Source organism: Paenibacillus septentrionalis, assembly GCF_042659865.1.
Lineage (GTDB): Bacteria > Bacillota > Bacilli > Paenibacillales > Paenibacillaceae > Pristimantibacillus > Pristimantibacillus septentrionalis.
On the sequence record NZ_JBHSTE010000007.1, the window covers coordinates 150264 to 207934 of the forward strand.

The 57671-nt window shown below is 44.0% G+C and carries 52 protein-coding genes (1 of these 52 only partly in view); 10 read left to right on the forward strand and 42 right to left on the reverse strand.

Annotated elements, in window-relative coordinates; all coding sequences use genetic code 11:
* Positions 1-812: 812 nt before the first annotated feature.
* Genes sdhB through ACFP56_RS18925 form a run of 3 tightly spaced genes read right to left on the reverse strand, consistent with a single transcriptional unit; the run spans position 813 to position 4032 of the window.
* Complete coding sequence (gene sdhB, locus ACFP56_RS18915) at positions 813-1577, reverse strand: succinate dehydrogenase iron-sulfur subunit (protein WP_379237509.1); 765 nt, start codon at positions 1575-1577, stop codon at positions 813-815.
* A gap of 2 nt (positions 1578-1579) precedes the next feature.
* Positions 1580-3337 carry a succinate dehydrogenase flavoprotein subunit gene (sdhA, locus tag ACFP56_RS18920; protein ID WP_379237511.1) on the reverse strand — a complete coding sequence of 586 codons (1758 nt, stop codon included), beginning with the start codon at positions 3335-3337 and terminating at the stop codon, positions 1580-1582.
* A 23-nt stretch (positions 3338-3360) separates the two neighbouring features.
* A complete protein-coding gene (locus ACFP56_RS18925) occupies positions 3361-4032 on the reverse strand; it encodes a succinate dehydrogenase cytochrome b558 subunit (protein WP_379237513.1) in 672 nt (223 codons plus the stop codon).
* 224 nt (positions 4033-4256) lie between these two features.
* Between ACFP56_RS18925 and ACFP56_RS18930 the strand changes: the two genes are divergently transcribed.
* Positions 4257-5153 carry a LysR family transcriptional regulator gene (locus ACFP56_RS18930; RefSeq protein ID WP_379237515.1) on the forward strand — a complete coding sequence of 299 codons (897 nt, stop codon included), beginning with the start codon at positions 4257-4259 and terminating at the stop codon, positions 5151-5153.
* 154 nt (positions 5154-5307) lie between these two features.
* Positions 5308-6987 carry a CPBP family intramembrane glutamic endopeptidase gene (locus ACFP56_RS18935; RefSeq protein WP_379237517.1) on the forward strand — a complete coding sequence of 560 codons (1680 nt, stop codon included), beginning with the start codon at positions 5308-5310 and terminating at the stop codon, positions 6985-6987.
* On the opposite strand, the gene uvrC is transcribed toward ACFP56_RS18935, so the two are convergent.
* Positions 6947-8698 (reverse strand): excinuclease ABC subunit UvrC, encoded by a 1752-nt coding sequence (gene uvrC / locus ACFP56_RS18940; RefSeq protein ID WP_379237786.1) that lies wholly within the window; start codon positions 8696-8698, stop codon positions 6947-6949. The genes ACFP56_RS18935 and uvrC overlap by 41 nt on opposite strands.
* A gap of 258 nt (positions 8699-8956) precedes the next feature.
* Between uvrC and ACFP56_RS18945 the strand changes: the two genes are divergently transcribed.
* Positions 8957-9100, forward strand: a complete 144-nt coding sequence (locus tag ACFP56_RS18945; RefSeq protein WP_379237519.1) for a YqzM family protein — start codon at positions 8957-8959, stop codon at positions 9098-9100.
* Positions 9101-9216: 116 nt separating this feature from the next.
* On the opposite strand, the gene ACFP56_RS18950 is transcribed toward ACFP56_RS18945, so the two are convergent.
* From ACFP56_RS18950 to ACFP56_RS18985, 8 genes are all read right to left on the reverse strand, one after another.
* Positions 9217-9423: a YezD family protein gene (locus tag ACFP56_RS18950; RefSeq protein WP_379237521.1), complete on the reverse strand. Its 207-nt coding sequence runs from the start codon at positions 9421-9423 to the stop codon at positions 9217-9219.
* An 18-nt stretch (positions 9424-9441) separates the two neighbouring features.
* Positions 9442-10332 carry a sulfate ABC transporter permease subunit CysW gene (gene cysW, locus ACFP56_RS18955; RefSeq protein ID WP_379237523.1) on the reverse strand — a complete coding sequence of 297 codons (891 nt, stop codon included), beginning with the start codon at positions 10330-10332 and terminating at the stop codon, positions 9442-9444.
* 12 nt (positions 10333-10344) lie between these two features.
* Entirely contained in the window at positions 10345-11172 is an 828-nt protein-coding gene (gene cysT, locus ACFP56_RS18960; protein ID WP_379237525.1) for a sulfate ABC transporter permease subunit CysT, read from the reverse strand.
* A 34-nt stretch (positions 11173-11206) separates the two neighbouring features.
* Complete coding sequence (locus ACFP56_RS18965; RefSeq protein WP_379237527.1) at positions 11207-12313, reverse strand: sulfate ABC transporter substrate-binding protein; 1107 nt, start codon at positions 12311-12313, stop codon at positions 11207-11209.
* 309 nt (positions 12314-12622) lie between these two features.
* Positions 12623-13126: a hypothetical protein gene (locus tag ACFP56_RS18970; RefSeq protein ID WP_379237529.1), complete on the reverse strand. Its 504-nt coding sequence runs from the start codon at positions 13124-13126 to the stop codon at positions 12623-12625.
* Between the two features lie 203 nt (positions 13127-13329).
* Complete coding sequence (gene dnaI, locus ACFP56_RS18975) at positions 13330-14286, reverse strand: primosomal protein DnaI (protein ID WP_379237531.1); 957 nt, start codon at positions 14284-14286, stop codon at positions 13330-13332.
* A gap of 24 nt (positions 14287-14310) precedes the next feature.
* The gene (locus tag ACFP56_RS18980) at positions 14311-15879 is read right to left on the reverse strand and encodes a DnaD domain protein (protein WP_379237533.1); all 1569 of its coding nucleotides are present in this window, start codon (positions 15877-15879) and stop codon (positions 14311-14313) included.
* A gap of 185 nt (positions 15880-16064) precedes the next feature.
* Positions 16065-16355, reverse strand: coding sequence for a YuiB family protein (locus ACFP56_RS18985; RefSeq protein WP_379237535.1), 291 nt, complete (start codon positions 16353-16355; stop codon positions 16065-16067).
* Between the two features lie 174 nt (positions 16356-16529).
* Here ACFP56_RS18985 and hemQ point away from each other — a divergent pair, with 174 nt between their 5' ends.
* On the forward strand, positions 16530-17276 hold the full coding sequence (gene hemQ, locus ACFP56_RS18990) for a hydrogen peroxide-dependent heme synthase (protein WP_379237537.1): 747 nt from the start codon (positions 16530-16532) through the stop codon (positions 17274-17276).
* A 175-nt stretch (positions 17277-17451) separates the two neighbouring features.
* On the opposite strand, the gene ACFP56_RS18995 is transcribed toward hemQ, so the two are convergent.
* Positions 17452-17736: a hypothetical protein gene (locus ACFP56_RS18995; RefSeq protein WP_379237539.1), complete on the reverse strand. Its 285-nt coding sequence runs from the start codon at positions 17734-17736 to the stop codon at positions 17452-17454.
* The gene (locus ACFP56_RS19000; RefSeq protein ID WP_379237541.1) at positions 17736-18929 is read right to left on the reverse strand and encodes an NAD(P)/FAD-dependent oxidoreductase; all 1194 of its coding nucleotides are present in this window, start codon (positions 18927-18929) and stop codon (positions 17736-17738) included. Before ACFP56_RS19000 ends, ACFP56_RS18995 begins: the two co-directional genes overlap by 1 nt.
* Before the next feature lie 423 nt (positions 18930-19352).
* Here ACFP56_RS19000 and ACFP56_RS19005 point away from each other — a divergent pair, with 423 nt between their 5' ends.
* Positions 19353-20354, forward strand: coding sequence for an NAD(P)/FAD-dependent oxidoreductase (locus ACFP56_RS19005; RefSeq protein ID WP_379237543.1), 1002 nt, complete (start codon positions 19353-19355; stop codon positions 20352-20354).
* A gap of 98 nt (positions 20355-20452) precedes the next feature.
* On the opposite strand, the gene ACFP56_RS19010 is transcribed toward ACFP56_RS19005, so the two are convergent.
* From ACFP56_RS19010 to ACFP56_RS19025, 4 genes are all read right to left on the reverse strand, one after another.
* A complete protein-coding gene (locus tag ACFP56_RS19010; protein WP_379237545.1) occupies positions 20453-21052 on the reverse strand; it encodes a hypothetical protein in 600 nt (199 codons plus the stop codon).
* A gap of 297 nt (positions 21053-21349) precedes the next feature.
* Positions 21350-21514, reverse strand: coding sequence for a sporulation histidine kinase inhibitor Sda (gene sda, locus ACFP56_RS19015; protein WP_379237547.1), 165 nt, complete (start codon positions 21512-21514; stop codon positions 21350-21352).
* Positions 21515-21776: 262 nt separating this feature from the next.
* A complete protein-coding gene (locus tag ACFP56_RS19020) occupies positions 21777-22448 on the reverse strand; it encodes a YheC/YheD family protein (protein WP_379237549.1) in 672 nt (223 codons plus the stop codon).
* A 180-nt stretch (positions 22449-22628) separates the two neighbouring features.
* Positions 22629-24746, reverse strand: coding sequence for a DNA topoisomerase III (locus tag ACFP56_RS19025; protein WP_379237551.1), 2118 nt, complete (start codon positions 24744-24746; stop codon positions 22629-22631).
* 207 nt (positions 24747-24953) lie between these two features.
* Between ACFP56_RS19025 and ACFP56_RS19030 the strand changes: the two genes are divergently transcribed.
* Positions 24954-25661, forward strand: a complete 708-nt coding sequence (locus ACFP56_RS19030) for a metallophosphoesterase (protein ID WP_379237553.1) — start codon at positions 24954-24956, stop codon at positions 25659-25661.
* A 151-nt stretch (positions 25662-25812) separates the two neighbouring features.
* On the opposite strand, the gene ACFP56_RS19035 is transcribed toward ACFP56_RS19030, so the two are convergent.
* The 19 genes from ACFP56_RS19035 to ACFP56_RS19125 all read right to left on the reverse strand — a co-directional run bounded on the left by ACFP56_RS19035 (position 25813) and on the right by ACFP56_RS19125 (position 47209).
* A complete protein-coding gene (locus tag ACFP56_RS19035) occupies positions 25813-27762 on the reverse strand; it encodes an FtsX-like permease family protein (RefSeq protein ID WP_379237555.1) in 1950 nt (649 codons plus the stop codon).
* Positions 27737-28513 (reverse strand): ABC transporter ATP-binding protein, encoded by a 777-nt coding sequence (locus ACFP56_RS19040; RefSeq protein ID WP_379237557.1) that lies wholly within the window; start codon positions 28511-28513, stop codon positions 27737-27739. Before ACFP56_RS19040 ends, ACFP56_RS19035 begins: the two co-directional genes overlap by 26 nt.
* Before the next feature lie 97 nt (positions 28514-28610).
* Positions 28611-29693 (reverse strand): sensor histidine kinase, encoded by a 1083-nt coding sequence (locus ACFP56_RS19045; protein ID WP_379237559.1) that lies wholly within the window; start codon positions 29691-29693, stop codon positions 28611-28613.
* Between the two features lie 12 nt (positions 29694-29705).
* Positions 29706-30443, reverse strand: coding sequence for a response regulator transcription factor (locus ACFP56_RS19050; RefSeq protein ID WP_379237561.1), 738 nt, complete (start codon positions 30441-30443; stop codon positions 29706-29708).
* A 129-nt stretch (positions 30444-30572) separates the two neighbouring features.
* Positions 30573-31895 (reverse strand): alpha-amylase family glycosyl hydrolase, encoded by a 1323-nt coding sequence (locus ACFP56_RS19055; RefSeq protein WP_379237563.1) that lies wholly within the window; start codon positions 31893-31895, stop codon positions 30573-30575.
* Between the two features lie 93 nt (positions 31896-31988).
* On the reverse strand, positions 31989-34415 hold the full coding sequence (locus ACFP56_RS19060; RefSeq protein WP_379237565.1) for a glycoside hydrolase family 31 protein: 2427 nt from the start codon (positions 34413-34415) through the stop codon (positions 31989-31991).
* Between the two features lie 21 nt (positions 34416-34436).
* A complete protein-coding gene (locus ACFP56_RS19065) occupies positions 34437-35321 on the reverse strand; it encodes a carbohydrate ABC transporter permease (protein WP_379237567.1) in 885 nt (294 codons plus the stop codon).
* A gap of 16 nt (positions 35322-35337) precedes the next feature.
* On the reverse strand, positions 35338-36231 hold the full coding sequence (locus ACFP56_RS19070; RefSeq protein ID WP_379237569.1) for an ABC transporter permease: 894 nt from the start codon (positions 36229-36231) through the stop codon (positions 35338-35340).
* A gap of 61 nt (positions 36232-36292) precedes the next feature.
* Positions 36293-37978, reverse strand: a complete 1686-nt coding sequence (locus tag ACFP56_RS19075; RefSeq protein ID WP_379237571.1) for a sugar ABC transporter substrate-binding protein — start codon at positions 37976-37978, stop codon at positions 36293-36295.
* Positions 37979-38147: 169 nt separating this feature from the next.
* Positions 38148-39512 (reverse strand): response regulator, encoded by a 1365-nt coding sequence (locus tag ACFP56_RS19080; RefSeq protein ID WP_379237573.1) that lies wholly within the window; start codon positions 39510-39512, stop codon positions 38148-38150.
* Positions 39509-41245 (reverse strand): sensor histidine kinase, encoded by a 1737-nt coding sequence (locus tag ACFP56_RS19085; protein WP_379237575.1) that lies wholly within the window; start codon positions 41243-41245, stop codon positions 39509-39511. Before ACFP56_RS19085 ends, ACFP56_RS19080 begins: the two co-directional genes overlap by 4 nt.
* Before the next feature lie 180 nt (positions 41246-41425).
* A complete protein-coding gene (locus tag ACFP56_RS19090; RefSeq protein ID WP_379237577.1) occupies positions 41426-41734 on the reverse strand; it encodes a hypothetical protein in 309 nt (102 codons plus the stop codon).
* A 127-nt stretch (positions 41735-41861) separates the two neighbouring features.
* Positions 41862-42395, reverse strand: coding sequence for a DoxX family membrane protein (locus ACFP56_RS19095; protein WP_379237579.1), 534 nt, complete (start codon positions 42393-42395; stop codon positions 41862-41864).
* 175 nt (positions 42396-42570) lie between these two features.
* A complete protein-coding gene (locus ACFP56_RS19100) occupies positions 42571-42768 on the reverse strand; it encodes a hypothetical protein (RefSeq protein ID WP_379237581.1) in 198 nt (65 codons plus the stop codon).
* A 137-nt stretch (positions 42769-42905) separates the two neighbouring features.
* Positions 42906-43889, reverse strand: a complete 984-nt coding sequence (locus ACFP56_RS19105) for a VanZ family protein (protein ID WP_379237583.1) — start codon at positions 43887-43889, stop codon at positions 42906-42908.
* A gap of 266 nt (positions 43890-44155) precedes the next feature.
* The gene (locus ACFP56_RS19110) at positions 44156-44662 is read right to left on the reverse strand and encodes a DoxX family membrane protein (protein ID WP_379237585.1); all 507 of its coding nucleotides are present in this window, start codon (positions 44660-44662) and stop codon (positions 44156-44158) included.
* A 199-nt stretch (positions 44663-44861) separates the two neighbouring features.
* A complete protein-coding gene (locus tag ACFP56_RS19115) occupies positions 44862-45965 on the reverse strand; it encodes a PAS domain-containing sensor histidine kinase (protein ID WP_379237788.1) in 1104 nt (367 codons plus the stop codon).
* Complete coding sequence (locus tag ACFP56_RS19120; protein WP_379237587.1) at positions 45958-46620, reverse strand: response regulator transcription factor; 663 nt, start codon at positions 46618-46620, stop codon at positions 45958-45960. Before ACFP56_RS19120 ends, ACFP56_RS19115 begins: the two co-directional genes overlap by 8 nt.
* A 154-nt stretch (positions 46621-46774) precedes the next feature.
* Entirely contained in the window at positions 46775-47209 is a 435-nt protein-coding gene (locus ACFP56_RS19125; protein ID WP_379237589.1) for a hypothetical protein, read from the reverse strand.
* 183 nt (positions 47210-47392) lie between these two features.
* On the opposite strand from ACFP56_RS19125, the gene ACFP56_RS19130 reads away from it, so the two are divergent.
* The 4 genes from ACFP56_RS19130 (at position 47393) to pflA (ending at position 53957) form a co-directional block, all read left to right on the forward strand.
* Positions 47393-48151, forward strand: coding sequence for a Crp/Fnr family transcriptional regulator (locus ACFP56_RS19130; protein ID WP_379237591.1), 759 nt, complete (start codon positions 47393-47395; stop codon positions 48149-48151).
* Positions 48152-48306: 155 nt separating this feature from the next.
* Positions 48307-50886 (forward strand): bifunctional acetaldehyde-CoA/alcohol dehydrogenase, encoded by a 2580-nt coding sequence (gene adhE / locus ACFP56_RS19135; protein ID WP_379237593.1) that lies wholly within the window; start codon positions 48307-48309, stop codon positions 50884-50886.
* A gap of 30 nt (positions 50887-50916) precedes the next feature.
* Positions 50917-53172, forward strand: coding sequence for a formate C-acetyltransferase (gene pflB, locus ACFP56_RS19140; protein WP_379237595.1), 2256 nt, complete (start codon positions 50917-50919; stop codon positions 53170-53172).
* 44 nt (positions 53173-53216) lie between these two features.
* Entirely contained in the window at positions 53217-53957 is a 741-nt protein-coding gene (pflA, locus tag ACFP56_RS19145; protein ID WP_379237790.1) for a pyruvate formate-lyase-activating protein, read from the forward strand.
* A 149-nt stretch (positions 53958-54106) separates the two neighbouring features.
* Here pflA and ACFP56_RS19150 read toward each other — a convergent pair whose 3' ends face one another.
* The 5 genes from ACFP56_RS19150 to ACFP56_RS19170 all read right to left on the reverse strand — a co-directional run.
* Entirely contained in the window at positions 54107-54235 is a 129-nt protein-coding gene (locus ACFP56_RS19150; RefSeq protein ID WP_379237597.1) for a hypothetical protein, read from the reverse strand.
* A 61-nt stretch (positions 54236-54296) separates the two neighbouring features.
* A complete protein-coding gene (locus ACFP56_RS19155; RefSeq protein WP_379237599.1) occupies positions 54297-54419 on the reverse strand; it encodes a hypothetical protein in 123 nt (40 codons plus the stop codon).
* 76 nt (positions 54420-54495) lie between these two features.
* The gene (locus tag ACFP56_RS19160; protein WP_379237601.1) at positions 54496-55026 is read right to left on the reverse strand and encodes a hypothetical protein; all 531 of its coding nucleotides are present in this window, start codon (positions 55024-55026) and stop codon (positions 54496-54498) included.
* Between the two features lie 11 nt (positions 55027-55037).
* Complete coding sequence (locus ACFP56_RS19165) at positions 55038-57236, reverse strand: ATP-binding cassette domain-containing protein (RefSeq protein ID WP_379237603.1); 2199 nt, start codon at positions 57234-57236, stop codon at positions 55038-55040.
* Between the two features lie 15 nt (positions 57237-57251).
* Positions 57252-57671, reverse strand: partial view of a hypothetical protein gene (locus tag ACFP56_RS19170; RefSeq protein WP_379237605.1) — the 3' portion only. Its footprint extends 108 nt past the window's final position; 420 of the gene's 528 nt are visible here — the last part of the coding sequence; the start codon falls outside the window, past its right edge; the stop codon is at positions 57252-57254.

The window sequence follows — 57671 nt, forward strand, 5'->3', positions numbered from 1 at the left end:
TTCTTTCAGTCACTTTTTAAAGTCGGATGCTCTTATTTGATTGATAATGGAAGCATCCGACCTTAAAGGTGACACACTTCGTTTTCCAGAATCTCTCTGCTCCTTCGCTGTTGCAGTTTTCAGCTGAGCTTTGAAGCATCAATTTGCCACGCGCTGTAGTTTTGTTAGCTGCTCTTCATGGTTTACACGGCTCCATGCGCCGTAGCTTGCTTTTGCTGATCTGCGATGTCCCTTGGCTCCTGCTTTGTAGCCTGCTTGAGTTAATCAGCGCTTCGGAGCAGAGCGTTCTTTCAGTCACTTTTTAAAGTCGGATGCTCTTATTTGATTGATAATGGAAGCATCCGACCTTAAAGGTGACACACTTCGTTTTCCAGAATCTCTCTGCTCCTTCGCTGTTGCAGTTCCTTTTGCTGCGCTTCGGTGTTTATCTGAGCCTGCGCTGTAGGCTTTTCCTTAGTTGCTCTGTGTCCTTAATAGGATTGACTGCATCGTAGCTCTACTAACTAACCCAAGTATTAGTTGTATTAGAATACAATGAAATCTCTACCTGTTTTACATTGACAATTGTGATCTCATCAGGTAAACTAAATTCAATAAGTGATAATGATTATCATTGAGAATATACAATTTATCTGTTTCACTGTTAGAGCATAGTTTACTCCTTACATTTTTACTACTGAGACTAATGAGCACCAGCCAGAATATATGCAAAAAAGCGCCAAAGCAGGGTCTACTTACTAGACGCTACCTTGACGCACTTATAGTTGAGTTCAACCTGAATCTAACAGGCTAATCTCATTATCATTATAGAACTACATGCCAAGCCATTTTTTGAATAACAGCTTCGTTGTATCACGGTTCATTGCCGCGATGGAGGTAGTCAATGGAATACCCTTCGGACATGAGCGTACACAGTTTTGCGAGTTACCGCAGCCTTCGATTCCGCCGTCTTCCATCAATGCTTCCAGACGCTCATCCATATTCATTTCGCCTGTTGGATGCGCATTGAACAAGCGAACCTGAGAAATCGCTGCTGGACCGATGAAGCTATTGCGATCGTTGACATTCGGGCATGCTTCCAGACATACACCACATGTCATGCACTTGGAAAGCTCGTAAGCCCATTGACGTTTTGTCTCAGCCATACGAGGTCCTGGACCAAGATCATACGTGCCGTCAATCGGAATCCATGCTTTAACTTTTTTAAGCGCTGAAAACATACGCTCGCGGTTAATGACAAGGTCGCGTACAACTGGGAACGTACGCATTGGTTCAAGTCGAATTGGCTGTTCAAGCTGGTCGATCAAGGCACTGCATGCTTGACGCGGTTTGCCGTTAATGACCATGGAGCAAGCGCCGCAAACTTCTTCCAGACAGTTCGAATCCCATACGACTGGAGTTGTCTTTTTACCTTCCGCCGTAACTGGGTTACGCTGAATTTCCATTAATGCGCTAATGACGTTCATATTCGGGCGATAAGGAATTTCGAATGTTTCCGAATAGGCTTGCGCATCTGGCTTATCTTGACGGGTAATGATAAATGTGACCTTTTTAGTTGCAACTGTACTTTCAGCCATCGTTATTCTCCTTTCTTCTTGTCTGATGTGTAATCGCGCTTACGAGGAGGAATCAAGCTAACGTCCACAGCCTCATACGAGATTTTTGGACCTTCAGCTGTCCAATCCGCAATTGTCGTTTTCAAGAAGTCTTCATCGTTGCGCTCTGGGAATTCAGGCTTGTAATGAGCACCGCGAGATTCATTTCTCATCAATGCGCCTAGCGTCATTGCCTCAGACAGCTCGATCATGTTCCATAGCTGACGAGTAAAGGCAACACCAGCGTTGTTCCATTGCGCTGTATCGTTGATATTAATATTGTTGTAGCGCTCTTTCAGCTCTTTAATTTTATGAATTGTATCTTGCAGCTTGTCATTGAAACGAACAACCGTCATATTGTTGGTCATCCATTCGCCAAGCTCCTTATGAAGCACGTATGCATTTTCTGTACCGTTCATGTTAAGAATGCGCTCGTACTTATCTTGCTGCTTGCGAGTTTCACGATCGTATACAGAAGAAGAAATATCTTCTGAAGACTTATTAAGGCCTTTAATATATTCAACTGCTTTTGGTCCAGCAACCATACCGCCATAAATAGCAGACAGCAAGGAATTCGCACCCAAACGGTTCGCACCATGGTACTGATACTCGCACTCACCAGCTGCAAAAAGACCAGGGATATTCGTCATTTGATTGTAATCTACCCACATGCCGCCCATCGAGTAGTGAACAGCTGGGAAGATTTTCATCGGAATTTTGCGAGGGTCATCCCCCATGAATTTTTCATAGATTTCAATAATACCGCCAAGCTTAACATCAAGCTCTTTCGGATCCTTGTGAGACAGGTCAAGATATACCATGTTCTCACCGTTAATACCAAGCTTTTGGTCTACGCAGACGCTGAAAATTTCGCGTGTGGCAATATCGCGCGGTACAAGGTTTCCGTATGCAGGGTATTTTTCCTCCAGGAAGTACCAAGGCTTACCATCCTTGTACGTCCAGATACGTCCGCCTTCACCACGAGCCGATTCACTCATCAGACGAAGCTTGTCATCACCTGGAATTGCTGTTGGATGGATCTGAATGAATTCACCGTTCGCATACTTAACACCTTGCTGATATACTGCACTTGCCGCAGTACCTGTATTGATAACAGAGTTTGTTGTTTTGCCGAAAATAATTCCAGGGCCGCCAGATGCAAGAATAACTGCATCGCCGCGAACCGTGTGAACTTCCATCGAGCGCAAGTCTTGAGCGGAAATACCACGGCATACGCCATCGTCATCCAAAACCGCACCAAGAAACTCCCAATGCTCGTACTTCGTAACAAGACCAGCTGCTTCCCAGCGACGAACCTGCTCATCAAGCGCATATAGCAGCTGCTGACCTGTTGTTGCTCCAGCAAACGCTGTACGGTGATGCTTCGTACCACCAAAGCGGCGGAAGTCAAGCAAGCCTTCAGATGTACGGCTGAACATAACGCCCATGCGGTCCATCAAATGAATAATGCCAGGAGCTGCTTCACACATTGCCTTAACTGGCGGCTGGTTGGCAAGAAAGTCTCCGCCATAAACCGTATCATCAAAATGCTCCCATGGAGAGTCACCTTCACCTTTTGTGTTAACGGCACCGTTAATCCCGCCTTGGGCACAAACGGAGTGAGAGCGTTTTACAGGAACAAGAGAAAACAAGTCGACATGCGTGCCAGCCTCGGCTGCTTTTACAGTAGCCATCAATCCAGCCAGACCGCCTCCGACCACGATAATTTTATTTTTAGCCATTCGAAATCGCTCCTTGTTCTATACTAAAGAATTGAGCGTACTGCCTGGACAGCAGCTGCTACTTCATTAAACTCACTGCTTCTAAATGCAACAAGGGCTAGAATAAACAACCCTGCCATAATGACGAAAACACCCATACAAATTTTAGAAGAAACGCGCTGCGCTCTTTCACCTACTGTAATGCCCCAGCTAATCAGGAATGCCCACAGGCCATTTGCAAAGTGGAACGATGCAGCCAGCACACCGATAATGTACAATGTGAAAATAAGCGGATTGGTCGCAATCTCGTGCATTTTCATACCAAGTTCTTCATGTGTAATGTGGCCTAAGTAAACTTGAATGCGTGTGTCATACACATGCCAGAACACGAAAACAAAGGTAATAACCCCTGTAACGCGCTGAGCGGTAAATGCCCAGTTGCGGCCGTACTTGAAGCGTCCCGTATTGGAATTCGATTGATAAGCTACATATAACCCATATATACCATGGAACAATAGCGGGATGTAGATCAGGATGAATTCCAGAATTGGCAACAACGGCAAGCTATTGATTAGTTTTACCCCATTTGCAAACCCTTCAGGTCCTCGCTCAAAAGCTTGGTAATTCGTTAAAGCATGCACGACGAAAAATGCGCCTAGCGGGATAATCCCGACTAATGAGTGCAGCTTGCGAGAGAAATAGCTATTTCCCTTCATCTTTTTGTTTTCTCCTTTCAAACTGTAAGTGCTTACTTATCCAATAAAACCAATCCAAATTGTACTCTATGCACCCCATCTAGTCAACTTGTTCACAGATGCACAAAGCAAATTATGACACATTTCTGCCATAGTTTTATCCTACTCCTTTTTCGCTTATAATGGAATTGCATATTTATTATTAGAACTTATAACTTTAAAGCATAAGGAGAATTGTGAACTCAATGAATGAGGCCTATCCGATATTCAAATGCATCGTTGAACAATCGAGTATGAACAAAGCTGCTCAGCTGTTGAATTTGTCTCAACCCGCACTATCCAGAAAAATCGCAAAGCTTGAGGAGGAGCTCGGTGCCCCCTTGTTTCGTCGTATCGGCAAGCGTCTTGAGCTTACCCGTATCGGTCAGCTAACGTACGACTATGCGATTGAGGCTGAGCGTCTGCATCGACGCTATATGCAAACGGTGGCAGAATTCAAGGAAACCGGACGCAGCTCGTTGACGATAGGCGCGAGCTTGACGACACTGCAATCAACGCTGCCTGATCTTATAGCTCTGCTGCAGGAAACGCATCCAGAGATTGATATTAAGGCTGTCACAGGCAAGACACATGAGGTTGTGAACTATGTAAAGGAGCATAAGGTGGATATTGCGGTCATCGCATCTCGTCTTGACGATCCTCATGTCCAGTGCACCCCGTTGTTTGATGACCATCTCATTTTGGCAATGCCTCGCGCACTCATTACAGATGAGCAGAGACTCATTCAGCTGCAGGATCTCAATGATATTCCGATGATTCTGTTTACGAAGGGCACATGGTATCGTCTGCTTACCGACGAATTATTCGAGCAGTATCAGCTGACGCCGGAAATTCGAATGGAAATCGACTCGTTCGAGGCGATTTTGCGCCTGCTTCATACCTTTCGTGCAGGGGCACTGCTGCCTAAATCATACTTAAGACAGCAGCTGATGGCCGATAATGATCTTGTGACGTATCATATTCCTCAATTAGAAGCAACAAAACGTACAACATCATTAATTCACGCTGATCCGAATATATTAGATGCAGCCGTCCGCAGCTGCATCTATGAAATTGCAACCCATTATCAAAAACGTACGTAATATACAGTAAGCCTTCCTATTATTGGGAAATGGAATTGACAGCCGCAAAAAACATATACTGTAGCTGGATTAGTCTACAGCACTCCCATCGCTGCGTTGTTAACCCTGATCCTGTGCGGTATACTAGGAAGGACATCAATGGAAGAGGTGAAGTATGATTAAACCAATTACTTCGAAGACTTGGCAGATCGCAACGATTGCAGCTCTAATCGCAGCCATCGTTTTCGTGCTCATGCAGTTTTTGCCTTCTCTTGCTTATGAAACAACATCAGAGCGTCCAATAAGCAAAGAGCAGGCAATTGAAACGGCTACTGCATTTGTAAATGAACAAACGGGTTTATTCGTCGAAAAGGCTGAAGCTTATCATGACTCTGATAAGGATTATACGGGCTATGTTGCAAAATACGAGCTGACTGAGCTACATAAAGAAACATTCGAAAAATATGCTCCTGTTGACCAGTATCGGGTTAATATCAGAACGGTGGGTAATGAGCTTACTGCAGGCAGTGTATATCTGGACCTATATACAGGTGAAATAGTTGGGTGGAATTTTACATTTGCTCAACAAGCAGAAGTATCAGAGGAGATTGCGCATCTAGCTATACAGGCACATCTTGAACAGCGAGCGTTTCCTCTTAATGAAAAAACACATATCGATACTTATGAGCAGTTGGAGCAAATTGACTTGTTTGGCAGCGAGAATCGACGCTCAATCGGTTACTACGTTTCTAACGACGAGCTGGTAATCAAGGATGCTGTAATGCAAATCGACGCCAGCGTCATCGACTACAATGGCAAAATCATTGTAAATCGCATGGTAACTGAGTTCATGCTGCCAGCGGATTACACCGATATGATAAAAAAGCAAGACTTCTATGCCAACCTATGGACATTCGGAGTATACACCGTCATATCGTTTGTATTAGGCATTCTGGCTATTATTTATGCCATTCTTTATCGCAGACATACCTCCTTTAAGTACGGTTCATGGATGACCGTTATTGCAACCGTTATAGCCGTTATTGTTAATCTTGGCTTGATTAGATCACAGCTTGGACTTGAAGGACAGATGCTTTCTGACTCCGGGTTCTTCCTGATCTTTACGATCGTTATAACGGCCATTACGATTTTACTCGGTGCTGTTGCGTATTACTTCTCCTTTGTTGCTGGAGATGGACTATGGCGTGCTCAAGGCTTCCAGCTATGGCCGCGTTTTAAAGAAGCTCACTACGGAAAGCATGTATGGGATTCAATGAAAATCGGATACTTGATGGCGATTATCGCACTAGGCGTTCAAAGTGTTATCTTCCTGCTGCTTACTCAGCTGCTTGGTACGTGGTCTGCCAACGATACATCGCAATCGCTGCTTAATTTTGAGTATTCTTGGCTATTCCCGCTCATTGCGTGGTTTGCTGCGATTTCGGAGGAAGTTGTATTCCGCTTGTTCGGGGTGGGAATCTTCCGCCGCTGGTTCAAAAACACTTGGCTCGCTGCATTCATTCCAACACTAGCTTGGGCGGCAGGACATACGCTGTACCCGTTGTACCCAGCTTCAACACGAATCATTGAGCTAATTATTATCGGTTACATGTTTACTTGGGTAATGATGCGCTTTGGCTTTATCGCTGCGATGTTTATGCATGCCGTATTCAATACGATACTAATAAGCATTTCGATGTACGTAAGCGGCACAACAACAGATATGGTATCCGCTTCTTTCTTCCTTGTACTGCCAGTCATCATTGCGTTTGTCATTCGCTGGCTGCATGAAAAAAGAAAGGATACACAAGAGCCTAATGCTCCTGCGTATCCTCCTGTAACGCCGCAAGAATAGTACTTGCCAGCTTATCACCAATCGAGAGAGGCTTAAAGTCTTCGACTTTAGCCTCTTTTATTTTTTTCAATGAACCAAAATGCTTGAGCAGCTGATTACGACGCTTCTCGCCAACACCAGGTATGCTGTCCAGCTTCGATTCAACCATCGACTTGGCACGCTGCTGACGATGGAACGTAATCGCAAAGCGATGCACCTCATCTTGAATGCGCTGCAGCAAATAAAATTCCTGGCTGTCGCGCTTTAACGGAACAATCCCCGGCGGATCGCCGCCCATCAGCTCTGCCGTGCGATGCTTCTCATCCTTTACAAGCCCGCAAACAGGGATGAATAGATTCAGCTCATCCTGCAAAATTTCCATTGCCGCAGAAATTTGCCCTTTGCCGCCGTCCACGATAATTAAATCTGGTAGCTGGCTTCCTTCCTTCAGTACGCGTTCATAACGCCTGCGTATGACCTCTCGCATAGTTCCATAATCATCCGGCCCCTCAATGCCTTTCACCTTAAACTTGCGATATTCCTTGCGATCAGGCTTGCCATCGGTAAATACAACCATTGCCGATACGGGGTTGCTTCCCTGGATATTCGAGTTATCAAAGGCTTCAATCCGGTGCAGATGTTCAATGCCAAGCGCATCTCCCAAGTTTTGTGCCGCAATAACGCTGCGCTCCTGGTTGCGTTCAATGAGCTTAAATTTCTCATCAAGTACATTTTGTGCGTTTTGCATCGCCATTGCAACAATTTCGCTTTTTTGACCGCGCTGTGGAATGACGATTTTCACTTTCAGCCATTCATGCAGCGATGATGTAATCTCCTCCGTTGTCATGCTGCTGCCTTCCTTCGGGATTGGCAGCAAAATTTGACGAGGCAGTGCTGGATTGTCACTATAGTATTGCGTAACAAAGCTAATAAAATCATCATATTCCTCGCCGTAATACGGGAAGGCTGTACCGTGGCGTTCAATCAGCTTACCTTTTCGCATATAAAGAATTTGCACGCTCATCCAGCCCTTGTCGACTGCATAACCAAATACATCACGGTCAAGTGCATCATTAAGCGTAATTTTTTGCTTTTGCATAATAGTATCAATTGCAACGATCTGATCACGATATTCCGTTGCTTTCTCGAACTCCAGCTTTTCAGCTGCTTCCTCCATTTTGCGCTGCAGCTCCTGCCTTACAGAGTCCTCACCGCCATTTAGAAAGCGCGTGATCTCCTGAATCATCTGCTCGTATTGCTCCTGCTCAACAGGAAACTCGCATGGCGCGACGCATTGGCCAATATGATAGTACAAGCACACTTTATCTGGCAGCTTGCCGCATTTGCGCAGCGGATAGAGCCGATCCAACAGCTTTTTCGTCTGCTGTGCCGCATAAGCATTTGGATAAGGCCCAAAATATTTGCCCTTGTCCTTCATAACACGCCTTGTAATCTCAAGCTTCGGATGCTTTTCATTCGTAATTTTTATATATGGAAAGGTTTTGTCATCCTTTAACAATACGTTATATCTTGGATTGTGGAGCTTAATCAGATTACATTCAAGAATAAGTGCTTCCATATTGCTGTCGGTAATAATAAATTCAAAATCAACAATCTCACTGACAAGCTTTTGCGTTTTTGCGTTATGACTGCCAGTAAAGTAGGAACGAACACGATTTTTAAGAACTTTGGCTTTGCCGACATAGATGATGGCACCTTCTTTATTTTTCATCAGGTAGCAGCCTGGTCGGTCAGGAAGAAGAGCTAGCTTGTTGCGGATATGCTCTTTAACAGCAGCGTCTTGATCTTTATGTTGAAATGCAGACAAATTACTTCCCCCTTGTCATCAATTGCATGAATAATGCCTTTATTATTGTAGCATATTTTACTTCAATCAGGCTTTTTATCTGGAATTGACAACGACCTTTACAATACAGTGAATGATTGGGTATACTAGGAAAAGCAATTGGTCTGCAAGGAGGACTGCAAGATGGAAAATGTGCGCGATCCACGTCAACATATCAACGAAGAACCACGTGACGATCTAAAAGACGTTATTGTTGGCTTCGCTGTTATGCTTGGCTTTATGACCGTTGTGTTCGCTGCTGCTGTCATTGTTAAGGCAATGATTTAATTGCAGCTGCATCAACATGAAAGCCCGCATCATCTCATGATGATGCGGGCTTTTTCATATTGCTTCCAGATAAACAATCCAGATAAGCTGTGAATGAACATACTCAACCTATCGATCTAGCCTGAAGCCAGTTTCGATTGCTTAACCGGCTTGCCAGCAGCAGCGACATCCTTAGTGGAGGTTAATGGGTAGCGGGTGCGCTCTGTACGGTCAATTTGTACAATTTGACCATCGTGCACCGTAACAATTACTTGACCGTATTGCAGGCCGTCAAGCTGCTCGGCGATTCGCTGCTGCCAGATTGCGTCTGTCTCTTTTGTCATCATCAATTCCTCCTCATTCTACGTTTCGTACAGCTCCTCGCGCTTTAAGCTAAGCTGCTCCTTCCACTCTACAATCGCCTTAACAATAAGCGTAACAATGGCAAGCAGCATAAGCAGTGAAGCAATCGCAAAGGCTGCTGAAAACTGATACTCGTTGTACAAGATCTCAACATGAAGCGGCAATGTATTCGTACGTCCACGAATATGCCCTGATACAACTGACACCGCTCCGAATTCTCCCATCGCCCTTGCGTTACACAAAATAATTCCATACAGCAGGCCCCACTTAATATTCGGCAGCGTCACATGCCAGAACACCTGGAACCCTTTGGCCCCCAAACTGACTGCGGCTTCCTCTTCTGTAATGCCTTGCTGCTGCATGAGCGGAATAATTTCCCTTGCCACAAATGGTACAGTAATAAACAAGGTCGCAATGATAATGCCTGGAACTGCAAATATAATTTTAATATCGTTGTCGGAAAGCCACGGTCCCAAGTAGCCCTGCGCGCCAAACATCAGAACAAAAACTAAACCAGCGATAACTGGTGATACAGCAAATGGCAAATCAATCAACGTCATAAGCACCTGCTTGCCACGAAACTTGAACTTGGATATCGCCCATGCAACGAGCACGCCAAACACCGTGTTAAGCGGTACAACGATAAGTGCGGTAATAAGCGTCAGCCTGAGTGCTGCAAGCGCATCCTCATGCACGATGGCGGCAAAGTATACGCTGACTCCTTTTTTCATAGCTTCCACCATGACAACGACCAACGGCATCATGATCATAAGTGCAATAAATAACATTGAAACGGCAATCAACACCCAGCGCACCAGAGGGGCTTCGTTAATATGCTTCTCTCGGGTTTCAACGCGTGAGGAGCTATGATAGCGAACGACTCCAGCCATACAATCCCTCCTCTACGAATTCGCCGTCATGCGGCGGTTCATTCTCCACTGCAGCAAATTAATGAGCAGCAGCAGCAGGAACGAGACAATCAGCATAACTGCAGCGATCGCTGTAGCACCCGCATAATCGTACTGCTCAAGTTTAGTCATAATGAGCAGCGGCGATATTTCAGTAACTAGCGGCATATTGCCGCTTATAAATACAACAGAGCCATATTCACCGATGCCACGTGCAAATGCTAACGTAAAGCCTGTCAGCAGCGCTGGATATAGCGTAGGCAAAATCACCTGGAAAAAGGTTCGCAAGCGGTATGCGCCAAGCATGACCGCTGCTTCCTCCATTTCCTTCTCCATATCCTCAATGACAGGCTGGACCGTTCGTACGACAAATGGAATGCCGATAAACGTTAAGGCAATGACGATTCCAAGTGGAGAATAGGCTACCTTAATACCGAGCGGCTCGAGAAAGGAGCCAATCCAGCCATTTTTCGCATACAGTGCAGTCAATGCAATGCCCGCTACTGCAGTTGGGAGCGCAAACGGAATATCAACAAGCGCATCAATCAGCTTCTTCCCGGGGAACTGATATCGTACAAGCACCCATGCAACAATAAGTCCGAATACTGTATTGATCAAAGCTGCACCTAGCGCCGTCATAAAGCTGACACGGTAAGATGCGAGAACACGCGGATTAGTAACGGTCTGCCAAAATTCCACTGCACTTAATTCAAATGATTTGATAAAAACAACGGAAAGCGGAATAAAAACAAGGATGCTAAGATAAAACATGGACAGCCCCAAGCTAAGTCTGAAGCCTGGTATAATGGATCTTTTGGACATGGCGGTTTAGCTCCTTTTCACACGTAAGCTTTACTTAGCTACCAGGCGTGTAAATTTGATCAAAGATCCCATCATCTGCAAAATGCTTTTCCTGCGCTTCCTTCCATCCCCCGAAGTCGTTATCAATAGTGAGCAGTTCAATTTCCGGGAACTGCTCTTTGTACTGCTCCGCGATTACCGGGTTAGTAGGTCGATAATAGTGCTTGCCGGCAATGGTTTGACCTTCATCGGTATACAAATATTGCAGATAAGCCTCTGCTACTTCTCTTGTGCCGCGCTTGTCAACGACTTTATCTACTATCGCAACAGGAGGCTCTGCCAAAATACTTAGTGAAGGATATACGATGTCAAATTTGTCCGGGCCTAGCTCATTGATGGACAAATATGCCTCATTCTCCCATGCAAGCAGCACATCACCAATTCCGCGCTCTACGAACGTAGTCGTTGATCCGCGCGCTCCAGTATCCAGAACGGGAACATGCTTGAATAGCTCCGCTATATACTGCTTAGCTGCCTCTTCATCGTTGTTGTTTTGCTTAAGGGCATATCCCCATGCAGCAAGATAGTTCCAGCGAGCACCACCAGATGTTTTGGGATTAGGTGTAATGACTTCAACGCCATCCTTGATCAGATCATCCCAGTCTAAGATGCTCTTTGGATTGCCCTTGCGCACAAGGAAAACAATTGTTGACGTGTATGGTGAGCTGTTAAGCTCATATTGCGATTGCCAATCCTCTTCAATAAAACCTGCATCAACAATTGCATCAATATCATAGCCCAATGCCAGTGTTACAACGTCAGCTTCCAAGCCATCAATTACAGCACGGCCTTGCTTGCCTGAGCCACCATGCGACTGCTCAATTGTGACCTCTTGATTTTCAGTTTCCTTCCAATACTTTGCAAATGCATCATTAAACTCGACGTAGAGCTCGCGTGTTGGATCATAGGATACGTTGAGCAGCTTAACAGGGTCCTTGGCTTTTTCAGTATTGCTGTTGCCCTGACTTTCACTGCTATTGCTTCCTGTATTAGCTGTGTTGCCACCGGTATTCGATTCTCCTCCACCGCATGCCGCCAACACGCTTATCATAGTGATCGAAGTTAATAAAACAAAAATGCGACGAAAAGACCAATTTTTCATAGAACATATCCCCCTCAATAATTGGGATAGGCAATGTTCATTCCGGTGGTCCGGTCACTAATTATTCCTATCGTTTTAGTTGGTTATGTCTGTGATATTATCAATGCTTCCCATCTTTTGTCAACCTATTTTTTTATGTAAGTTATAAGTTTTCGTTATATTTGTAATTTACAGTAATACAACCTGCAATAAAAATACGGCACAGAGCTTAAGCTCCATGCCGCCATTATTACATTTCTGTTCAAATTGAACTTTTCCAAAAACTACCTTACTATTAATTTTAGCTGTACACTGCCTTTAACCTGAGCTTTAAACGGGCTTTTTTCTGCTAATCATAAGCGTGATACCGACAAGCACAAGCAGGATCGCAAAGATCGGCTGACCAAACAGCTTTTCATTCAGTAGACTCCCCAGTGAAAAGATTGCAAAAAACAGCACGGACAGTACCGTAAGAATGCAAATCGGGATCAAAAGCCATTTGTTGCGACCACCAAACCAGTAGAACTCAAACAATCCTGCTGCTGGTGCAAGGATAAACCCTGGCCACATGCTATCCCAATTATCCATCAGCATCGCAACCTGACACACGACTCCAGTAACTAGCAGCACACCGCCTGGAATAAGCAGGCCTTCCCCCTTACCTCCAAGCATGGAGAAATACATCCAGTGGAAAAACAAGCCCAATGGGATGACGAACAAGGAGGGCCAAAAATGAGCGAATACATAGCCCGTACTGAATTCACCAACCGGATTCAATAAAAAATACGCACCTAAAAGCAGTAATACGGGACCTATAATAGCCTTTCTTACCATACATTACTTCCTTTCGATTCCATAGTTTGCTGTCACTATCTCTTTTATGTACTGATAACAAGAGTGTACCACAGCACGAAAAGAGCAGCACCCTGCTCGAGGAATAGAAAGTGCCTAGACTAAAGTCCAGAATTTTAATAAAAAGGAATCCATCATTTATCATTGCAATTAATTGCAGCTACCGATAACGAGCAATGATCTCGCTAAAACTGACCTCGTTTGTTTTTGCCAGCTACGACAAGCTCATCCACATACGGTGCAACCCGATTCATTAATCGTCTGCCTTTATGATGCTCCTCGCCGTCCTTGTTGGTAAAGCTGAAATGGCTCTCCAGATCAACCAAGCGATAATTTGATGTATAGAACGTTGGCTTGCGATCCATTCGATAGTTTAAGATTGCGCCTAGCACGTGATCACGCACCCAGGGATTGAGATTTTCAGCACCGATATCATCGAAAACAAGCAGATCCGTCTCCTTCATCAAGTCGACCGTTTCCTTCAGCTTGGCTGGCTCATGCATCAGCACCTTCAAATCCTCAACAAAATCAGGCATATAGACAATAACGCCCGAATAGCCCGACTTCGCCAGCTCCTGAAGCGCAAAACACATCAAATACGTTTTGCCTACTCCAAAATCACCTGCCAAATACAAGCCTTTGGTAGACAAGCCTTCCGCTTTCGTTCGGTCAATATATTTCAATAGCTCACCAACTGTTTTCGCCCGCTCCAGATCATTGCCAATAATCTCATCGGCAGAATATTGACGCTTCAGCACTTTATCATCGATAAAGAAGCTTCGAATACGGCTGCGCAGCTGACTTTCATGCTGCTTGGCACGCAGCTTTTTGCACGATACCTTTTTGTCAATCAGCTGCGCCTGACCGTTCAGCTCTTCCACGTGCAGCAGCGTATAATGTCCCGCAAAATCATTCGGACATTGCTCAAGTCCAGGACAGCTGCTGCAGCTGCGATACTCGGTTACATATTGGTGCAGCTTGTTCAAGCTAACCTTTATCATCTCATCAGTGAGGGCTGGATGCTTTTCACGCAATGCGATAACAAGGGGATCTTCCAGCAGCTCAGCCTGCTTCTGCTCAGCCATTCGCAAAAATTGAGCACCGCTTGGCCATGCCTTCAGTATATCTCCTAACGATTCCATCCCATATCACCTCTTTTTTTCACTTTACGATTGCTGATCAAATTTTCTGGCAAGCTGTCGCAGCTCCTCCAGCTCCTCAGCTGAAATTTGAGCAGCAGCGACCTGCTCATTATTAATAATCGGTATGACAGGCTTTTGTCGATAGCCGCCACGCTGACGATTATTGTTATTGCTGCGAGGCGCGTAGCCTCGATTTTTGCCGCCTTGTGTCGCCCCAGCAGTTGATGTGCTTGCATCATCACGTCGACGCTCTATGGCATGCTCAAGCTGCTCCTGAGCCCGCACATATTGTACAGCCTTTTCGTAGCTGTCAATGCCCTTCATCAGCATATTGGTCGCGATCGCATCCAAATAAGCCTTTGTAACACGTCCCGTTTCATTCATTCCTATTCCGTAATGGATAAGTACATTAATAACAGGAGGAGCCAGCTTGTACTGCAAATCGATTCGTTCAAAAACATTCAGAATCCAATCTGGCACTTGTCCTGGAAAATATCGCTTAAGAAACTGGATATGCGGCTCATTACGCATCAACGCGTTGTATTGCTGAATATCACAGTAGCCGGCCAGCAGCTTAGGCACTGGCAAGTAATACTGCTCATCGACATCAAACTCAGGCTCGTCAAGTTCAACTTGCTGCTGCTCCTCAGCATCAGTATGGTGCGCCTTTTCCGAGCGTGCCAGCACGCGAGCACGATCTTCCTCATGCTTTTTATCCTGGCGAAACAGCTGTACGGCGATGCGCTGCAGCTCATCTACATCTAGCTCTCCGCTTACGTCAAATACGCCATCCTCATCAAGCAGTCTGGATACCTGGGTAAGCGACAAGCTATATTTATAGGCTACATAGTTGATCTGAGCAAGCTGCTCCGCTTTCGTCCGCAGCTGCTCTACGTAATAGCGGTTGCCCGATTGACGCGGAAAACGCATAATGATTTCACTGTACGTATAGCCTGCGGAAGCAGTAGGCAGGACGGGAGCGGGCTTCGCTCTTGCAGGCGCTACCTCCTGCAGTGCTTGCTCAAGCTCATCATCAACAATTGACGCATTCAGCTTGAATATCTCGTAAAACGGAACCGACAGGTTTTCTTTTTCACTCGATATTTCACTTATCTCTTCTGGCAGCGGCGCATGCAGCTGCTCGCGGATGTCGATAACGGCGTACTTGCCCAGCTTGTCTCTAAGCAGCATTGTAAAATGTATATTTTGAAAAAATTCATTCGGCGGCAGCGGACTGGCGAGCTCATATTCATACATATAATCTCCGTCCTCTTGATGAATGTAGCGAGCGCTTTGCAGAAGACCGATCGCTTCCAAACGCGACAGCTGTTCCAGCAAATAGCTTCGGCTCTGCTCATTCAAGGCCAGGCCCAGAGCAAGCAACAGCCTTCGATGCGGCTCAATCGGAGAATACCCTGTCTTGCCTTCGGGCACCATCATACAGAGCTGTTCATACAGCGATATGGCAAATGCGCCCACAAGCGGCTTGTAAATGAATGCCAGCATGCGGTAATCTACCGTACTTAATGAAAAATCACGGATACAATAAAACCGATGATGCTCTGTATATTCGAATAAATGTTGAATCCGCATTGCATCTACTCCATCCTTTGACAATCTTCCTTTTATTTTAACATAAATCTACTTAAGTTCGTATGATTGAAATACTGGCAGGTTAACGTAAAAAAAGAACCTCATAAGCTGAAGTTCTTTTCTGCGCATATAAGATGAGAAGCTTATTGTACATCAGCAATCTATCAAGTTGCAATGATGGATTGCTAGAACATTTTGTAACCGCCTCTGCGCAAAGCACGAATTGCATATCCGCTAATGATAGCACCTGCGATTGCTCCGATTACGGGAATAAAGTCAATAAACGTATAATTGGTTATGACATCAACTAGCTTCTCTTCATCGCCGCTCCAAGGAGCCCAAAACGCTAAAACGACAATTAATACGATAAAGAAGTATGTCGGGAACCAAGTTGTTTTTATAAGCATATTTACGATAAAGCCGATACCGAAGGTAATGACCATAAACAGCATCGTCGCAAAAATAATTTGTAGCACGTCCTGCAGCCTCCCTATCTACAATTTCCACATATGTAAACTAGCTTTTTTCAGTGTAATGAATCCCTAAGTTAAAGTCAATCTCCAACCATTTTGTCACAATCCCGACATTTGCTACGTACTTTTCATTAGGCTACAATGTAGACATGTAATAACCGAAAGGAGTTTATAAGAATGAGTGAAGCTGCACAAACACTGGAAGGCTGGTATGCCTTGCATGATTTTCGCATGATTGATTGGACGGCTTGGAGGCTTGCTGATGAGGCTGAACGCCAGAAGGCAACGGATGAGCTTCAACAATTTTTGAAGGAATGGGGAGCAATTAGCGAGGCGCGCACGGGCAGCACTGTCGTATTTTCAATCGTTGGACAGAAGGCTGACTTGATGTTCATGCACCTGCGCGAGACGCTCGAGGAGCTTAATGAGCTTGAGGTAGCGTTCAATAAAACAAGCTTTGCTTCTTATACATATAGTGTATACAGCTATGTCAGCGTCGTAGAGCTAAGCAATTACTTGGCAGGCAGCGGCGGAGATCCAATGCAAAACCCTGAGGTTGTCGCAAGATTGAAGCCTACTCTGCCAAATGCGAAGCATGTTTGCTTCTATCCGATGAACAAACGCCGCAGCGGCAATGACAACTGGTACATGCTTAGCATGGACGAGCGCAAGGCAATGATGCGCAGCCACGGCATGATCGGTCGTACTTACGCAGGAAAAGTGAAACAAATCATTACAGGTTCAGTTGGCTTTGACAACTGGGAGTGGGGCGTAACGCTGTTCGCAGATGATGCGCTGCAATTCAAGAAGCTTGTCTATGAGATGCGCTTTGATGAAGTAAGCGCGCGTTACGGCGAGTTTGGCGATTTCTATGTCGGCAACCAGCTTGATGAGCAAAAATGGACGAAGCTGCTGAGCGTGTAGCAACCCTAGCTAGTCAGCTAAGCTTATAAAAAGCTTAGCTTGCTAAAACATTTTGCTTCAGATACGAATACGTTTGCTTTGGCGTAGGCTCATATGCAGCTGCAAAGCAATAAAAAGGGGATAGGCACTCGCTTAGTAGAGCGTATGCCTATCCCCTTTCCATAACCGTATTCGATTAGTCTTCGTCCTCTTCTGCTGCCAATGCCGCAAGCTGAGCTTCCATCTCTGCTCTGCGCTTTTGCTCCAAGTACTCCGCTGTTGCTGCATCACGCGCACGACTTTTCTCTTTTAGACGCTCAATGGCTGGCATAATGAGCAGGTCGATCTCCTTTTGGACAATCGCTGACAGATCGTGCCGCATTTGTGACTCCAGATAAGAGCCGACCTCCATCATAGCATTGTATCGATCAAGCTCGTCGCGTGTTAACAACCCTCTAACCTGTACGCTGCAATGTCTCATTATAAAAATTTACCCTTTTTCAACACGAGTGGGATTCCACCGATAATAAACAAATAACGTATATCGATAAGCTTTTTCAGCCAAGCAGCTTTGCGACCTGTGTATTTTTTGCCGAAGGCAAGACCAATCGCTTCACCCTTGCCAAGCGACGCTACCGTTCCCTTGTTGCTGAACTCGAATTTGTTCAAGCTTTGATTTCGAATAGATGCAACGAGATTGTGCGCGCACGTTACACCCTGCTGCATGGCGATTTGCGCGGTTGGCGGATATGGACGACCTTCTTCGTTAAACACCAAGGAGTTGTCCCCAAGCACGTAAATATTTTCGGATTCCTGGCAGCGCAAGTATTCATCTACCTTCACTCTGCCTCTCATCGTTTCGAAGCCAGCTTCCTCAATAAGACGATTTCCACGAATGCCGCCAGTCCAGATAACTGTTGCAGATTTGATTTCTTCGCCCTCTCCGATTACGACGCCTTCAGACGTGCACTCCTTAATCGGAGTACCAAGACGGAAGGTTACACCCTTGTTCGTCAATATGTTCATTGCATATTCGACTAGCTCCGGATCAAAGCCCGGCAGCGCGGTAGGCGCAGCTTCTATATTGTAAATTTTCACAAGAGCCGGATCAACATCGTAGAACTTGCACAGCTCAGGAATGCGATCAGACAGCTCTCCAACAAATTCGATGCCTGTAAAGCCTGCTCCACCGACAATAAACGTTAAATAATCAAGACGATGTGGCTCACGCTTATAGCGAGCGAATTGATATTCAATATGCTCACGAATAAGTCGAACTGAATTGATGCTGCGAATGTTCATAGAATTGTCAGCCAATCCAGGAATGCCAAACGTTTCTGGCTCTCCTCCCAGACTAATGACAAGATAGTCATAGGAAAGCGTTCCGTCCTCAAGAATAATTTTTTTATCTTGTGGACGAATTTGCACAACTGTCGATTTTACAAAGTCAATTTTAAATTCATCGATCAGCTTAGAAATGTTAACACGCGCATTTTCCGGCTTATCTGTACCAGCTGCCGGCATATGCAAATGCGTTGTAAAGTAATGATAATCATGCTTGTTGACTAAAGTGACATCCGCTTCGTTGTAATTAAGCTCTTTTTGTAATCGAAGTGCGGTTAAAATTCCTCCATAGCCTGCACCGAGAATTACAATTTTCGGTATGTTGCTCATCGTAGAATCCCATCCATTCATTTATCTATTCTGTGTATTTGGACCCCATCATACGGTATAAAGTTTCTCTCTATTTCTATATTAATGTAATAACACCCATCGGGATATTTTGCGTTCCTTATATAAAAAAATAACACAAGCACCAACGTTGTGTTATTGATGTTTATATCGGAACTAAGCATAACTCCAGTGTATGAAAAACGTTTTTGGAACACACGCTATCAGGAGACTTTTTGCAGCTTTTCATTTATACATCAGAAATGATACAGATAATCAGGAACATTTTCAAGGTTATTTTGTACGAAAATATTTAGCATCCTGCACAATTTATTGAACGTGAATTTGAAAAACACACATTCCTTTCTGCCAAATTATTGTCTATAATAAATAAGGTATATATAAATAGAATGTTGGAGGTAAATCATGACGAATACCGTAAACTCTTCAGAAGCGGTAGATATACTTATTATCGGCGGCGGTCCAGCTGGTATGTTTGCTGCCTTTTACGGCGGAATGCGCCACGCTTCTGTTAAAATTATTGAAAGCATGCCTCAGCTTGGTGGTCAGCTAGCTGCACTATATCCAGAAAAATATATTTATGATATTGCCGGCTTCCCTAAGGTTACTGCTCAAGAAGTAGTAGACCGTTTGAAAGAACAAATGTCTTTATTCGAGCAAGAGATTTGCTTGGAGGAAAAAGTCATTAATGTGAAGAAGCTCGATGAGCGCTTGTTTGAGGTAACAACCGATAAAAACACTCACCTTGCCAAATCCATTATCATTACAGCAGGCGTTGGTGCATTCTCGCCAAGACGTCTGGAGCTTCCTGAAGCTGACAAATTCGAAAAAGCCAATCTTCACTACTTCGTTGGCGATCTAAACCGCTTCAAAGATCAGCGGGTATTGCTAAGCGGCGGCGGCGACTCTGCTGTTGACTGGGCGCTTATGCTTGAGCCGATTGCGAAAAGCGTAACCCTTGTCCATCGCCGTGACAAATTCAGAGCACATGAGCATAGCGTAGAGCAGCTAATGAACTCATCCGTTAATATTATTACACCAACTGAAATTACAGCGTTGCACGGGGAAGATGCCATTACAAGTGTAACACTATCCCATGTTAAAACTAAAGAAGAGCAGGTTATTGATGTCGATGCGGTAATCGTTAATTTTGGTTTCGTATCGTCGCTTGGTCCGATTGCAGAATGGGGAATTGAGATCCAGGGCGGTTCCATCGTTGTCGATACGCGCATGGAAACCAACATTCCAGGTATTTTCGCTGCAGGCGACATTACAACATATCCTGGTAAATTAAAGCTGATTGCAGTAGGTTTCGGTGAAGCGCCAACTGCGATCAATAATGCAAAAGTATATGTTGATCCAACCGCTAAGCTTTCTCCAGGCCACAGCAGCAACATGAAGCTCTAATTGGGAAAACGGATCGTAAGGATTAAAACATCCGAGCTAAGCAGCTCGGATGTTTTTTCTTCATGCTCACCTTATAGGTTTGCCATCTGATCATTAGCCTAAGACACCTTGATCACAATCACCTCTTCGTGATATTGAACAGGCTGCTCCCCATGCAGTTGAAAATCAAGCTTCGCTTTATCCTGTTCACGCTGCTCTTCCGATACATCCCCAAATGTCACTTTATCCGTTTCGACATCCGTCACAAGCCAGCGATTTTCGCTCAATTGCATCTCATATCTTTTCGTCATATACGTAAACTCCTCACCCTTCAATCGGAATAAAGAGGATGTATACAAGTAAAGCTTATTTTTATCATCTGTCTCATAAGGAAGCGAAATTCGGATACTTGTTTCAAGCTTATCCATTCCCAGACCCTCCATAATTTCCATCATCCGCTTTTGATGCTCATGCCACTCAGGCTGAGTCATCAGCTTCATATCCGATCTTGTATAACTCTGTTCATCGTAACCAAACACAATCTGGTCCTTTAGCTTCTCTATATAGGAATCAGCGACAAGTTCACTTACCACCTTTTCATACTCCTCATAGCTTTTCTTCATATATAGTAGATCAAACTCATTCTCTTCCAGCTTCTTTATCGCTTGATGAAGCTGCTCGTTTCGCTGCTTTTCTCCTGTAAAAGTGCAAGCCGTCAACCCAATCATCCCAATCAGCAAACAGCAAATCATTAGCTTTTTGATAGTCGAACCCCCTTTTGCTTGCAAAGACGTATCATTGTTTTAGACGTTCAATTTTTACAAAAGGTTACAGTTCCGCCCTGCAAGCTTTTGTTAGCAGGACGGACAACTCACTCGAATTATTGACTTATAAAAAAAGAAGAAGGCTATTCTGCAATCGCGCAGAATAGCCCCACATGAGATTTTATCTATATCGACATTCTAACCTTACCAATACCAGTAATTAAAGTTGCTGCCAATAGGGTACGTTTTGTGTTATGCTGTATATTGGTGCTCCGTCAATTTGGATTTAGGCAAGACAGTAGCGAGCCCTCGTCGTTGTAGCTCTATAACGATCAGCTGAATAAAATCACTATCAATATTTTTAGTTACTGCTTCTACATATAGCTCTTTCATTTGCTCATCATTTAGCGTTCGCACTACAACCACCTCCTAATTATTGGATTACTCCAATACTAGCATCTAATTGATTATCCGACAAGAGTTGCCATTATCAACAAAGCTTTGTGGATATTCTGTGTAAACACTGTGTATATTCGTCATTTTTCCACGAATTTCTAACGGTATAATGTGGATACAGTTATCCACAGCCTGTTAATCCAGCAGTCCTATAAAAATAATTAATAGAAACTATTTTTCTATTAATATAGACTATCACCCTATAAGACTATTTTCCTATTTGCTAATGGGGATTTGTATTGACTTCAAATAACCATATTTTGCCATTTTTATCAATACCATAGTCGTAGCCTAGATGCGTAAGTCCCGGGTATTTTCTTGTCAATATGGCAGTACAACGCTCTGTCAAACGTCTCATCTCCGCTTTCTTGCTTTGAACGGCAGTACTCCCAAGCGTAGCAGCGATAGCCGCTGCTCCCTTCATCAGCTTTCCTCCCTGGGTCAAGTTCGTAACTGCGAGTCCACGCTTCGCCTTGCGTCCAACGATTGCACGATAGCGCCATCTCCCGTACTCGTATACATATTTCACACGATAGTCAACCGGGCAACCATCAATCGTAAGCAGATCAATGCCCTTTTGAATCATATGTGAACGATTTCTCATTTTCTTTTTCAACTGTTGAAACATCGCATCAAAGCTTTGATACTGGTATACGCTGCTGCGGATCTGAAAGGCATATCCATTTGCCTGCTTTTTAACCTGAATGACACCAAATCCGCCTGTACCTACAATGGGCTTAACAAATACCTTATGATGTGTACCCAGCATTTGCTTTAGATTTTCGTAGCCAAAGCTTTTACTGGGAGGAATATGAGAAGAAATTTCAGGATGAGATAGCAATGCAGCTTGCTTAACGGTCTTGCTTGCGATTTTGCGACCTGTATGCGAAGACATATAAGCCACTCCTTTCATTTCTATCATTCTTGTTTTTACACTATTAGTCTATGCTTTTCTCAGCTATAATTCTTGTGCGATCGTCTACTAGTTTTTGAGATTAATAGAAAAACAAAAAACCAGGCTTGTTCTCCGAGCTAACGGATTACAAGTCTGGTCTATAATGTGTTGCAGGTGCAGCTAATCTTTCTGTTCCAACGCCGCCTTCAGCTTATCAGCAAGACTGTTTCCAATTCCGCTTTCGTCCTTGCTGTATTGCTTAAGCAGCTTCGCCGTTTCCCTGCGGTTCACCTTTGCATTTCCTTTGTCCTCCAGCTTTTCAATGACATTGCATGGTCGACATTGCGCGTATTTGCCAGCTTTCCCTTCGTGCAGCTCCATTTTTTTATGACATTGCGGGCAGCGCTTATTAATTTTGATCGGTTCAGCCATTCGTTTATAATTGCATTCTCGACTAGCGCATACGTAACGTTTACCTTGCTTGCCCTTAACTTCAAGCAGCGGTTCTCCGCATTCCGGACAGCGGGAGTTCGTCATATTATGAGGCTTATACTCTTTGTTCTCGCGCTTCACCTGCGCGACCCATTGTTCTGCCTGTTGCCTAATATTCGCCATAAATTGCTTGGCGTCTCCGCGGCCACGAGCAATATCCTCCAGCTGCTGCTCCCACTTAGCGGTCAACTGAGGACTTTTCAGTTCTTCTACGACCAGCTCAATCAACTGCTTGCCCTTCAAGGTTGGATGCAGCGAATTGCCACGACGTTCAATCGTCTCGGTGGACAGCAGCTTCTCAATAATATCAGCGCGCGTAGCAGGTGTTCCCAGTCCGTGCTTTTCCATCACTGACAGCAGCGAAGCCTCGGTGTAGCGCGGCGGAGGTGTTGTCATGCCTGATTTCAACTGAATGCCCTTGACTGGCACACTATCGCCTTTTGCAAGCGTTGGAAGCAGTGCGATTTCTTCCTCCTGCTCATCAGCATCACGAGAGATCGTATATACCTCACGCCAGCCTTTTTCCTTCTCCACTCTGCCCTTTGCATAAAAGTGCTGTCCATCAGCAGCAAATTCGACACTCGTTTCATCGTAGCGATACGGTCCGCAAAGCAGCGCCATAAAGCGACGCACGATGAGATCATACAAGCGGCGCTCGTCACTTGTTAACGCATTCAGCTGGACGTGCTCCTCCGTCGGTATAATCGCATGGTGGTCACTCACTTTACTGTCATCAACAATGCGCTTCGTTATAACAAGCGGCTTGCGCAGAATCGCCTTTGCGTGCTCGCGGTAAGGTCCAGTCGCGATGCGTTCCAGTCTTAGCTTCAGCGTAGAAGCCATGTCACTTGTCAGATAGCGCGAATCCGTTCGCGGATACGTAACGAGCTTATGCTGCTCGTACAGCTTTTGCAGCACGTTGGATGTCATTTTCGCTGAAAAACCAAGCTTTTTATTCGCATCACGCTGCAGCTCCGTCAAATCATACGCAAGCGGATGCAGCTCCTGCTTCTCAGTTACTTTAAGCGAGCTGACTGTCATCGATTTAACAGTGTTCAGGCGGGCATGCAGCTGCTCTGCCTGCTCCTTGCCCCATATCCGACCATCATGTGACGGCTGCTGCTTCCACATCGCTGAGAAGCCGGCAAACTGTGCCGCAAGCTGCCAATAAGGCTTACCTTGGAACTGATTAATTTCCTGCTCCCGCTCCATCATAATAGCCAGCGTTGGCGTCTGAACCCGGCCAGCAGCAAGCTGAGCATTATATTTGCACGTAAGTGCGCGTGTCATATTTAGACCGATCAGCCAGTCCGCTTCCGCGCGACAAACTGCTGAACGATAGAGGTTATTGTAATCCTTGCCTGGCTTAAGCTTGCTGAAGCCTTCCCGAATCGCCTGATCGGTTTGAGAAGAAATCCATAGACGATAGAACGGTTTCTTCCAATGAATCAGCTCCATGATCCAGCGGGCAACCAGCTCACCTTCTCGTCCAGCATCGGTTGCAATAATAAGATCCTTAATATCTGAACGCTTGCTAAGCGCTGCAATTGCCTTAAATTGATGAGAGGTTTCCCGCATAACTCGAATGTTCATGCGCTGAGGCAGCAGCGGTAAGTCCTCAAGTTCCCAGGTTTTATATTTTTTGTCGTATGCCTCTGGCTCGGCTAGCTCAACGAGATGACCAAGCGCCCACGTCACGATATATTTCGGACCTTCTATATAGCTTTTGGATTTGTTATTACAGCCGAGCACGCGCGCAATTTCCTTGGCTACGCTTGGCTTTTCCGCTAAAACTAATGATTTCATTCTGATAACTCCAATCTATGACATATGCTTCAACATACCATACGTTGCGCCATTGTGGCAAACGAAGTGGTCGAAGCACAATGGATCAGCCTATAAAAAAGACAGGCTAATATAATGAAAACTAGACATATGCCTGAGTCGTGACATGCTCTATGCGTATATATTAAGTGTAGGACTTCAACTTATTAAAAGAAGGTAGTGAATGCAGTGCAGCATGGATCAGCAAGACGCTCAACACGACGGCTGCTGGCCATATCAGACATTCACGGACATCGACAAGGCTTCCTTTCACTGCTTGAAGCCGCTCAGTACGACGCGAGCAAGGATCAGCTTGTCATTTTGGGGGACTTTATTGAAGCTGGGGAACCGATCACTTGGCGTCTCGTCGATACTGTGCATCAGCTTGTAGACAAGGGAGCCGTCGCATTACCAGGCAATCATGAACTCAAACTGGCAACACTGAGACGCGGAAGCGCAGCTCATCGCCTGCGATATTTACGCTTTATTCGAAAGCTTCCTTCATACTATAAAGCAAACGGATATCTGTTTGTGCACGCAGGAGTCAGACCAGGCTTGCAGCTTAGCCTGCATCCTTTACGTGAATTAACGGAAATTCGCGAGTCGTTCACGCGACATCCGCTATCCTCATTGCGAGCCAAGCTAGATTCTGACGTTGGCGGAACGGCGGGCCATCGTATCGTATTCGGCCATACCCCGACCTTTAAGCTCGGCGCCAATCCCGGATCATTGTATGTGGATGAATGTAGAATCGGCATTGATACTGGAGCTAAGCATGGCTACCGTCTCTCACTGGTGGACTTGACGAATGGCTTATGCTACTCATGCTCAACCAATTCGGAGTATCGTGCAGGGGATGTGTATGTTTATCAAGTTTCCGGCGTTCGCAATCGCTAATGCCGCTTCATGGTTACCCGTTCTGATAGGCCACTTTCATTACATCTCCTCCTCAAATAGTGGCAAGTCCTAACATCCGTATCGCTTCTATATCACTTAGCATAATAGGGCTGTTTATGACCATTACGATCATAAACAGCCCTATTGCACGTTATGAAGCTATTTTCGAGCCTTTGCCGATGCTCTGCATATAGCTGTTGCTTGCAATGATAAAGTAGAAGGTTTGCATAATTACATAGATGCCAAACACCACCAAGGCGTACATCCAGTAGGATTGGGTCATCAGGCTATCGAGCGCAAGCATGGCGAACAATGCATGCACAATCCCAACCAGACACGGGAGGAAAAAGATTATCGCAACTTGTGACACAACGATTTTCCTCATTTCCTTATAGGTCATCCCGACACGATTCAAGCCTTTAAACATTGCTACATCCTCATCTCGCTCTGTAAACAGCTTAAAGTAAATGAGCGAGCCCGCTGCGATGAAAAACAGCAAGCAGATGAATAAACCGATAAAGATCATAAGCGACGTTGATTGCCTGAATTGCTCGTAGCTGATATTGCGATAATAGTGAACCTGTTGAAGCTCAGCTTCAGGAGCAGCCTCCCTTAGTTCCTCAAGCATCGGCATGCTTTTCTCCCAATTCGAAAACTCAATGCCTTTTATAGAAAAGGTTAGCGCTTGAGTTGTGCCAAGCAGCTGCTCATAATACTCGTCCGAAACGATTACCGTAAGATAGTTCCACACATTGAACCCATTGATAATCATATCCGTACGGATTTCCTTAACTGCAAGCTCAACTTCCTGATCGCCAAGCGCGCCTTTAATCTTCCCCGTGTTTTTCAGCATATTCGTTAAATACTTCTCTGAGACGACGGCTTCTTCACCAGAAACATGAATTGGTTCGCCGACCTTATTTTTCTCGTTAAATTCAGATTGCGGAACAATCATGGCATTAAAGGTGCCATTGCTGAACGAATAATTGATTTCATTGATGGTGAATGTATAATGCTCAAGCCTCATACCGTTCAGCTCCATCTCCTCGCTTACCTTAAGCGAGTGCTTATCGATAAGCTGGTCAAGCATTGCTCTGTCCAGTTGCGGAATATCCTCATTTTCGGTTTCGATCCAAGCAATCGAGTAGGGAGACTCCGATAAAACTTGCTCCTTCCCTGCCGTCTGCAAGACGTAGATCGTTCCCATAGCCGTCATGACAACTGCACTCAAAATCGTGATCGTGAACAGAATACGTGCATTATCCTTAATTTTATAACCGAGTTGACCAATAATAAGCATATTCGTTTTGTTGTAGAACAGCTTTTTATTGCGCTTAAGCATATTCAATACTACGATGCTCAGCTGAGAATAGAGCAAATACGTGCCACCCACGACAAGCGCTAGAATAGGCAGCGCTACAATAACAAAATTCATCGGGTTCATCGTGACCGCCAAGCCATAACCGCTAAGCAAGCTAATAAAACCAACGACAGCCTTCCACTTCGAAAACACAAGCTTGCCTTTCGGTTTCTTATACGCCTGCAGCAGCTCGATAATTTGACCTTTGCCCATTCGAATCGTCGTATATAGCGTGATAACAAGAAAAATGCTAATAAACACAACAATCGTAAAGGCTACAGCACGATACGGAACGACAAAGCGAATTTGACTTTCCAGCTTAAGCAATGCGCCCAGCCCCATAAAAAACAGCTTGCTGAATAAAATTCCTGCTGCAATACCTGTAAGCGTTGATAGCAGCCCGATCAGCATATTTTCAATAAAGACGAGCTTGCGAAGCTGACCTCGAGTCATGCCGAATAAGGAAAACAAGCCAAACTCCTTTTTACGAGACTTTAGAAACGATCCGCTCGAATATAAAATGAAAACAAAGCTGAATATTGCAATCAAATACAGACAAAACTCCATCCCGGTACGCACTTGTTTAGCTGCCAGCATTTGTCCATTTACAACATCAGGGTGAACTAGAAACGCATAGTAAATGTAAAAGATCGCTACGGAAAACAAGCTGCTTAGGAAAAAGGCGCTGTAAGAACGCCAATTGGTCTTTACATTTTTAAGCGCGAGGGAACGAAAGGTCATCGAAATCCCCTCCTAGCATGCTCTGTACATCCAAAATTTGCTGAAAAAATACTTGTCTGCTTGAGCCACGATTGATTTGCGTAAAGGGCTGACCGTCCTTAATAAATATAATGCGCTGACAATAGCTTGCGGAAAACGGATCATGCGTAACCATCAATATCGTTGCGCCAAGCTCTTCATTCATTTTTTTCAACGTATCCATAACATCCTTTGCTGATTTGGAATCAAGATTCCCAGTCAGCTCATCGGCAAGCAATAAGGACGGCTCATGAATGATCGCACGAGCAATTGCAGTACGCTGCTTTTGACCGCCCGAAATTTCGTAGGTTCGCTTATTAAGCAGCTGCTCAATTTGCAGCATTTCAACAATTGGCTTCAGACGCTCCTCAATCTTTTTAGGCTTCATGCCTTCCATCACAAGCGGCAATATAATATTTTCTTTTACGCTAAGCGCATCCAGCAAGTTGAAATCCTGAAAGACAAAGCCAAGCTCTCTTCGGCGAAACAGTGCCAGCTTATGATCATTAAGCACCGTTGGATCAATCCCGTTAATCTCCAGCTTGCCGCTCGAAGGCTTATCAATTGTTGCTAATATATTAAGCAGTGTCGTTTTCCCGCTTCCCGAAGGACCCATGACGCCTACGAATTCTCCCTTTTCAACCTCGATATCTACATCCTTCAATGCGGTATAAAGTACATTTTTCGTGGAGCCATAAACCTTGCCTAGCCCAGTCGTTTTTAACACGCTCATTGCAATATCTCCTTTACTGTTACGATTATGACTTTATTATAACGAGCGCGGTTATGTACAGAAATCGATCTACCTTTCAGCGAACCTTACAATGTTGTCACCTTTCCTGCAAGCGATGAATGCCTGACTCCTTTATTGTAAGTGTAAATGCCGCCCCTTCCTGCTCCTTGGAGCTGACGGTCAGCGTATGCCCTAATCGCAAGCACACCTGTTTAGCCAAATACAAGCCCATTCCAGTAGATTCTCCAGATATTCTTCCATTTTTGCCTGTGAAGAAGGGATCAAACACACGCTTAATATCCGAGCTGTCAATTCCGATACCTTCATCCTTGATGGTTACACTTGTTTCATCCCCCTGCTGCTTGATCGTAATATAAAGACTCTTCGTACCTTCCTTAAGCTTGCTGAATTTGATCGCATTTGACAGCAGCTGGTTTATGATGAAGGCGAACCATTTATGATCGGTTGCAGCCGTCGCCTCTCCCGTAAGCTTCGGAAAAATCGAATGCTGAATAAACAGCTTTTTATAGCGGTTAACGACATCGCGAACGACAGAATGGAGCTCAACCGGCCTCACATGCAGGTCAAGCTCCAGCTTTTCCAGTCTCGCTGAATTCAACATAAGCTCAAGCCCGTTATGAAGCTTGTCTGCCTCCTCATGCATACTGCGATAAAGCTGAGCCTGCTCAGCTAGCGATAGAGCTGCTCCATGCTTCAGCTGTTCATCTACATGCTGCAGATGCAGATCGATCACCGAAAGCGGCGTTTTCATTTGATGCACCCATTGCAGTGTGAAATGATGCTGGATCTCCCGCTTGCGTTCGAGCTCTTGCAGCTGGCTTTTGTATTTTCGCTGCTGATTGATTAATAGCTGCTTCATCAGCTGCTGCTCACGCTTGATTTCATCCTGGACAATATAGATCGCTTCAAGCGGTCCATCGTTGCTTAGCGCTTCCTCCAGCGAAGCATAGTACGGACGATAGCGAATATACTCGACCACATGCCAGACGATAATGGTAATGAGCGACAACACAATATAATACGTCATGCTTGCCAGATCGATTAAGGCAGCATGACGATAACGCTCCAGCATAAACAACAAAACACCAAGTCCAACCAGTATGCATTTTACGACTATGCTGCCGAACCGATCCTGAATATAAAGTAGCAGTTTGTTCATCTTTAACCCTCGCTATAGCTTCAGCTTATAGCCTTGCCCGCGAATCGTTTCAATCGCATCAGGCAGACCAAGCTCGCTCATTTTCTTTCTCAGCCTTGTCATGTTCACGGTTAGCGTATTATCATCGACAAACTGAACGTCGTCCCATAACGTTTCCAGCAGCGTGTCTCGTGCTACTACCTCACCGTAACGATTGAGCAGACATTCCAATAGCAGCAATTCATTGCGTGTAATGTCGATTTGCTGCTGCTTATAGTGAAGCTCATTGCGATTAAGCCACAATACAAGACCCTCTACCTCGATTCTGCCGTTTTGCTGCTGCTCTTGGCTCAAGCTGTCGAGGTCAGTGGAGCGATCTGAAGCATAGGTAGACGGTGCAGCATATTCTCCATATGCGCGCCGAAGCTGGGCTCGCACCTTTGCAACGAGAAGCTCAAGCCGAACTGGTTTTGTTATGTAATCATCCCCGCCATTTTCTATCGCCATGACCTGGTCCATCTCGCCTTCACGCGCTGAAATGAAAATGATCGGCACATTGGATATTTTCCGTACTTGTCTGCACCAATAGTATCCATCATAATAAGGCAAATTAATATCAAGCAAAATTAAATGAGGGTCAGCCCTAACAATTTCCTCACTAATATGTCGAAAATCTTCTGCCAGCTTTACTTCATAGGAGTATTGTTCCAGCTTCGCTTTGAGCAGCTGTGCGATTTTCAAATCATCCTCTACGATAAAGATAAGGCTCATAATATTAGTATCACCCTTTACAAATAAATGACAGCTTGGTAGCTGTCATTCAAAGTTAAAAAGCGCAGTTCGTGTGAACTACGCTTTTATTGTAACATGTATTTTATTTATTGTTATGGCTTCCTAAGCCTAATCCTGATCTGTAAGCGTGACTGAAGAAAACAGGTGAATGTCCCACGGATTAAGTACGAATGAATGCTGTAGGTTTAATGTGACCTCGGATGGATCCAGCACAGCATAAAGCTTTGAAGTGGTCGTCATATTAACTGTTCCTGATACCTCTTCATTAGAAAGATTCAACACGCTAATGACGCATTGGCCATCCTTCTCACGCTGAAAGGCCAGAATCCGTGAATCAGAGGTTTCAAGAAATTTAACTTCCCCTCCGGCGCTTCCATTATAAAGTGCTGCATTTTGTTTTTTCAGCTGTATCAGCCTCTGATAGAATCGTCTCAAATTCTTGGTATCAGTCCAATTAATCTCATCCTTATAAAAGAATTCTAATCGCTGATCAATCCCGATCTCTTGTCCAGAATAAATGAGTGGCATTCCCGGAAGTGTGAAAGAGAGCACAGCCATCGTTTTTTCTGCTTCACCGAACATCTCTGCTGTTGTTCCTTCCCATGAATTAGTATCATGATTAGTAATAAAGTTCATCGGGTAGGAGCCTAACGGATACTGCTGCTTTATTCGATCCACATAACGTTTAATATCTTGTGCGCCTTTTTCGCCACTTGGGATTCCTTTCATAATATTGTAAAACAAATCCCAGCCATAATTGGCGTGGAATGCTTTCTTTAAGAAGTCAAATTTGGTATTGTCCTCTGCCAGCATGTAGACAGGCTTGATAGCTTCAAGCGCCACACGCGCTTCCTCCCAAAAGCGAAGTGGAACACCAACTGCATGATCTGCACGGTATCCGTCTATGTCCGCCTCAGAAACCCAAAATTTCATGGCATCCATCATCGCAAGACACATGTCTGAATTGTTAAAATTCAGCTCGGCAACATCAGTCCACTCCGATGGTGACTGAATATTTCCAACCTCATCCGTTACATACCAGCTTTTATTGTCAATCCAGACGCTATCCCAGCCCGTATGGTTCGCGACCCAATCCAGCAGTACTTTGAAGCCTAAATCATGTGCTTTATGAACAAGACGCTTGAAATCGTCCAGCGTTCCAAACTCAGGATTGACTGCTTTTAAGTCAGCTGGCGCATAATAGGAGCCTAATGAGCCGACTCTCTTTACTTTAGAAATAGGATGAATAGGCATCAACCACAATAGATCTACGCCAAGCTCCTTTAGCAGCGGAAGATGCTTTTCAAATGCTTCAAAGGTTCCTTCTGGCGTATATTGGCGTATGTTGACTTCGTATATTGTAGACCTCTTTGACCATTCTGGAAAATCAGCTTGACTTTCCCCTGCATTAGACTGCGATAAATTAGACATGAATGAATTCCCTCCTTCTTAAGTTGGCAAATGACCAGTTGCCGATTACAGGCAACTGGTCACTTTGAAAACGTATTATCGTATGAATGCTTATTATGAGATAACCATGTGCGCAGCATCAAAATCATTCGTGAGCAACAGCACGATCGAACGCTTCTCTGCATCATAATTCCACTCGCATGAGCCGCCGGCATCACCTTCACCAACTGTGATTTGAGTTGGCTCAAATGGCAATCCCTTAATTTCAATTTCTACTGTATCTCGCTGATTAGGCAAGCCTTTAGCGGAATATCGTACATCCAGTGCTAATGAAGCTTGTTCAAAGGCCGCTGTAAACTGCATAAGATTGCTGCTGCCCTGTTCATAGTCATACGTGTTGGCATCATCTTCATACCATTGGCTGCTCAACTGGCTGCCTGCTTTTGCTGCGTATAGGACATGCTTGACTACAGCACCTTCCTTCAACTGAGGCTTCCATTCATCACTCATTAAGGTCGGGATGACAGCACCTGCTCGAATATATAGCGGTAATCGATCAAGAGGCGCATCTGCCAGTATGTTCTGACCACCCTCATAATGTTCATTCGTCCAATAATCAATCCATTCACCTGCTGGCAAATAAACAGCGCGCGCCGTCGTGCTTGGTCGCAAGATTGGTGCTACGAGCAGATCTGTACCTACTAAAAACTGATCGCATAGATTATATACGTTACGGTCTTCAGGATACTCCATGAGTAACGGTCTCATAATTGGAAGCCCAGTTTTATGAGCTTCATAGAATTGTGTGTACAGGTATGGCATAAACTGATATCGCATGCGAATATATGTCTGACAAATTTTCTCGACTTCTTCTCCAAATGCCCAAGGCTCCTGACGAATTGAATCAAGCACACTGTGGTTACGACAATATGGGAAGAAGACTCCAGCCTGTGTCCAACGTGCCAAAAGCTCTGGTGAAGCATGATGAGCGAAACCTCCGATATCTGGCCCAGCAAACGGTTGTCCAGATAAGCCTAGATTAAGCACCATCGGAATAGACATGGCAAGATGCTCCCAAAAGCTTCGATTGTCTCCTGTCCACGTTGCCGCATATTTTTGAACACCCGCGTAGCCTGCACGAGTCAGTACAAATGGGCGGCTGCCAGATAGTTGTTCCTTCAGCCCTTGCTGAGTTGCCATTGACATTAACATGCCGTATAGATTATGCAATTCGCCATGCGTTCTAGGATCACCGTCATTACGATGCACGACATCGAGATCCATCGTTTTCGTTTCATTAAATACAGCTGGCTCATTCATATCATTCCATATTCCGTGAATGCCCAGCTCCGTATAATAACGATGCTGTTCACCCCACCACTGACGAACCTCTTCCTCTGTAAAATCAGGGAAGGCACTCTTTCCTGGCCATACATCTCCAAAAAACAGATCACCTTCTATCTTTTTGCAGAAGTAATCATTATGGATCCCATCCTGATACTGCTTGTAGTCAGGGTCCTTTTTCACGCCTGGATCGACAATTGGTACGATGCGAATGCCTAATTCGTTTAATTCATCAAGCATTTTTCTCGGGTTAGGGAAACGCTTCGGATCAAAGGTAAAGACGCGATATTCATCCATATAATGGATATCCAGATGAATGGCATCAACAGGTATATGCTTTTCCTTAAAGGTATGCGCGAGAGCGATTACCTCTTCCTGACTCATATAGCTATATCTTGACTGATGATATCCAATCGCCCAAGCAGGTGGAAGGTCCATACGTCCAGTCAATGAACTATAGCGGGATACGATATCTTTAACTGAGCTCCCTAGTATGACATAGTAGTCCAGCTCTCCAGATTGTACCTCAAAGCTGTACGTTTCAGCAGAGGATCTAAAATCAAAGGACGTTCTTCCTGGATTATCAAGAAAAATACCATACGGAGCCTTTTCATAATTGAAATGGATGAAAAATGGAATAGATACATATAAGCATTCGATTTCCGGAACATGCGGATCAAAAACATCTGAATTCCACATATCATATTTTTCGCCTGCTTTATCTAGAAAGCTTGTTTTTTCTCCCAAGCCATAGATATGTGAATGCTTCTCGTTCTGTTTTCTGCAGCCATACTTTCCTCTAGCTGTAGAATAAAGTCCAACATCGCTTGAAACGAGCTCACCGTTCTCATTATAGACATCGATGCAAGCATTTTGCTTATGAATCACTACAGATGCTGCTGGAAGCTTCAACGTGTAGGAGCTCTCATTGTCTTGCAACTCTGCAGGTATGCTGCTAAATGCTTCCTGCTGAACAGCAAGCGTCGTTTTAAGACTGCGCTCTGATGCTGTCATTAGCTTTACACGGATAATGTGCTCGTTCACCGGCTGCAGCATAATGGCTGCTTTTTCCGTCTCGAATATATAGGCGCCTTCCTCAAATACTTTCACATCTGTAATTGCTCCAGGTGTCCATAGCTTATCTTGATCGCCAAGCGATAGCTGTTTATCAGGATGAATATTTTCACTAGTTTGCATCATTATTCTCCAATCTATCTATTATCCTTTTACTGAACCTAACGTGATTCCTTTTACGAAGTACTTTTGGAAAAACGGGTAAATGACAAGCAGCGGAAGCATCGATATAAAAATCTTTGCCGCATTTAATGTCTGATTCGATAAAGTCGTCATACGCTTAGCCGTTTCTGCATCCATCTTGGAAGGATCCAGCGTAACGGTTACCTGTCTAATGTACGATTGCAGCGGGTAGTTTTCATTTTTAGTCATGAGAATCAGAGCTTGAAAGAACTCATTCCAATGCCCAACAATTGTGAAGACTAAAATTGTTGCAATTACGGGTGTTGAAAGTGGTAAAAAGATTCCGAAAAGAATGCGCCAAGGTCCTGCTCCGTCGATTAACGCAGATTCCTCCAGCTCCTTAGGCAGGTTACGGAAGAAGTTCATCACCAATATGACATTGAAGACAGGCAAACCGCCTCCAAGAACCAATCCCCATATTGAATTAATAAGCCCAAGGGATTTCATCGTCATAAACCAGGGAACGAGTCCCCCATTAAATAACATGCAAAAAATTAACAGCCACATAATAACGTTACGATGTTTGAAATCTTTGCTTGTTTTAGACAGAGGATAAGCCATTAACAATACAACAACAAAGGTAACAATCGTTCCGTAGATAACTCGCTGAACGGAGATGAAAAACGATCTAAAAAACTGTCCGTCATTAATAATGGTTTCGTAGGAAGACAGCGTAAAGCCTTTAGGAAACAGCAGCACCTCTCCAGCTGCTACTGCTGCTCGATCGCTCAGAGAGACTACTAATGTATACCAAACAGGTAATATACATAGCAATGTGATTGCAACGATCAAAATCACATTAAGTCCATTGTAAAACTTGGATATGAGAGAGCGTTCTTCTATCATTTTCCTTCATCCTCTGCTAAAAAATTCTATAGTTCGCAAAACGATACGCTAATGTGTAAGAAATTGAAATTAAGATCAGACCAACTACTGATTTTAGGAGTCCGACTGCAGTTGCTAATCCATATTGCATATCCAGTAGTCCAGCACGGTAAACCCAAGTATCAATAATATCTCCTGTTGAATAAACCGAAGGGTTGTAAAGATTGAATATTTGATCGAAGCCTGCATTTAGAATATTCCCAAGACTTAATGTTCCTAGCAATATTGCAACTGGCAAAATACTAGGTAGCGTGATGTGAATCAATCGTTTCCATTGGGATGCTCCATCGATAGCTGCTGCTTCGTACATTTCAGGGTTGATTGACGTAAGTGCCGCAAAATAAATAATGGCTGCAAAGCCAAATTCTTTCCATACATCACTGACCACAACTAACCAAGGGAACAGCTCTGCATTAGCAAAAAATAAGATCGGATCTTTGTTGAACACCGTTTGAAGCAGTTGATTGACTGGACCTGAATAAGAAAGTATATCGAGCATTATTCCAGCAATAATGACCCATGAAAGAAAATGCGGTAAATATACGATCGTTTGAACCGATCGCGTAAACAAGCGATTTTTCACTTCATTAAGCATAAGCGCGAACAGCATTGGTACGATAAGATTTCCAACCATTTTCATAACTGCAATAACTATCGTATTCTTGAATACTTGTCTACTATCATCAAGCTCAAACATGTATTTGAAATGCTCAAGCCCTATCCATTCCGAGCGGAAAATTCCGAGCCCTGGATTAAAATCCTTAAATGCCATTACGATGCCGTACATCGGTAGTAAATTAAAAAAGCACAGCCACAACAAGCCTGGCAGGAGCATTAAGTAGTAATGTTTGTAAGCACTACGATTCAGCATATCCATGTCTCCTTAATGGGTAATCTAGACGAGCAATGATGCTCGTCTAGATTATCTTTCTTTACTGTAATTCGTTAACTTCCTTCGTAATTTGATCTCCGCCCTGCTGATACCATTTCTCTACAAAGGCATCAAACTCTTCGATTGGTGCACTGCCCATAATGATTTTAAGGAAAGTCTCATCCTCAAGCTTTTTCAAATTCGACCATCTTGTTTGCATTGTTTTGGTTTGAGCAGTTACAAGACTTTTCACCCAGTTAACATCTGCATTAACGAAAACCGATCCACCGTTCAAATGTGCATAAAGGTGAGGGAAGAAATCTGCATCTGTTTCTTGATCCCAGTATTGAATGTCATAGTTGTCAAATGGCTCAAGCTTAACATTTTTAACGTGAGAAGCAATTTCATAAGTAAAACCGTAGTTCAGCTTATCAACATCCTCAAGAGCCATTTCACCAGTAAGCACTTTTTGTGTTGTGTTTACTGCATAGTCTAGCTGATCACCATGGCCCATAATAAGGAACAGTGGAATTTCCTGAGAAGTCAGCTCTTTGCCAACAGCTTCTTTATAGCTTTCTTGCTTTTCATTTACGTGAATATTCAACATCTTAATGATAGCTTCAGGGTTTTTGTAGGACTTTTTAACGACGATAAAGTTACTTCCTGTAGCCTGATTAGAGTTGAACTTGCCTTGATCGTTTACTGGAATCGCATATGGTCTCCAGTTTGCTTGATCATCATTTTTAATGGAATCCATCAAGTCATAAGCTGACCACCATGGCCCAAAGAAAATACCCGCTTGTCCGCTCGTAAGCACTTCTTTAGAGCTCTTTCTGATTCCAACCTCTTTGTCTAGAATGCCATTAGCATACCAGTCTCTTAATACCAATAATGCTTCTTTTGTTTCGTTCGTTGTAGAACCGTAAACCGCTTCGCCTTGCTCATCCTTAACCCAAATGCCCGGGTAAGCATCCTTGGCAAAAAATACAGAAGAGAAATTCAAGAAATGATCGCTAGAAGACAGGAACGTTGAGTACAATGAGCCGCCCTGCTGCGTACCAACCATACCAATAGTGTTGTCTCCGCCCATTTTGTTATCGATGAATGCTTTTGCCACTTCCTCTAAATCTGCAATCGTTTTCGGTTCAGGCAATCCTAGCTCATCAAGCCAATCTTTGCGAATCCAAGTTAGCGGTGCAGATGGAAGCGTCGTTTCTGGCAGCGCATACAGCTTTCCATCAAAAGTTACACCTTCCAAAAGACCTTCGTTAGAATCATAGATTTGCTTTAGACGTTCCGTCCCGTATTTCTCGTAAACTTCTGTTAAATCTGCAAGCTGATCGGCTTTCACCATTTGTCTAAGCTGTGATTCATCAACAATCATAGCGTCAGGCAAATCATTACTTCCGATAGCTAGACTAACCTTTTGTCCATAATCTGCAGTTGCTGCTTCCCATTCATGTTTAATCTGAATGTTGTATGCATCAAGAAGCCAACGTGTATAGAGATTGTTTTCAGCTGTGTCGTTACCTTCATAGGTATAAGATGGATCAATTCCTCGACCGATCGAAACAACAACAGGTTCCTCATATTTAGCAAATGGATCAATTGGTGCTGCATTCTCCTTACCCTCATTGGGATTGTTGACTGCATTGTTAGAACCACCATTGCTGTTATTGCCTGAGCATGCTGTAATACTTAATGCTGCAACGAGGCTCAGTGCGACAAGTTTCAAGCCTTTTTTCACAGGTATTTCCCCCTAAATATTTTTTTCTTGTGCTTGTTACATCTTCATAATACGCGCTTTGGTTATTTTTTTCGTTAGAGAAAACAGGTTAAAAAGGAGGATTATCTTTGCAAAAAAAAGAGCATGTACGAAATTTATCTACCCTGTTTCCGAACATGCTCCTCCTATATTATTTATCACGTTCGCGATCTAGTTTATGTCCAGCCCTGTAATCACTAGGCAGCATCCCTACATATTCTTTAAACAGTCGACTGAAATATTTCTCATCGTTATAGCCGACCTCTTCAGCGATCCACTGGATCGTTTTACTCGTATGCATCAAGTAGTTTTTAGCATGCTCCATTCGAATATCTCTCAAATAATCTGTATACGTCTTCCCAACGATTTGCTTAAAGCATTGACTGAAATAGCTTAAGCTCATATTTACATGCTTGGCCATTTCAGCAGCGGTTACTGCGTTTTTATAGGTTTGCAGCGCTAGAGTTTTGGCCTTCGTAATACTGCTTTGAATTTCTACTGAAAACTGTGGCTTTTCAATACAATCTCGAAGCAGCTGTCTCGTTCGCTTCAACCATTCGGAGAATTGTACAAATGTGATAAAATGGTCTTCCATCATTAATTCTTGCTCAAGCATTTTGTTATACATGCGATTCCACTCATCTGTAAGCGAGAAAAACAAACGCATCAAACGTATGGCAGGCAATTGAATCGTTTTGAGCTCCTTCATGCGTGTCTCGAAAAGCTCCTCATCATATATCCAATCTGATTCAAGCCAGCTCTGCTTAATTGCTGTGATTTCGACTTGGGCCTCATAGGAAACCCGATTCACCAGCTCTTCTAACGTCAATGTTTTCATCGGAACTGCAGGATTATAATCATAAAAAAGACCGTTTCGTTTGTAATTGCGTATTAGTTTATACAGCTCTTTGCGCTCCATCCCACTCGTACCCTCAATACAAAAATAAGCCAATGCCTCCACAAGAGGTTCAGGGCGATCATTCCAATACCAGATTCCCGATTCGAGCTCTATTCCCCCTTCTGCCGTTTCTGAAGCTTCCAAGGTGAACTCATGATTCGTTGATAAAAGGTATGCCACATAAACCTTTGAATCAATACGGTCCTCTTGCTCAGGCTGAGATAGCAGCCGCACCTTCTTCATATCAAGCAAAGACGATATTCGTACAAGAATATCGTCGAACTGCTCTTTATCAAGCTCTGTTTTTGCGATATAGTCAATTGCACCTAAGCGGAGCGCCTCCTGGATGTAATCAAAATCCTGATGCAGCGTCAGCACAACAATTTGAATATGTGGATATCGCTTCGTAACCTCTCTCATCAGCTCGATACCAGACATGACTGGCATGTGCAGATCGGTAAACATGAGGTCCACTTTATTGGATTCTAAAAACTCAAGCGCGTTCTCGCCATTATTGGCCTCGCCCACCACCTTCATTCCAAACTGACTCCATGGCATAAAGCTGGTTAAGCCTTTTCTAACGATTTTTTCATCATCGACGATTAGTACAGCTATCATAATGATTGATCCCCTCGACGAACTGGCAGACTCATTTTTACGATCGTCCCTTTGCCTACTTCGCTCTTGATTTGGAACGTCGCTTCTGCACCGTAATTTGCTTCCAATATTCGAATGACATATTTCATTCCGATCCCCATGCCTACCTTCTTGCTATCTACCGTTTCCTTGTGCAGCAGATTATATAGCTGCTCCTCTGTCATTCCTGATCCATTGTCTTGAATTGTGATATCCAGGTGTTTCTCTAGTGAGATGTTTACATGAATATAGCCATCATCACTGACACCATGATATAGCGCGTTCTCTACTACTGGCTGCAGAATGAATCTTGGTATTGTAAGCGCCATTGCTTCTTCATCTACGTCTATATCTACATCAAATTGAAAATTATAGCGTATTCTTTGCAATTGCATATATTCTTTAAGCGCCTCGATCTCTCCTCCAATGGTTGTAGCGTCCCCCATCTTGCCCAAATTGTACTGCAAAAGCTTGTTTAATGAGAGTACGAGCTTATCAATATCTTTTTGACCATTCATCATAGCAAGCCAATGAACCGTATCAAGCGTATTCATTAAGAAATGGGGATTGATCTGATAAAGCAGCTTCTCAACCTCTAAATCAGCTCTACGTTTTTCTTTATTTTCAATTTCACCGTAAAGCTCCCATATTTTTTTCTTCATTTCTCTAGTTTTGAACAGTAGGTAGTCAAACTCAGGAATATGAATCAAATCCGTATTCCCTTTTGCATTTGAATTGATTAGCGATTTTAACTCGACATTAAATTTCTCTAGCGGCTTATACACCATTCTCGATAGTATCGTACCTATAATAATTGCTGCAATACCAAAAACAAAAAATAGAATGATCAGCTGCATGATCCATTGGTTTTTTTCTTGATTCATTTCTTCCTGTGGAAAAATGGATACAATGCTCCAACCCTGATTACTCATTTCACGATGCCATATTACCTTTTCAAATTCACCTGAAAACTCTTTATCACTCACAAAGGGAAAGCTGCTATTAACAGGGAACATTTCTTCGTTCTGACTGTACGTAATTTTGCCTTCATTATTTAGTATGAGCATTTGCCGCGACTTTTTAATTTCATCTTGAGGTTCAAATAGCGCTGTCGTTGTATTAAATCCGGTTTCGATATAAACATAAACGTCCTCATGCGTGACATTGACCTTTCGTAGCGTGCTGAACACAAGATGATTATTCGAGCGGTTATAGCTTCGGTGGGGGCCATAGTAGGTGATCTCTGGGTAACTCTCCATCAAAGGAAGTGCATCAATGCTAAAATCGTCTCGAACAGAGAAATTTTCAAAATCAACTGCACTTCGATCTTTAAAATAATAAAACGTTAATCCTACATTAGGATTGGAAAACGTTAATACATTCAGCTCACTCTTAAGATCATTACGATAACGAGACCTTGTAAAAGGATCCTGTTCTACATATAACTGCTCCAGAAGCTTGTTATTGTTGACACCAAAAGCTAGCTGCTGAGAGATATGGTTTAGGTTGTTCAGGTTATTTTCAAGATTCAATATTTCCTGTCTAAGGTTACTTTGTATAGAGCCTTCAACCTTATTGACTAATATCGAATTGATTGTAAAGAAGGACGCTAGACAAATACAAATAAACGGAATAATCACACTTAGCATAACTATGAAGATCGTTCGAACCTTAAATGTTGTTTTTCTATACCAATTTAGCAGGAAAGAAAACATATAGCTGCACCTCGAATAAAAGTATATCTATATACTATACCATGCCTTATGCTCATAATAGTTAGAAGTTGTTCTTGAACAAGGTTGATAATTATGCGAAAAAGGTCAAAATCACTATTTCAAAACAAATAGAGCATCTGGTCCTATGACCAGACGCTCTATTTGTTTTGTTGCAAAAACCTACCATTTGCCTCCACGCAAATGCTCAATAATCGCACGCAGCTCGCCATCATGCTGAGGCAGCTCTTCTCCGCCTTTGATCTCGATCTTGGTAATGTCCAGCTTGTAGGTTTCCTTGCTGTTTGTCGGTGCAAAAATCAAGTCCTGCTCATTTTCCAGCTTCACATTGTAGCCAAGCTGTGCGAACGCTGCAATAAAATCCTTGATGCTCGGCTGACGATCATCTGGCAAAAATATTAATGCACGCAGCATTTTTGTATGAGGTCCATCGATGAATTTGAAGTGAAAGATACATTCGCGAAGTGCCATATCCCTATAGCCCCTTTCTGTTATTAGGTTCAGCTTACCTTGTTTTTCACTTGATTTCCAATTTTCAAGCAGCAGCGGTTCCCGTAATAATCCCTGGATGCCGCTGCTTGCTTGTTCTATGAGAGCCTTAAGCTGTTTTCAGCTCAGCAGCATCGTTTCTTTCTTTTTTCTCTTTTTTCAGTTTTGGCCATACATTTTTTTTAAGCCAAGGGTTAAGGAAGAAGTCTCCACCGAATTTGCCTGCGTTGCCTGCTGCAAGAAAGACGATAAATCCAAGCAGTACTAGCAACGGGTTCGTGCTTACTGTTCCAGCGAACATAAACATGAAGTTCATCATCATTCCGAAAAATGCAGCTGGCAGTGTTAAGATCCCTGTAATTAATCCGATACCGATTAGCAGCTCGCCCCAAGGAACGAGTACATTGATGACATCGACCATCGGCAATGCAAAGTGTTCAATAAATGTGTTGTATAGCGGATACAGAACCTCATCGCCTTTTGCTACAGGATTCGTTATGGCATTGGTCAGATAGCCTGTAGCGTCAAATGTGCCTGTTGTTACTTTACCCCAACCGCTCGTTAGCCATTGGTAGCCTAAAAAGATTCTTACAAATGTGACGATCATGGCTGCGTATTTATTCTCTCTCCAAAACTTTAACATATCAATCACTCCCTGTTCTTTATGTCTTAAGTATATAACGGATGCCTCAGAAAGAGTGTGATTAAATTCACATATTTTGTGAACTTTTTCACTTTATTTTTTTGTTAGACAGAAATAGCGCTGATTTCGCCCTTTAATTCGGGCTAATCAGCGCTATTTTCTTCTTAGGTTTGTTCTAGTTGTGTTTATTATCTCGTTTATGCGTTGAACGGGTTAGGCGCATGCTCTGAAGGATTAGCACTGTAATGCCAGCTGCTGCTCCCATCCATTGCTCGATATATACCTCTTCTCCTCGTGCTAGTCGGATTAGCGCACCTCCGCCCATAATGATGGTCAGAGCCAGACCTAATGACCACAATGATCGATTAAGCATCTTATCACCTCTTGGTGGCAGGATCATGTTTTAGATTCCGATCCCCAAGCCCCTTTTTATCACTACAAAAATTGTTTTGATCAAATGATTCCTTCTTGCCTAGCTTCTCAACTATCGTTCGAATCGGATCATACTAGCTAAAACAGTGAGCTGATTCGGTTTATCGCCCTGTGCACCCTACTTGCTTCTGTAAGTGCAAGGTCCCACATCACGACATATGAATTTGTGCTGTCGTTAACTATTTTAATGGTGAGCTCGTTTACACCCTGTAACGGGATTTGAAATGAGTCTGGGGTGGTCAATTCTCCTCCCCGATAACCTAGTCCATAAATTTCTGATCCGTCTGCAATAAAAATGATATCAATTCTGTCATCATTTGCAGGAGCGGCTGCATCAACGAGTATAGCGACATTACCTGTTATATTGGTATAATTCCCATTCAATATATACGTAAATTCATTTGTTGGTCTGTTATTTTTACTGTAAAGATTTAAAAAAAGCTCGACCAATGTTTCACCTATTTTAATTTCAGAAAGATGTTCATCCCATAATACAGATCCATCCGATAGAGCTAGTTCATCTAGCGCTATAACTTCTCCACCTTTGTTAGTTAGATAATGATTCATACTACTAACAACCGTAATCGTACCTACTGAAAAAACAATTGCGGTTAGGATGATTGTTATCATTCCCTTTACTTGATCACGGTGATGCTTTACCATTCGCTGTGACCAATATCCAATCGAGGCCCCTAACGTATTAATCATTATATCGTCTATATCAAACGAGCCTAAGCGGGTAACCATTTGTACGGTCTCCAAAATTGTAATACTGACAATAAATAAGCTAATAAATCGAATAAAACTGCAACGAAACAGCAGTGGAACAATAATCCCAAATGGTACAAATGCTATAAAGTTCCCTAAATTAAATAACCAAAGCTTAAAATCTCTCCCCATTGGGAAATTCAAAGGTATACCGTTAGGGATTAGACTATAACGCATCCCTTGATCTACATTCGATGATGCTCGATTGAATCCGATGAATAGAAAATAAACAACTAATAGAGCATATAGAACGAACAATACCATAGTAATTTTGCGTAATTTTCCTTGATACATAACTACATCCTTCCTAGGAGATGACATTCAAGAAGAGCGCAACGACAAATTAAACATTAGCTTATACGATTATTCTAACGTTAAAATTACATGTTTAGCTGTTACCCACTCGTTAATAAATAAAAACTATTATATACAAAAACTGTTAATTGTAACAGCTACATTAGTAACAAAAGGAAGCTGGCTTAAACATAAAATGGCCATCGTCACGAGAGGACGATGGCCGTTTACCAACTTTCGCTGCTACATATTTTGCAACAGATCGCTTACGCTTTTTTGAACTTGGCAATTAGTTTCTTGCCCACATTCTCTTTCAGCCAAGGATTAACGAAGAAATCTCCACCGAATTTGCCAGCATTGCCTGCAGCAAGCATGACGATGAATCCAAGCAGTACCATATACGGATTCGTGCTGATCGTGCCAGCAAACATGAACATGAAGTTCATTAGCATCCCGAAAAATACAGCTGGCAGGGTCAAGATTCCTGTTATTAATCCAATACCGACTAGCACCTCACCCCAAGGGACCATTACGTTAATAACATCCACCATCGGCAAGGCCACGTGCTCGATAAACGCATTGTATATCGGGTAAAGCACCTCATCGCCTTTTGCGACTGGATTCGTGATCGCATTCGTTAAATACCCTGTAGCATCGAACGTTCCTGTTGTCACCTTACCCCATCCACTTGTTAGCCATTGATAACCAAGTACAATTCTCACGATTGCAACCACTACTGCTGCAAATTTATTTTCTCTCCAAAACTTTAACATATCGATCACTCCCTGTTGTTCTTTATGGCTTAAGTATATCTTCTAGACGAGTGAAAGAATGTGATTTTTATCACATATAACGTGATTTTTTTCACTTGATAATTAAAATGACAACCACGCCTACTCCGTAACGAGACGTTCTTGTCATTCGGGTTGCGTTTACCTTAAGATAAGACGCTTTCGTGCGCGTTAATACTTGCTAGTCCTTCGGGATGCTGAGCACGACCTTCGTTCCTTTACCTGGTTCCGAGCTGATCGTCAATCTTCCGCCTACACTCTGTGCCCGCTCCTCCATACTGAACAGCCCTACTCCACTGCGACCAAGCTTTCCACGGTCAAAACCTACACCATGATCGATAATCAGGATGACAAGCTGATCATCCTTCTCCTCCACCATTACAACTGCCTCATCCACATTTGCATACTTCGCAATATTAGTCAGCGCCTCTTGAATCGTTCGATAGATGACGGTTTCCTTCATTGAACTAAGCCGTTGTTTGAAGCTTCCTTCAAGCGTCACTGTTATGCCAAAATGATCCTTGTAATTTTCGATATAAGTACGAATCGCAGGCTCCACGCCAAGATCATCCAATACAGAAGGTCTAAGCTTCCAAGCCATACCGCGCACGTCCTGCATCATATCTGAAACCTGTGTACGAAGATGCTGGAGAGAGGACAGCTCCTGATGCTCGCTAATTAGATGATCAATCTGAATCATAAAGGAAAACAGGCTTTGACCAATTCCATCGTGCAGCTCACGAGAGATCCGTTTCCGTTCCTCCTCCTGGACCTCCATGAACTTAACCATCATTTCCTTGAGCTCTTTCTCAGCTTGCTTCAAACTCGTAACTTCATTGCGAATCGCCAAATATTGATAGGGGCGATCCTGCTCGTCCAAAAAAGGGACAATCGTCGTATTTACCCAGTAGTACGAGCCATCCTTTGCCCTATTTTTAATTTCGCCTGTCCATACCTTACCCGACGAAATCGTACGCCACAGCTCCTGAAAAAACGATTTTGAATGATAGCCTGAATTAATAATACGATGGTCTTTTCCTATTAGCTCGTCTTTGCTGTATTTGGATATCTCTACAAATTTTTCATTCACATGCTGAATTTTTCCCTTTGCATCCGTTATGGCAACAATTGAGCTGACATTCAAAGCATATTGCACATCAATCAACTGAATTAAACGCTGCTTCGTTTGCTCGAACAGCTCTTTATTCTCCATGCCAAATTCCAAATTAGCGAGCAATAGATCCATTTGTTCAAATTGATTCCTCTGAATACGATTATTATTCATCTTCAAAGTGCAACAGCCCCTTTTGCAATGCGAATTTGATTAATTCCGGACGTGTTTTCAACCCTAGCTTTTCCATCAAGTTGCTTTTATGTGCTTCCACTGTTTTTACGCTAATAAACAAATGCTGGGCGATTTCCTTGTTGGCATAACCCTTGGCAAGCCAACCCAAAACTTCCCTCTCGCGCTCAGACAGCTGATTGAAAATCTCATCATCTGCCGGTGTATGGCTATGCTGATTCATAAATTGACTCATTAGCTTTTTCGTTGCTGAAGGATACAAATAAGCCTCGCCTGCTGCAACAGCCTGAATCGCACCGACCAGTTCCTCATGCGGCGCATTTTTCAATATATAACCAGATGCTCCGGCCTTAATAGCTTGGAACAAATATTGCTCGTCATCATGCATCGTTAAAATTAATATCTGAACGTCCGGCATCAGCTTCTTCAATTCGGCTGAAGCCGTCAACCCATCTTTGCCGTGCGGCATACTCAAATCCATTAATACGACATGAGGCTTCACCTGGACAGCTAATGCGATTGCTTCATCTCCTTCCGATGCCTCGCCTACTACTTCAATCTGATATTTGCCGTTCAACAGCATGGATAGACCTGAACGAACTACAGCATGATCGTCACAAATAAGAAGCCTAATCATCGGAACAATCCCTTCTTTCACTTTCCTATTATTATAGCGGTTCAAATTGCGAAAAACAGCAATAATAAGAAAAGAGTTGAAGAATGCTTCGAAAACTAGGCTTTCACGTATGTTGTATAAGCTATGCTATATCGCAGCTTATCGTTACTGTATTCTATATATGAAGAGACTGCGCTTCCAGCTCTCGCAGGAGCTTCGTCACCACATCAATTTGCCCTGGATGATAAGCGCCTTCCACTCGCTTGCCGATCAACATAGCTGCATAGTATTGACCATGCTGCCTATAGAGTGGCCAAGCAGCGGCATGCACCAGCTTTTCAGTTAGCATAATCGCCTCTCCGCTTTCAAAGACTTGATCAGCAGTCGCATGAAATTGCAAAAAACTGCCGATGCGCATTACTTCGCCCGTTAATCCTGCATGCACGTGTTGTCTGATCTTTTCTGTTCGTTTGCTTATGCTGCCAAGCACAAGCTGCCACCTAAGTTTTCTAGTTCGTGGATCCACAACTCCAATCGCCGTAAGATCACTCGCTGTCACATCCAAAATTTGCTTCAGCTTTTCTTCAATGTGAGAATTGGCTGGAGTCATATGCGTGCTCCTTTCTGACATTAACACAGTACAGCTCAATTATCCTTATTATAATAGGTTCATTTCACGCTGTATGTTAGGGAATGCCCTTAAAAGAATGTAGGGTTTTTCCCGATATCTAATCATATGCCAAATGCGTATAGTAGAAAGTAAGGAAACCGTACTGGAAAGGATGACGCTTCAATGAGTATTTATTATGATTCCAACACTGCAAAGGTTAGGCGGCCAGATAGCAATAAAAGACCAGGCTCATTAAGTACCGTATTTACGGATGAACAGCTCGATCTGCTTGCATCGGTTATGCATGTCAAAAAATACTCTGCGCATTCTCATTTATTCTGGGAAGGGGACGAAGCAATCGCAGTCTATTGGATATTAAAAGGCCGTGTCAAATTGAAAAAGTCTTCGTCTGACGGCAAGGATCTGCTTCTTTCCATCCTGCAGCCTGATGATATGATTGCCGACATCGATACTTGGGATACCACTCATCGCTATACAGCTGAGACAATAGACGAGGTAGAGGTCGGTGTCATTCCACGGCTGCAGCTAGAAATGCTAATGTGCAAACATGGTGATTTTTCTTATCGCTACGCGATGTGGATGGGATTGATTCAGCGCAAAACTGAATCAAAGCTTCGTGATCTGCTTATGGGCGGTAAGAATGGTGCTCTTGCTTCTACGCTAATCCGTCTATGCAACAGCTTTGGCATACGAGAGCAGGAACATATTCGCATTAATATTAAATTAACGAATAATGAGCTGGCTGAGCTGGTCGGCACCACTCGCGAAGGTGTGAACCGCCTGCTAGCCAGCATGAAAAAAGACGGGGTCATCTCAAACAGTGAGGACGGCTATATATTAGTAATTAATTTGCAGGCATTAAAAGATATGGCGGGCTGCCCGATGTGTCCAACCTGTCCTAACGAAATATGCAGACTATAGATCAAGAAGTGCTTATCGATTCCAATAATCGAGGGCGCTTCTTTTTTTTGTATTCATCACAATAGACTTTGTGATTTTTAGCACATCCTTTTTCTCCATGCTGCTCTACAATAGACATATATCGAAGATAGGCCATGAAGTAAGGAGTGAAAACAATGGCGATATCCAAGCTTCAGCAACCGAATAAGGAAATGGAATCATGCTTAACTCATGCACAGCTAGCTGCCAGGCAATATGCGCAAATGGATCAGGCAAGCATCGATGCAATCGTGCAAAATATGACGCTTGCAGGCATTCAGCGACATATGGAGCTGGCTAAGCTGGAATTAGAGGAAACGAGACGCGGAATATTCGAAGACAAAATTATATTGAATATGCATGCGACGGAAAGTGTGTTTCACGCCATCAAGTATGTAAAAACCGCAGGAGAAATTGAAAACAACCATTACGAGGGCTACAAGCTCATTGCAGAGCCGATAGGTCCCGTAGTCTCGATTGTAACCGATACTTCACCTGTTGCTACGATTTTGTTTCAATCATTAATCGCTGTAAAAACACGCAATCCTATTCTTTTTATTTTTCATAAGGAATCCACTCGATGCAGCATAGAAGCTGTACAGACGATGCATGATGCTGCGATATTGGCTGGAGCACCAGAATACTGCCTGCAATGGCTCGATCACCTCACCTATTCTGAGATGACCTCGCTCATTTCCAATCCAGCTGTTGCAGCCGTGCTTACGAGCGGAGATGAAGCAGCTGCCAAGGCTGCCAAGCAGTTTGCTAAGGCTACCTTAAGTGTAGCTTACGGCAACACACCATGCTATATCGATCAATCAGCTGATCTTAAGCAGGCAATCACTGACATCATATTATCTAAAAATTTTGACAACGGCATGATGTTTACGTCTGAGCAGGGGCTGATCATTCATCAAGAGCTGTATGATCAAGCATTACGAATGCTTTCCGTTCTTGGCTGTTATGTGCTCGATGCAGCACAATGCGCACAGCTTAGCAAGCAGCTGTTTACCGAAACGGGCGCACTGCGTCACAGCTATATCGGAAAATCCGCCTATGAGCTGGCGTCAGCAGCAGAACTTTCAATCCCTGCTGACACGAAACTACTCATTGCTCCGCTTAGCAGCATCGGCGTGCATGAGCCGTTATCATTCATTAAGCCTTGCCCAATCCTGTCGCTTTATAGGGCAGAGCATGTTGAACGCGCGCTGGAGCTTGCTGACCAGCTGCTAGAGCTTGGTCAAGCAAAGCATTCTGTCGTCATACACTGTCAGGATGCAGAAGTAAGCTCCCGCTTCAGTGATAGGCTCATCGTCAATCGTATCATCGTAAATGCTCCTGCCATTGAAGGCTCGTTAAGCTTCAAGGATAAAGAACAATTGCCATTTCAAGACATGGGTTATCAATCCTCTGGACATCAGCAGCATACCAATATGGAGCTGCTTCGCTTGAAAAAAATTTCAAATCGAAGCGTAGATATGCAATGGTTCAAAATCCCGCCAAAGCTGTATTTTGCAGCAGGTGCTACACAGTATTTAAGCAAAATGCCTGATATCAGCAGAGTAATGATTGTAACGGATCACAATATGGAGCAGCTTGGCTACGTCGACAAGGTTCAATACTACCTGCGCAAACGAGCAGAGCCTGTTCAGGTAGAGGTTTTCTCAGAGGTTGCACAGGAGCCTACAATCGACCTGGTCATGAGTGGTACGAATCGAATGCATGCCTTCCAGCCGGACTGCATCGTTGCTCTTGGCGGCGGTTCTGCCATCGATGCTGCTAAAGCGATGTGGTTGTTCTATGAAAGCCCGGACACGGACTTTCATACCATTAAGATGAAATTCATGAATATTCGAAACCGAGTATACAAATATCCGCATTTAGGCAAACGCGCCAAGCTTGTTGCGATTCCAACAACGTCAGGCACAGGCTCAGAGGTCACTTCATTCGCAACGATTACAGATACAACCAAAGGTCAATCGAAATACCCGTTAGCCGACTATGAGCTGACACCTGATGTAGCGATCATCGACTCTGAATATACAGCTAGCCTGACGCCTGCTGTCATCGCCGATACTGGAATGGATGTGCTGACGCATGCGATTGAATCGTACGTGTCCATAATGGCCAATGATTTCAGTGATGGCTTGGCGATCAAAGCGATTCAACTCGTTCTGGAAAACCTCGAAAAGTCGTTTGCAACAGGTGATCCAACAGCACGGGAAAAAATGCATCACGCATCAACGATTGCCGGAATGGCGTTTTCCAACGCATTTCTTGGCGTCTGTCACAGCTTGTCTCACAAATTCAGTGCAGAATTCGGCATGCCACACGGTCGAGCTAATGCGATTTTACTGCCGCATGTTATACGCTACAACGCCTCTCGACCTACGAAGTTTCAAAATTTCCCGAACTATAAGCATTTCCAAGCCGATGTGCGCTATGCCGAAATTGCCAGACTTGCTGGATTACCAGCAAACTCGACAAGCGAGGGTGTAACCAGCCTGATCTCCTCGATCCGTCAAATCAATCGCACGCTTGGCCTTGCCGAGAGCTTCCAGGAGGCTGGCATCCCATCAGCATCGTTTGAATCTAAAGTTAATTACTTGGCGGAGCGCGCGTTCGAGGATCAATATACGAATTACAATCCGAGATTGCCACTCGTCTCGGAGCTGGCAGAACTGTACCGTCAAGCCTATTATGGCAACTTTCTATAATTGATCAACACATTTGAGGAGGAATCAACAATGAAAACCGCAGAGTCCGTTAAAGCAGCTGCTTACCGTAAATTCAATGAGGGTGTCTGGCAGACAGAAATTAATGTTCGGGACTTTATTGTACAAAATATGAGTTCATACTCAGGTGATGAAAGCTTTTTGGCTCCAGCCACACAAGCAACCGCTGCATTATGGGAGCATATAAGCCGACTTTCCCGTGAGGAACGTGAGCGTGGTGGCGTATGGGATGTTGATACTACTAAGCCTTCCACCATTATTTCACATGCCCCTGGCTATATCGACAAGGAGCTTGAAACGATTGTTGGCCTGCAAACCGATCAGCCATTCAAACGCTCCGTCCAGCCATTTGGCGGAATTAAGATGGTTATCGACGCCTGCAAAGCCTACGGATACGAGCTGCCGCAGGAACTGATCGATACATTCACTGAAATTCGCAAAACGCATAACCAAGGCGTCTTCGATGCCTACACGCCTGAAATGAGACTCGCACGGAAAACCGGCATCATTACGGGACTGCCTGATGCCTACGGCCGAGGACGCATTATTGGCGATTATCGCCGCGTTGCCTTGTATGGGGTTGATCGCTTGATTGAGAAGAAGCAAGCTGATAAAGCGCTAACCGATCTTGCTGCGATGAGCGATGACGTTATTCGTGAACGTGAGGAGCACGCTGAGCAAATACGCGCCCTGCAGGAGCTGAAAGCAATGGCTGCCTCCTACGGCTACGATATTGGCAGACCTGCGGAAACCGCACAGGAAGCGATTCAATGGCTGTACTTTGCTTACCTGGCAGCAGTCAAGGAGCAAAATGGAGCAGCGATGAGTCTTGGACGCGTATCTACTTTCCTTGATATCTATATCGAACGTGACCTTGCTGAAGGGACCTTAACCGAGGAGCAGGCACAGGAGCTTATGGATCACTTTGTGATGAAGCTTCGCATCGTTAAGTTTCTACGCACACCTGATTACAATGAGCTGTTTTCTGGCGATCCGACTTGGGTTACAGAATCAATTGCCGGTGTAACGAGTGATGGTACACCGATGGTTACAAAATCGTCGTTCCGCATCCTTCATACGCTATACACGCTAGGTCCATCTCCTGAGCCGAACTTAACTGTGCTCTGGTCCAACCAGCTGCCAGAGGCGTTCAAGAAATATTGTGCCAAGGTATCAATTGAGACTAGCTCCATTCAATATGAGAATGATGATCTGATGCGTCCTGTATACGGCGATGACTATGGAATTGCGTGTTGTGTATCTGCTATGAGAATTGGCAAGCAGATGCAATTTTTCGGAGCTCGCGCCAATTTGGCAAAAGCGCTGCTGTATGCAATCAATGGCGGCAAGGATGAAAAAATGGGCTTGCAGGTTTATCCTCATCAGCTGCCAGCACTAACGGGCGATGTACTAGATTACGAGCAAGTGATGCACAACTACGAGCAAGTGCTGGATTGGCTCTCAGGACTGTACATTAATACCCTTAACGTGATTCATTACATGCATGACAAATACTGCTATGAGCGATTGGAATTCGCCTTGCATGATCGAGACATTTTACGCACGATGGCATGCGGAATCGCTGGCTTGTCCGTTGTTGCAGATAGTTTGAGTGCGATTAAATATGCGAAGGTATACCCGATTCGAAATGAACAAGGAATCGCGATTGACTTCCGAATCGAAGGCAACTTTCCGCAGTACGGCAATAACGACAATTGTGTCGATGAGCTTGCAGTTGAGCTCGTTGAGCGATTCATGAGCAAGCTGAAGCAGCATCCTACGTATCGCGATTCGATAGCAACACAATCCGTGCTTACGATTACCTCCAATGTCGTATATGGCAAAAAAACAGGAACAACTCCTGATGGACGCAAGGCCGGCGAACCATTCGCTCCGGGAGCTAACCCGATGCATGGACGGGATCGTAAAGGCGCGCTGGCTTCTCTGGCAAGTGTTGCGAAGCTGCCCTATGAGCAAGCACTTGATGGTATTAGCAACACCTTTTCCATTGTAGGCAGAGCACTTGGCAAGGACTCTGAGGCTCAGCGCAGCAATCTGACATCACTACTCGATACGTATATGGGACAAAAAGCGCATCACCTGAACGTCAACGTATTCGACCGTGAAACGCTTGAGGATGCAATGGATCATCCGGAGCTGTATCCTCAGTTAACCGTACGCGTATCGGGTTACGCAGTTAACTTCATCAAGCTGACGAAGGAGCAGCAGCTTGAAGTGATCAGTCGTACATTCCATGGTGACATGTAATGCCTTCTCTTGAGCTTCAAGCTCAAATCAAGCGTGATATGCACATGAAAGGACGTATTCACTCCTTCGAAACGTTCGGCACCGTTGATGGTCCTGGTATCCGATTTGTGTTGTTTATGCAAGGCTGCGCCTTGCGCTGCAAGTTCTGTCATAACCCTGACACTTGGGATACTGCGACTGGAAAAGTGATGACGGTGGATGAGGTTATCGCGGAGATTGAGCCCTATATACCTTATTACAAGGCTTCTGGTGGCGGCGTTACCTTTTCAGGTGGCGAGCCCTCCCTCCAGGCCCCCTTTTTAGCAGCGTTGGCTCGTGAGCTCAAGCGGAGACATAAGCTCCACATTGCGATGGATTCGTCAGGCTTCTGTGAGCCTTCGCATTTGCAATCAACGTCACTGCTAGATGCCATAGATCTTATCTTGCTTGACTTGAAAATGATTGACGAGCAGAAGCATATCGCGCTCACAACGCAATCCAATGAACGTATTCTACGTCTGGCGCGTTATGCAACCGATTATGGCATGAAGCTGTGGATCAGACATGTCGTTATTCCAGAGCTAACGAACGCGTGCGCGGATATGGAAAAGCTGGCAGCCGTGATCAACACACTGCCAACGGTAGAGAGGGTTGAACTGCTGCCCTATCATGAAATGGGGAAATTCAAGTGGACGCAGCTTGGACTTCCCTACGAGCTTGATCACATTAAGCCTCCAAGCAAGGAGCAGTTGTCAGCTGTTCAGCAGCAGCTGCAAGCAAGACTGGCTGTACCCGTCCTGATTTAAACGCAATACACACGCATCACTCCCTCGTTCATTGCGGACTTGCCGAGCATGATGGATGCTCGGCCTTTTTTCAGAACTGCTGCTCTCATACTGTTAACAAAAAAGCACACTTGGCTGAATAATAAGCCAAGTGTGCTTTGTACTCGTCATTATTTTACAGGTACAATACGCAATGCTTCTTGTTGTTTTAACAATTCCACTGGAATCATGGACAATTTCTCGATCTTAACACTACCCTTGCCACTATTGTTTTTAATACTTGGGCTAGCTGGATACATTACAGCACCTCCCTATTCATTTAAAAAGTATAAACGGGTCTATCAATCTGCCTAGCAACTATTACTTAACAGGTACAATGCGCAATGCTTCTTGTTGCTTCAACAGTTCCACTGGAATCATGGACAATTTGCCAAAGCCGCTTCCTTTTTTAACCTCTTTAACGTCTGGTTTAGCTGGGTACATATCAGCACCTCCTCTTTTACCGCCATCTCTTAATTAGAAGTATATAGCAAACTTGCTAAAAAATCTGTAACCAATCTTACATTTTTTTAGATTTTAAACGATTAAGAAAGTTCATTAATGCGATCAAATCTGTCTCATATAGATTTTCGTTGCCGTGCAAGCCTTCAACCTGCTTTGCAAATCGGGCAAATTTGGAGTAAAGCTTGTTCAAATAGTCATGATCAGCTCTTGCTGTAAACACAACAGTATGTATAGCCGGATTGCTGCTATGAACATGATTGATCATATCGCGAAATCCGTGCATGAACACTCTCGAGCTCCGTTCATGCTCGACTATAAGACTGGAGCTAATAAACATGATCTTGCCCTCAGGATCATACGTCACATCATCACTTGAGGAAATGGTCCAGTAATTTGCCGCAGCGATAAGCTGATCTTTCTCATCGTAGCTTAGAACGATAGAAGAGCGCTCGATATAGGACAGTAAATGAATAAGTGCGGCATCCAATATCATATCCTTGGAAAATTGCTCTCTATGTTTTATAAAAAATGAAGAAAAGGCAGCTTTCATCTCATCCGTATCCGCGATTTTGGAATAACAGTACATGTATATCCTCCTTAGCCCAATCTTTCCAGAAGCACCTTGCGCACATAATCATTAATCTCGGGATGCTTGGACAGCATATGCTGCAGCAGCTTGCGCTGCAGCGAGATGACAACGCAAGAGGTGATCGTTTTAATCGTTGCAGTACGAGGAACATTTTGCAGCAATGCGATCTCACCGAAATGATCGCCGTCCTCCAGCACGGCAATCGGTTGCTGCCTTACTTGCCCATGCTCATCCGTCATATCCTTTAATACCTCTACCTTGCCGCGAATTAAAATGTAGAACTTTTCCCCACGATCGCCTTCTTGAATAATAGTCGAACCTTGCTCAAACTTTTCCGTATTGAACAACATGCTTATATCTTCCAAGACTTCGTCAGACACCTGCTTAAAGAATGTGAGCTTGGATAGACGTGCCGCGTCAATCTGAACATCGTCGCCTTCTTCAGACAACGTAAAGCCCGTCTGCTTCTCCCACAAATAATGATACTGTCCCTGTTTGTCGAGCAGTTCACCATGTTTGCCCTGCTCCACAATTTTACCTTGATGAAAAACGCAAATAAGATCTGCATCATCTACGGTCGCTAAACGATGTGTAACCGACACGATGGTGCGCTCTTTTGCGAGCTTTTTAATCGTTGCATTCAATGCGGACTCAGTTGCGGGATCAAGCGCTGAAGTTGCTTCGTCCAATACGAGTAATTGCGGCTTCCTCACGAGTGCTCTAGCAATGGCTAGCCGTTGCCGCTGTCCACCGGAAAAATTGCTTCCTTCATCCTCGACTATTGTGTTGTAGCCTTGCGGCAGTGACATAATATAATCGTGAATTTCTGCCTGCTTCGCAGCTAGCTTGATCTCCTCATCCGTTGCATCCAGCTTGCTCATGGCCAGGTTTTCTCGAATGGTCCCCTGAAACATGAAGTTATCCTGAAATACGACAGCCAGCCTCTCTCGATAGGATGCTATATTGCTCTGATTGAGCGAGGAGCCGTTAATGAGCAAGCTCCCTTCCTGCGGCTGATACAGCCCTAGCAGAAGCTGTATCATCGAGCTTTTACCTGAGCCGCTGCTGCCTACGAAGGCAACATTGGCGCCATATGGAATTGTGAGCTGAATATTGTCCAGCACCGGCTTGTCAGGCTCATAGCCAAAGCTTACACGATCATATTGGATGTTAAATGGCTCGGCAACTTTGCCTGACTGCTGCCCGCTCAAGGCATCTGCTGTCGCTTCCTTCTTATGATCATGCTCGTATTCACTAGCTGCCTGAAAAGCAGCCTGCAAACGCTCCATGCTAACCTTCGCATCAGTCAACGACGGAATAATAAAGGTCAGGGAGTAGACAGAATTGCCCATCGACATATACATCGTGTAAAAAGCGATCAGTTCACCTATTGTAATCCGTTCGATTAACGCGAGATAAGAACCGAAAGTCATAATTGCCAAATTAACGAACAGCAGGCTGATCATTGGGATTCTTCCAAGCGCTGCATTTACCAGATTCAGCTTGTAGCTGCTAACGAAAAGCTGCTTCGTTCGATCCTGGAAGCGCTGCAGCATAACCTGTTGCAAATTAAAGCTTTTTATAATTTTTTGTGCCTTTACGTTTTCCGTTACCTCGCTGTTCAGCTGTGCTTTATGTGCCTTATAGCTCTCGTAGCTTTGATTGGCGCGCTTGCTCATCAGCATCGGTCCAACAAAAATGAGTGAAGCTCCTGCGATAATGACCAGCGCCATACTCCATTCCAAGTAAAGCAAAACGCTCATGCTTATAATGACAACAACTACTGACTGAATGCCTGTTGAGAGCAATGCGCTCATCGTAGAACTAATAGCCGGGATGTCACTGGAAAACAAAGCGACACTATCGCCTGTACGTTTACCCTGATAGTAGCTTATATGAAGCTGTTGGAGCTTGGAAAACAGACGATGACGCAAGTCCTGCTCAACAAGCGCGTTCAAACGAGAAAGCAAACGATCTGCAAAAATGCCTGCAATCGTGCACACGATTCCTAAAAGCAGTATGGTCCCTATGATAAGCATGAACAGCTCCATATTTTTAGGTGTGACAGCATAATCAATTAGAAAGTTAAAGCTTAACGGCGCAATCGATACAAATATTAAATCTAGCCCAAATAATAATAGAAACAAAACAAATAATAGCTTATAAGGTCTTAGGTATGACAATATGGCTTTAACCACACTCCACATGCTGTTTTCTCCCCTTTAAAAATAGTTGACCTGTGGAAAAGCTGATACGTACTTCTCCAGCTTCTCATACGGAAGCACATAGGAGTGAAGCGGACCATAGACCGATTGATGCAGCTGCGGTTGCACCTTTATCCGTTTCGTTATCAGAGCGAGCAGCCTTTCATCAGCTTTTGTCCAAAATTGGATTTCTGCAACGGGCTCCTCCAAATATCGCAAGCATTGCGTCATAAGCTGCAATAGCTGAAGAAATAGTCTCGATGCACGATATTGTGGCTCAATATAGACCACCTGTAGCTGCACGACCTCACGATTCTCGTAATTGTACTCGGCGGTTCCGCGAATCAGACTTAAGCAGCCTACAATGTCATGATCATCATCCAGTGCCAAAAAGATTTCTTCATTCATTAATACCGGACTGGCAAGATAACCAAGTGA

Excerpts from the sequence above, each read along its gene's own strand:
- ACFP56_RS19000 (WP_379237541.1), bottom strand. The coding sequence starts at position 18,929 with ATGAGCAACATACCGAAAATTGTAATTCTCGGTGCAGGCTATGGAGGA.
- ACFP56_RS19100 (WP_379237581.1), bottom strand. The coding sequence starts at position 42,768 with ATGCTTAATCGATCATTGTGGTCATTAGGTCTGGCTCTGACCATCATT.
- ACFP56_RS19025 (WP_379237551.1), bottom strand. The coding sequence starts at position 24,746 with ATGAAATCATTAGTTTTAGCGGAAAAGCCAAGCGTAGCCAAGGAAATT.
- ACFP56_RS19165 (WP_379237603.1), bottom strand. The coding sequence starts at position 57,236 with ATGTGGAGTGTGGTTAAAGCCATATTGTCATACCTAAGACCTTATAAG.
- ACFP56_RS19020 (WP_379237549.1), bottom strand. The coding sequence starts at position 22,448 with ATGTCTTCGCATACAGGTCGCAAAATCGCAAGCAAGACCGTTAAGCAA.
- ACFP56_RS19155 (WP_379237599.1), bottom strand. The coding sequence starts at position 54,419 with ATGTACCCAGCTAAACCAGACGTTAAAGAGGTTAAAAAAGGAAGCGGC.
- ACFP56_RS18945 (WP_379237519.1), top strand. The coding sequence starts at position 8,957 with ATGGAAAATGTGCGCGATCCACGTCAACATATCAACGAAGAACCACGT.
- ACFP56_RS19130 (WP_379237591.1), top strand. The coding sequence starts at position 47,393 with ATGAGTATTTATTATGATTCCAACACTGCAAAGGTTAGGCGGCCAGAT.
- ACFP56_RS19065 (WP_379237567.1), bottom strand. The coding sequence starts at position 35,321 with ATGATAGAAGAACGCTCTCTCATATCCAAGTTTTACAATGGACTTAAT.
- ACFP56_RS19045 (WP_379237559.1), bottom strand. The coding sequence starts at position 29,693 with ATGAACAAACTGCTACTTTATATTCAGGATCGGTTCGGCAGCATAGTC.
- ACFP56_RS19035 (WP_379237555.1), bottom strand. The coding sequence starts at position 27,762 with ATGACCTTTCGTTCCCTCGCGCTTAAAAATGTAAAGACCAATTGGCGT.
- dnaI (WP_379237531.1), bottom strand. The coding sequence starts at position 14,286 with ATGGAATCGTTAGGAGATATACTGAAGGCATGGCCAAGCGGTGCTCAA.
- ACFP56_RS19115 (WP_379237788.1), bottom strand. The coding sequence starts at position 45,965 with ATGAATAATAATCGTATTCAGAGGAATCAATTTGAACAAATGGATCTA.
- ACFP56_RS19110 (WP_379237585.1), bottom strand. The coding sequence starts at position 44,662 with ATGTTAAAGTTTTGGAGAGAAAATAAATTTGCAGCAGTAGTGGTTGCA.
- ACFP56_RS19055 (WP_379237563.1), bottom strand. The coding sequence starts at position 31,895 with ATGTCTAATTTATCGCAGTCTAATGCAGGGGAAAGTCAAGCTGATTTT.
- ACFP56_RS18935 (WP_379237517.1), top strand. The coding sequence starts at position 5,308 with ATGATTAAACCAATTACTTCGAAGACTTGGCAGATCGCAACGATTGCA.
- ACFP56_RS19080 (WP_379237573.1), bottom strand. The coding sequence starts at position 39,512 with ATGATAGCTGTACTAATCGTCGATGATGAAAAAATCGTTAGAAAAGGC.
- sdhB (WP_379237509.1), bottom strand. The coding sequence starts at position 1,577 with ATGGCTGAAAGTACAGTTGCAACTAAAAAGGTCACATTTATCATTACC.
- ACFP56_RS19150 (WP_379237597.1), bottom strand. The coding sequence starts at position 54,235 with ATGTATCCAGCTAGCCCAAGTATTAAAAACAATAGTGGCAAGGGTAGT.
- cysW (WP_379237523.1), bottom strand. The coding sequence starts at position 10,332 with ATGGCTGGAGTCGTTCGCTATCATAGCTCCTCACGCGTTGAAACCCGA.
- ACFP56_RS19070 (WP_379237569.1), bottom strand. The coding sequence starts at position 36,231 with ATGCTGAATCGTAGTGCTTACAAACATTACTACTTAATGCTCCTGCCA.
- ACFP56_RS19005 (WP_379237543.1), top strand. The coding sequence starts at position 19,353 with ATGACGAATACCGTAAACTCTTCAGAAGCGGTAGATATACTTATTATC.
- ACFP56_RS18970 (WP_379237529.1), bottom strand. The coding sequence starts at position 13,126 with ATGGTAAGAAAGGCTATTATAGGTCCCGTATTACTGCTTTTAGGTGCG.
- hemQ (WP_379237537.1), top strand. The coding sequence starts at position 16,530 with ATGAGTGAAGCTGCACAAACACTGGAAGGCTGGTATGCCTTGCATGAT.
- ACFP56_RS18950 (WP_379237521.1), bottom strand. The coding sequence starts at position 9,423 with ATGACAAAAGAGACAGACGCAATCTGGCAGCAGCGAATCGCCGAGCAG.
- sdhA (WP_379237511.1), bottom strand. The coding sequence starts at position 3,337 with ATGGCTAAAAATAAAATTATCGTGGTCGGAGGCGGTCTGGCTGGATTG.
- pflB (WP_379237595.1), top strand. The coding sequence starts at position 50,917 with ATGAAAACCGCAGAGTCCGTTAAAGCAGCTGCTTACCGTAAATTCAAT.
- uvrC (WP_379237786.1), bottom strand. The coding sequence starts at position 8,698 with ATGAAAAATAAAGAAGGTGCCATCATCTATGTCGGCAAAGCCAAAGTT.
- ACFP56_RS19160 (WP_379237601.1), bottom strand. The coding sequence starts at position 55,026 with ATGTACTGTTATTCCAAAATCGCGGATACGGATGAGATGAAAGCTGCC.
- ACFP56_RS19050 (WP_379237561.1), bottom strand. The coding sequence starts at position 30,443 with ATGAGCCTTATCTTTATCGTAGAGGATGATTTGAAAATCGCACAGCTG.
- ACFP56_RS19120 (WP_379237587.1), bottom strand. The coding sequence starts at position 46,620 with ATGATTAGGCTTCTTATTTGTGACGATCATGCTGTAGTTCGTTCAGGT.
- ACFP56_RS19060 (WP_379237565.1), bottom strand. The coding sequence starts at position 34,415 with ATGCAAACTAGTGAAAATATTCATCCTGATAAACAGCTATCGCTTGGC.
- ACFP56_RS18965 (WP_379237527.1), bottom strand. The coding sequence starts at position 12,313 with ATGAAAAATTGGTCTTTTCGTCGCATTTTTGTTTTATTAACTTCGATC.
- adhE (WP_379237593.1), top strand. The coding sequence starts at position 48,307 with ATGGCGATATCCAAGCTTCAGCAACCGAATAAGGAAATGGAATCATGC.
- cysT (WP_379237525.1), bottom strand. The coding sequence starts at position 11,172 with ATGTCCAAAAGATCCATTATACCAGGCTTCAGACTTAGCTTGGGGCTG.
- ACFP56_RS19090 (WP_379237577.1), bottom strand. The coding sequence starts at position 41,734 with ATGGCACTTCGCGAATGTATCTTTCACTTCAAATTCATCGATGGACCT.
- ACFP56_RS18925 (WP_379237513.1), bottom strand. The coding sequence starts at position 4,032 with ATGAAGGGAAATAGCTATTTCTCTCGCAAGCTGCACTCATTAGTCGGG.
- ACFP56_RS18995 (WP_379237539.1), bottom strand. The coding sequence starts at position 17,736 with ATGAGACATTGCAGCGTACAGGTTAGAGGGTTGTTAACACGCGACGAG.
- ACFP56_RS18930 (WP_379237515.1), top strand. The coding sequence starts at position 4,257 with ATGAATGAGGCCTATCCGATATTCAAATGCATCGTTGAACAATCGAGT.
- pflA (WP_379237790.1), top strand. The coding sequence starts at position 53,217 with ATGAAAGGACGTATTCACTCCTTCGAAACGTTCGGCACCGTTGATGGT.
- ACFP56_RS18980 (WP_379237533.1), bottom strand. The coding sequence starts at position 15,879 with ATGCGGATTCAACATTTATTCGAATATACAGAGCATCATCGGTTTTAT.
- ACFP56_RS19125 (WP_379237589.1), bottom strand. The coding sequence starts at position 47,209 with ATGACTCCAGCCAATTCTCACATTGAAGAAAAGCTGAAGCAAATTTTG.
- ACFP56_RS19040 (WP_379237557.1), bottom strand. The coding sequence starts at position 28,513 with ATGAGCGTGTTAAAAACGACTGGGCTAGGCAAGGTTTATGGCTCCACG.
- ACFP56_RS19085 (WP_379237575.1), bottom strand. The coding sequence starts at position 41,245 with ATGTTTTCTTTCCTGCTAAATTGGTATAGAAAAACAACATTTAAGGTT.
- ACFP56_RS19105 (WP_379237583.1), bottom strand. The coding sequence starts at position 43,889 with ATGTATCAAGGAAAATTACGCAAAATTACTATGGTATTGTTCGTTCTA.
- ACFP56_RS19095 (WP_379237579.1), bottom strand. The coding sequence starts at position 42,395 with ATGTTAAAGTTTTGGAGAGAGAATAAATACGCAGCCATGATCGTCACA.